This window comes from Enterobacter cloacae complex sp. S2, from assembly GCF_015159675.1.
Classification (GTDB): Bacteria; Pseudomonadota; Gammaproteobacteria; order Enterobacterales; family Enterobacteriaceae; genus Enterobacter; species Enterobacter intestinihominis.
Genome location: NZ_JADDTS010000056.1, coordinates 1 through 57,263 on the forward strand (window position 1 = coordinate 1; position 57,263 = coordinate 57,263).

The 57,263-nt window shown below is 54.4% G+C and carries 45 protein-coding genes and 6 pseudogenes; 32 read left to right on the plus strand and 19 right to left on the minus strand.

Annotated elements, in window-relative coordinates:
- Window positions 1-554 (minus strand): fimbrial protein (locus tag IPZ49_RS21435; protein ID WP_193762872.1); only part of this gene is annotated, 554 nt, incomplete at its 3' end.
- Window positions 555-820: 266 nt separating this feature from the next.
- Window positions 821-1,594: a zinc transporter ZupT gene (zupT, locus tag IPZ49_RS21440; protein ID WP_022649430.1), complete on the minus strand. Its 774-nt coding sequence runs from the start codon at window positions 1,592-1,594 to the stop codon at window positions 821-823.
- A 130-nt stretch (window positions 1,595-1,724) separates the two neighbouring features.
- Here zupT and ygiD point away from each other — a divergent pair, with 130 nt between their 5' ends.
- Window positions 1,725-2,513 (plus strand): 4,5-DOPA dioxygenase extradiol, encoded by a 789-nt coding sequence (gene ygiD / locus IPZ49_RS21445; protein ID WP_063146973.1) that lies wholly within the window; start codon window positions 1,725-1,727, stop codon window positions 2,511-2,513.
- An 81-nt stretch (window positions 2,514-2,594) separates the two neighbouring features.
- Here ygiD and IPZ49_RS21450 read toward each other — a convergent pair whose 3' ends face one another.
- The 3 genes from IPZ49_RS21450 to tolC all read right to left on the minus strand — a co-directional run bounded on the left by IPZ49_RS21450 (window position 2,595) and on the right by tolC (window position 6,092).
- Window positions 2,595-3,755, minus strand: coding sequence for a glutathionylspermidine synthase family protein (locus IPZ49_RS21450; protein WP_022649428.1), 1,161 nt, complete (start codon window positions 3,753-3,755; stop codon window positions 2,595-2,597).
- Between the two features lie 2 nt (window positions 3,756-3,757).
- On the minus strand, window positions 3,758-4,423 hold the full coding sequence (locus IPZ49_RS21455; RefSeq protein ID WP_006811983.1) for a DUF1190 family protein: 666 nt from the start codon (window positions 4,421-4,423) through the stop codon (window positions 3,758-3,760).
- Window positions 4,424-4,613: 190 nt separating this feature from the next.
- Entirely contained in the window at window positions 4,614-6,092 is a 1,479-nt protein-coding gene (gene tolC / locus IPZ49_RS21460) for an outer membrane channel protein TolC (RefSeq protein ID WP_022649426.1), read from the minus strand.
- Between the two features lie 203 nt (window positions 6,093-6,295).
- Here tolC and nudF point away from each other — a divergent pair, with 203 nt between their 5' ends.
- Genes nudF through parE form a run of 5 tightly spaced genes read left to right on the plus strand, consistent with a single transcriptional unit; the run spans window position 6,296 to window position 10,704 of the window.
- The gene (nudF, locus tag IPZ49_RS21465) at window positions 6,296-6,928 is read left to right on the plus strand and encodes an ADP-ribose diphosphatase (protein WP_022649425.1); all 633 of its coding nucleotides are present in this window, start codon (window positions 6,296-6,298) and stop codon (window positions 6,926-6,928) included.
- On the plus strand, window positions 6,925-7,347 hold the full coding sequence (locus tag IPZ49_RS21470) for a DUF1249 family protein (protein ID WP_063146974.1): 423 nt from the start codon (window positions 6,925-6,927) through the stop codon (window positions 7,345-7,347). The genes nudF and IPZ49_RS21470 overlap by 4 nt, the downstream gene beginning before the upstream one ends.
- A gap of 27 nt (window positions 7,348-7,374) precedes the next feature.
- Window positions 7,375-8,202: a 3',5'-cyclic-AMP phosphodiesterase gene (gene cpdA / locus IPZ49_RS21475; RefSeq protein ID WP_023298619.1), complete on the plus strand. Its 828-nt coding sequence runs from the start codon at window positions 7,375-7,377 to the stop codon at window positions 8,200-8,202.
- On the plus strand, window positions 8,202-8,783 hold the full coding sequence (gene yqiA, locus IPZ49_RS21480; RefSeq protein ID WP_023306967.1) for an esterase YqiA: 582 nt from the start codon (window positions 8,202-8,204) through the stop codon (window positions 8,781-8,783). Before cpdA ends, yqiA begins: the two co-directional genes overlap by 1 nt.
- A 28-nt stretch (window positions 8,784-8,811) precedes the next feature.
- A complete protein-coding gene (gene parE, locus IPZ49_RS21485; protein ID WP_063146975.1) occupies window positions 8,812-10,704 on the plus strand; it encodes a DNA topoisomerase IV subunit B in 1,893 nt (630 codons plus the stop codon).
- Window positions 10,705-10,830: 126 nt separating this feature from the next.
- On the opposite strand, the pseudogene IPZ49_RS21490 reads toward parE, so the two are convergent.
- A pseudogene (locus tag IPZ49_RS21490) lies at window positions 10,831-12,960 on the minus strand (TonB-dependent siderophore receptor).
- 384 nt (window positions 12,961-13,344) lie between these two features.
- Here IPZ49_RS21490 and IPZ49_RS21495 point away from each other — a divergent pair.
- From IPZ49_RS21495 to IPZ49_RS21515, 5 genes are read left to right on the plus strand one after another with little or no spacing between them, the layout of a single operon-like run.
- The gene (locus IPZ49_RS21495) at window positions 13,345-14,157 is read left to right on the plus strand and encodes an ABC transporter ATP-binding protein (protein WP_023306964.1); all 813 of its coding nucleotides are present in this window, start codon (window positions 13,345-13,347) and stop codon (window positions 14,155-14,157) included.
- On the plus strand, window positions 14,154-15,137 hold the full coding sequence (locus IPZ49_RS21500) for an iron ABC transporter permease (protein WP_022649420.1): 984 nt from the start codon (window positions 14,154-14,156) through the stop codon (window positions 15,135-15,137). Before IPZ49_RS21495 ends, IPZ49_RS21500 begins: the two co-directional genes overlap by 4 nt.
- A complete protein-coding gene (locus IPZ49_RS21505) occupies window positions 15,134-16,174 on the plus strand; it encodes an iron ABC transporter permease (RefSeq protein ID WP_063146976.1) in 1,041 nt (346 codons plus the stop codon). Before IPZ49_RS21500 ends, IPZ49_RS21505 begins: the two co-directional genes overlap by 4 nt.
- A 9-nt stretch (window positions 16,175-16,183) precedes the next feature.
- Complete coding sequence (locus tag IPZ49_RS21510) at window positions 16,184-17,134, plus strand: iron-siderophore ABC transporter substrate-binding protein (RefSeq protein WP_023306962.1); 951 nt, start codon at window positions 16,184-16,186, stop codon at window positions 17,132-17,134.
- Entirely contained in the window at window positions 17,131-18,006 is an 876-nt protein-coding gene (locus tag IPZ49_RS21515) for a MurR/RpiR family transcriptional regulator (RefSeq protein WP_015571883.1), read from the plus strand. Before IPZ49_RS21510 ends, IPZ49_RS21515 begins: the two co-directional genes overlap by 4 nt.
- 465 nt (window positions 18,007-18,471) lie before the next feature.
- On the opposite strand, the gene IPZ49_RS21520 is transcribed toward IPZ49_RS21515, so the two are convergent.
- Window positions 18,472-19,311: an AraC family transcriptional regulator gene (locus IPZ49_RS21520; protein ID WP_022649417.1), complete on the minus strand. Its 840-nt coding sequence runs from the start codon at window positions 19,309-19,311 to the stop codon at window positions 18,472-18,474.
- Window positions 19,312-19,477: 166 nt separating this feature from the next.
- Between IPZ49_RS21520 and IPZ49_RS21525 the strand changes: the two genes are divergently transcribed.
- Genes IPZ49_RS21525 through IPZ49_RS21535 form a run of 3 tightly spaced genes read left to right on the plus strand, consistent with a single transcriptional unit; the run spans window position 19,478 to window position 23,805 of the window.
- Entirely contained in the window at window positions 19,478-21,292 is a 1,815-nt protein-coding gene (locus IPZ49_RS21525; protein ID WP_063147136.1) for a DUF2264 domain-containing protein, read from the plus strand.
- 31 nt (window positions 21,293-21,323) lie between these two features.
- Entirely contained in the window at window positions 21,324-22,589 is a 1,266-nt protein-coding gene (locus IPZ49_RS21530) for an oligosaccharide MFS transporter (protein ID WP_022649415.1), read from the plus strand.
- A gap of 28 nt (window positions 22,590-22,617) precedes the next feature.
- Window positions 22,618-23,805, plus strand: a complete 1,188-nt coding sequence (locus IPZ49_RS21535; RefSeq protein WP_045622724.1) for a glycoside hydrolase family 88 protein — start codon at window positions 22,618-22,620, stop codon at window positions 23,803-23,805.
- Between the two features lie 12 nt (window positions 23,806-23,817).
- On the opposite strand, the gene IPZ49_RS21540 is transcribed toward IPZ49_RS21535, so the two are convergent.
- From IPZ49_RS21540 to qseB, 6 genes are all read right to left on the minus strand, one after another.
- Window positions 23,818-24,345 carry a hypothetical protein gene (locus IPZ49_RS21540; protein WP_063147135.1) on the minus strand — a complete coding sequence of 176 codons (528 nt, stop codon included), beginning with the start codon at window positions 24,343-24,345 and terminating at the stop codon, window positions 23,818-23,820.
- Window positions 24,346-24,384: 39 nt separating this feature from the next.
- Entirely contained in the window at window positions 24,385-24,825 is a 441-nt protein-coding gene (gene lysM / locus IPZ49_RS21545; RefSeq protein ID WP_022649412.1) for a peptidoglycan-binding protein LysM, read from the minus strand.
- A 151-nt stretch (window positions 24,826-24,976) separates the two neighbouring features.
- The gene (locus tag IPZ49_RS21550) at window positions 24,977-25,291 is read right to left on the minus strand and encodes a putative quinol monooxygenase (RefSeq protein ID WP_003862506.1); all 315 of its coding nucleotides are present in this window, start codon (window positions 25,289-25,291) and stop codon (window positions 24,977-24,979) included.
- A gap of 30 nt (window positions 25,292-25,321) precedes the next feature.
- The gene (locus IPZ49_RS21555; RefSeq protein WP_063147133.1) at window positions 25,322-25,903 is read right to left on the minus strand and encodes an NAD(P)H-dependent oxidoreductase; all 582 of its coding nucleotides are present in this window, start codon (window positions 25,901-25,903) and stop codon (window positions 25,322-25,324) included.
- A gap of 104 nt (window positions 25,904-26,007) precedes the next feature.
- Complete coding sequence (gene qseC, locus IPZ49_RS21560; protein WP_022649410.1) at window positions 26,008-27,357, minus strand: quorum sensing histidine kinase QseC; 1,350 nt, start codon at window positions 27,355-27,357, stop codon at window positions 26,008-26,010.
- Window positions 27,354-28,013, minus strand: coding sequence for a quorum sensing response regulator transcription factor QseB (qseB, locus tag IPZ49_RS21565; protein WP_022649409.1), 660 nt, complete (start codon window positions 28,011-28,013; stop codon window positions 27,354-27,356). The genes qseC and qseB overlap by 4 nt, the downstream gene beginning before the upstream one ends.
- Before the next feature lie 139 nt (window positions 28,014-28,152).
- On the opposite strand from qseB, the gene IPZ49_RS21570 reads away from it, so the two are divergent.
- The 5 genes and pseudogenes from IPZ49_RS21570 to IPZ49_RS21590 all read left to right on the plus strand — a co-directional run.
- Window positions 28,153-28,554 (plus strand): YgiW/YdeI family stress tolerance OB fold protein, encoded by a 402-nt coding sequence (locus tag IPZ49_RS21570; protein ID WP_022649408.1) that lies wholly within the window; start codon window positions 28,153-28,155, stop codon window positions 28,552-28,554.
- Window positions 28,555-28,672: 118 nt separating this feature from the next.
- A complete protein-coding gene (gene parC / locus IPZ49_RS21575; RefSeq protein WP_023298608.1) occupies window positions 28,673-30,931 on the plus strand; it encodes a DNA topoisomerase IV subunit A in 2,259 nt (752 codons plus the stop codon).
- Between the two features lie 163 nt (window positions 30,932-31,094).
- Entirely contained in the window at window positions 31,095-31,832 is a 738-nt protein-coding gene (plsC, locus tag IPZ49_RS21580; RefSeq protein ID WP_022649406.1) for a 1-acylglycerol-3-phosphate O-acyltransferase, read from the plus strand.
- Between the two features lie 61 nt (window positions 31,833-31,893).
- Window positions 31,894-33,306, plus strand: coding sequence for a cell division protein FtsP (gene ftsP, locus IPZ49_RS21585; protein WP_063147132.1), 1,413 nt, complete (start codon window positions 31,894-31,896; stop codon window positions 33,304-33,306).
- Between the two features lie 151 nt (window positions 33,307-33,457).
- Window positions 33,458-34,633, plus strand: a pseudogene (locus IPZ49_RS21590) (YgiQ family radical SAM protein); the annotation flags it as partial.
- A 135-nt stretch (window positions 34,634-34,768) separates the two neighbouring features.
- On the opposite strand, the gene IPZ49_RS21595 reads toward IPZ49_RS21590, so the two are convergent.
- Entirely contained in the window at window positions 34,769-35,404 is a 636-nt protein-coding gene (locus IPZ49_RS21595; RefSeq protein ID WP_023279901.1) for a hypothetical protein, read from the minus strand.
- A 613-nt stretch (window positions 35,405-36,017) separates the two neighbouring features.
- Here IPZ49_RS21595 and IPZ49_RS21600 point away from each other — a divergent pair.
- From IPZ49_RS21600 to IPZ49_RS21620, 5 genes and pseudogenes are all read left to right on the plus strand, one after another.
- Window positions 36,018-37,265 carry a site-specific integrase gene (locus IPZ49_RS21600; protein ID WP_007897923.1) on the plus strand — a complete coding sequence of 416 codons (1,248 nt, stop codon included), beginning with the start codon at window positions 36,018-36,020 and terminating at the stop codon, window positions 37,263-37,265.
- Window positions 37,252-39,018, plus strand: coding sequence for a hypothetical protein (locus tag IPZ49_RS21605; protein WP_007897920.1), 1,767 nt, complete (start codon window positions 37,252-37,254; stop codon window positions 39,016-39,018). The genes IPZ49_RS21600 and IPZ49_RS21605 overlap by 14 nt, the downstream gene beginning before the upstream one ends.
- Window positions 39,006-41,123, plus strand: coding sequence for a hypothetical protein (locus tag IPZ49_RS21610; protein WP_017384059.1), 2,118 nt, complete (start codon window positions 39,006-39,008; stop codon window positions 41,121-41,123). The genes IPZ49_RS21605 and IPZ49_RS21610 overlap by 13 nt, the downstream gene beginning before the upstream one ends.
- Window positions 41,124-41,126: 3 nt before the next feature.
- Window positions 41,127-41,555: a hypothetical protein gene (locus IPZ49_RS21615; RefSeq protein WP_017384060.1), complete on the plus strand. Its 429-nt coding sequence runs from the start codon at window positions 41,127-41,129 to the stop codon at window positions 41,553-41,555.
- A 90-nt stretch (window positions 41,556-41,645) separates the two neighbouring features.
- Window positions 41,646-42,334: pseudogene (locus IPZ49_RS21620) on the plus strand (IS3 family transposase); the annotation flags it as partial.
- Between the two features lie 546 nt (window positions 42,335-42,880).
- Here the strand turns inward: IPZ49_RS21620 and IPZ49_RS21625 are convergent.
- Complete coding sequence (locus IPZ49_RS21625; RefSeq protein ID WP_032415288.1) at window positions 42,881-43,189, minus strand: helix-turn-helix transcriptional regulator; 309 nt, start codon at window positions 43,187-43,189, stop codon at window positions 42,881-42,883.
- Between the two features lie 95 nt (window positions 43,190-43,284).
- Entirely contained in the window at window positions 43,285-44,409 is a 1,125-nt protein-coding gene (locus IPZ49_RS21630) for an alkene reductase (RefSeq protein ID WP_023279877.1), read from the minus strand.
- Between the two features lie 260 nt (window positions 44,410-44,669).
- Here IPZ49_RS21630 and IPZ49_RS21635 point away from each other — a divergent pair, with 260 nt between their 5' ends.
- From IPZ49_RS21635 to IPZ49_RS21655, 5 genes are all read left to right on the plus strand, one after another.
- Window positions 44,670-45,602 (plus strand): LysR family transcriptional regulator, encoded by a 933-nt coding sequence (locus IPZ49_RS21635; RefSeq protein WP_158002126.1) that lies wholly within the window; start codon window positions 44,670-44,672, stop codon window positions 45,600-45,602.
- Window positions 45,603-45,684: 82 nt separating this feature from the next.
- Complete coding sequence (locus IPZ49_RS21640) at window positions 45,685-46,560, plus strand: MBL fold metallo-hydrolase (RefSeq protein WP_017384065.1); 876 nt, start codon at window positions 45,685-45,687, stop codon at window positions 46,558-46,560.
- 106 nt (window positions 46,561-46,666) lie between these two features.
- Entirely contained in the window at window positions 46,667-47,518 is an 852-nt protein-coding gene (locus tag IPZ49_RS21645) for a DMT family transporter (protein WP_023279882.1), read from the plus strand.
- A 75-nt stretch (window positions 47,519-47,593) separates the two neighbouring features.
- Window positions 47,594-48,430 carry a helix-turn-helix transcriptional regulator gene (locus tag IPZ49_RS21650; RefSeq protein WP_023279881.1) on the plus strand — a complete coding sequence of 279 codons (837 nt, stop codon included), beginning with the start codon at window positions 47,594-47,596 and terminating at the stop codon, window positions 48,428-48,430.
- A 294-nt stretch (window positions 48,431-48,724) separates the two neighbouring features.
- Complete coding sequence (locus IPZ49_RS21655) at window positions 48,725-49,384, plus strand: SDR family oxidoreductase (protein WP_007897903.1); 660 nt, start codon at window positions 48,725-48,727, stop codon at window positions 49,382-49,384.
- A gap of 41 nt (window positions 49,385-49,425) precedes the next feature.
- Here the strand turns inward: IPZ49_RS21655 and IPZ49_RS21660 are convergent.
- Both IPZ49_RS21660 and IPZ49_RS21665 read right to left on the minus strand, forming a co-directional pair.
- Window positions 49,426-50,022: pseudogene (locus IPZ49_RS21660) on the minus strand (LysR substrate-binding domain-containing protein); the annotation flags it as partial.
- A gap of 447 nt (window positions 50,023-50,469) precedes the next feature.
- Window positions 50,470-50,796, minus strand: coding sequence for a four-helix bundle copper-binding protein (locus IPZ49_RS21665; RefSeq protein ID WP_022649401.1), 327 nt, complete (start codon window positions 50,794-50,796; stop codon window positions 50,470-50,472).
- A 431-nt stretch (window positions 50,797-51,227) separates the two neighbouring features.
- Here IPZ49_RS21665 and IPZ49_RS21670 point away from each other — a divergent pair, with 431 nt between their 5' ends.
- Together IPZ49_RS21670 and IPZ49_RS21675 are read left to right on the plus strand one after the other, a co-directional pair.
- Window positions 51,228-52,361 (plus strand): glutathione-independent formaldehyde dehydrogenase, encoded by a 1,134-nt coding sequence (locus IPZ49_RS21670; protein ID WP_022651297.1) that lies wholly within the window; start codon window positions 51,228-51,230, stop codon window positions 52,359-52,361.
- 569 nt (window positions 52,362-52,930) lie between these two features.
- Window positions 52,931-53,230: pseudogene (locus tag IPZ49_RS21675) on the plus strand (transposase); the annotation flags it as partial.
- Window positions 53,231-53,301: 71 nt separating this feature from the next.
- On the opposite strand, the gene IPZ49_RS21680 reads toward IPZ49_RS21675, so the two are convergent.
- A complete protein-coding gene (locus IPZ49_RS21680) occupies window positions 53,302-55,953 on the minus strand; it encodes an excinuclease ABC subunit UvrA (RefSeq protein ID WP_012561117.1) in 2,652 nt (883 codons plus the stop codon).
- Window positions 55,954-56,569: 616 nt separating this feature from the next.
- Here IPZ49_RS21680 and IPZ49_RS21685 point away from each other — a divergent pair.
- Window positions 56,570-57,263, plus strand: a pseudogene (locus tag IPZ49_RS21685) (IS3 family transposase); the annotation flags it as partial.

The window sequence follows — 57,263 nt, forward strand, 5'->3', positions numbered from 1 at the left end:
TTGTTCGCACCTTCCTTAGCCGTGGCTTCAACCTGGCCTGCCGTCGCAGTTTTACCCGTGGGGACTTCCATAACCGCTTTGAAATGCAGCGTCTGGGTGGTTGATCCTGCCAGCAACTCAACCTCGTTGGATTCTCCCAGCGTGATAGCAGCCTCCGCATTATCCAGCAGACGTACACCCACGTTCTGCGCACCACTTGCATAGGTGTTACTCATCAGGCTGGTGTCTGTCGCGTCTGTCGCTGCGCTGGTGAAGGTGACATCCACTTTGGTAATTGGCGTGTCGGTTTCGTCTGCCGGATCGTCAAGCTGGCAGTTTTCCAGATTAATATCGACCGGAACCGGCGTGGATTTTTTGTTGGCGTTGATAACGGCCGTAGTCACTTCACCCAGATCGACTTCTTTATCAACGCTGTCTGGTGCGATGCTGCACGGTGCGTCAATAACAACACCTTTGAATTTGATTTTGCCAGAGCCTTGATCTTCAGCAAAAGCAGAACCCGACACAATGCCAGCCATAGCCGCTGCTAACAGTAATTTCTTACCCATATACATGGAAATATCCTTTTTCAGAGTGATTCATAATGTGAATATTAATTTCAGTATGCTTGCAAAGTATACGGATTGGGGTGGAAATACGCGATTAACGTGACTTAAATATATTTGTAGGTGCTTTTAATTAATATTTTCAGGCTATCTTAAGAGACGCCTTTTTTTGAAATTCTAATGGGTTTATATTTGGTGAGTTATTATAGGATAAATATATAGGATTGTTATTTTGAATAGTATAATGCCTCCGTATGAAACGGAGGCATTAATTCTTAACCAATACCTGCCGTTTGTAGCAGAACCAGACTCATCCCCATCACTGACATTCCACACAGCACGCCGTAGCTTGGGTTATTGTTGGGATCGATCTCTTTTGCCAGCGGCATCAGCTCATCGACAGAGAGCGCGACCATAATCCCGGCCACGGCAGCCATAATTGCAGCCATTACAACCGGGGATACGAGGCTACCGAGGATCAGCCACGCCAGCACGCCGCCGAGAATTTCAGCCATCCCGGAGATACCCGCCCAAAAGACAGCTGTACGTTTTGAACCCGTGGCGGCATAAACGGGCCCGGCAACGGCAAGTCCTTCAGGAATATTGTGCAAAGCAACGGCCAGCGCGACACCAAAACCCATTTCCAGGTTGCTGCTGGCCGTGACATAGGTGGCGATACCTTCCGGAAAGTTATGCAGGCTGATACCCAGCGTCAGCAGAATGGCCGTGCGTTTGATATTGCCAGGGATGGGGGCAACGCTTTTTTGCATTAGATCCTGCGGGTGCGCGTGAGGAAGGATACGGTCGAGTGCAAAATAACCCAGCAGGCCAATGATAAACATGCCATAGCCCAGAACAGGCGACATCCCTTCGGCGTGAAGCGCGGCGGGCAGCATCTCCATCAGCGAGATAAGCAGCATGATCCCGGCGGCGAAACCCAGCGAGAAGGCCAGCAGGCGATTAGAGGGTTTTTGACCGAGTACCCCAAGGAACGCACCGATAAAGGTCGCGGCGCCCGCAAGTAAGGTCAAAATCAAAGGTACTGACATGCATTCTCCTTAAGCGATATCTGGCATTCAAATTTCCTGATGATGATCTTCACGGTTATCTACGTTCATCTTCACCTGAATGCGCGTAATGTAGGCCCATCACTTTGTCACTTCCTCTAAGGATATCACCATGTCTCCTTCTCGTATGCCAGCACTGTTTTTAGGCCATGGCAGCCCCATGAACGTTCTGGAAGATAACGTCTATACCCGCGCCTGGCGTCAGCTGGGTAAGACGTTACCGCGTCCGAAGGCAATTGTGGTGGTCTCTGCGCACTGGTTTACCCGGGGTACCGGCGTGACGGCCATGGAAGCGCCAAAAACGATCCATGATTTTGGCGGTTTTCCGCAGGCGCTGTACGATACGCATTATCCGGCCCCCGGTTCGCCTGAGCTGGCGCAAACGCTGGTGGATTTGCTGGCACCTTTCCCGGTCACCCTGGACAAAGAAGCCTGGGGCTTTGACCATGGCTCATGGGGCGTGCTGATTAAGATGTATCCTGATGCGGATATCCCGATGGTGCAACTGAGTATCGACAGCACCAAACCGGCTGCCTGGCACATGGAGATGGGGCGTAAGCTGGCTTCGCTTCGTGATGAGGGCATCATGCTGATTGCCAGTGGCAACGTGGTGCATAACCTGCGTACGGTACGCTGGCACGGTGAAAATACGCCGTACCCTTGGGCAACAGCCTTTAATGACTATGTAAAAGACAACCTGACCTGGCAAGGGCCGGTAGAAACACATCCGCTGGTGAACTATCTGGATCACGACGGCGGTTCGCTCTCTAACCCGACGCCGGAACACTTCTTGCCATTGCTGTATGTATTAGGCGCATGGGACGGTCAGGAGGTTATTACAACACCGGTCGACGGTATTGAGATGGGGAGCTTGAGTATGCTGTCGGTGCAGGTGGGGTAAAACATGCCCGGTGGCGCTGCGCTTACCGGGCCTACGCTCGACATGTAGTCCGGGTAAGGCGAAGCCGCCACCCGGCAAGTCTTATTCAATAAAAATATGCGGGTAGAAACGCGACAGATCCTGCGTAATCAGCGCGCGATCTTCGCGAATACCAATCCCGGCAGGCTGATCGTTAATAAGCCAGCTGCCGATCAGCGTATAGCTGTCGCCAAACTTCGGCAGTTGATAAAACGCCTGGACGATCATCCCTTCCTCACCGTACGGCCCTTCAACCGCTTCCAGCGTTTTACCGTTTTCGATAATCGAGACGTTCGCGCCTTCACGGGAGAAGATTGGCTTAACGACGTATTTCTCCATCGGCGGGAAATCATCTTCGGCAAAGTAAGCAGGCAGCAGGTTCGGGTGGTTCGGGAACATCTCCCACAGCATTGGCAGCAGGGCTTTATTGGAGATAATGCTCTTCCAGGCTGGTTCCAGCCAGCGCACACCGGCGTCTTCCAGCTTGGTAGAAAACATTTCGCGCAGCATGTATTCCCACGGGTAGAGCTTGAACAGGTTGCTGATCACCTGATCCTGCGTGTCCGTAAACTGACCTTTTTCACCTAAACCGATCTCTTCGATATAGAGGAATTCCGTCGCCACTTCCGCTTCGGCTGCGCAGTCCTGCAAATACTGAACCGTACCGCGATCTTCTTCGGTATCGCGACAGCAGGCGAGGTGCAACAGGTTGAAACCGTGCTGTTCACGCAGTTCGGCGAAACGCTCAATCAGTTTTTCCTGAAGGCTGTTGAACTGGTCGCTGCCTTCCGGCAAGTTTCCGGCATTCGCCTGATCTTCCAGCCAGATCCACTGGAAGAACGCGGCTTCGTACAGGGAGGTTGGCGTATCTGCGTTGTTTTCTAAAAGCTTCGGTTCACCAACGCCATCCCATGCCAAATCGAGGCGAGAGTAGAGCGAAGGCTGGTTCGTTTTCCAGGACTGACGAACAAAGCTCCAGGTGTGCTTCGGAATGCGGAATTTGGTCATCAGCTCATCGCTGTCGATGACTTTCTCTACCACCTTCAGGCACATCTGGTGCAGTTCTGCGGTCACCTCTTCAAGCTTTTCGACCTGCGCGAGCGTGAGCTTATAGTAAGCGTCTTCACACCAGTACGGCTCGCCGTACATGGTGTGAAAGTTGAAACCGTATTCGGTGGCTTTTTCGCGCCAGTCCGGGCGCTCGACAATACTGACTCGTTCCATGATCAGCCGCCCATTGAGCGAGTCGAAGAGCCGGTCGCACTACGCTGCATGGTGGTTTGTTTCGCCACAGACTCACCGAAGCCGCCACGGGTAATGGTGCTGGTAGTGGCTGGTTTCGGTGCCATCGCGGTTTTCGGTACGGTCATCGTACGGCCAGGCGTTGCAGCACCGTAACCCTTGCCGGTGGCATCAGTGTATTTACCGTACGCCGGGCTGTTTGGGTTTTTAGAACTAAACAGCGGTTGCTGCTGGTAGCCCGCGCCGCCGCTCATCAGACGGCCCATCATATAACCCGCCATCAGAGGCATCCAGAAGCTACCGCTGGACTGTGCCTGCGCCTGGTTTTCCGGCGCCATACCTGCCTGAGCAGGAGCCTGCTGGCACTGGCCTTCGCCGAATTCGGCTACACAGTCTTCGCGTGAGGCATATTTCGGCGCGGTACGTTCTGCCTCTTTCAGGGCGTTGTTATAGGCCGTCGTACACTCGGCGGCTTTACCGGTTGCGCTCGCACAATCGTCAGCGTTTTGATAGAGCGACACCGTTTCGTCGCTTTGCTCACAGCCTGCCAGCATAAAGACGGCGGTGACCGCCAGCGCGACAGGTGTCAGGTGGCGTGCGTTCCAGCTTTTGCGGAACGACGCGTGATTCATCGTTTTTGTCCGTTTCATATTTGTCTTCCAGGACCCAGGGGTATTAACGCTCAGGATAGAGGATGAGTGGTTGAAAATGAAGCGAAGAGGGGCGAAATCCGGGGGATCTTTACGTTGGCTTACGTTCGGGGGGGATTAATGTGCTCCCTCTCCCTGTGGGAGAGGGCTGGGGTGAGGGCATCAGGCCGCACTGGGCCTGATGACACACTTAGTTGCGGAACGGATTCGTGCCGCTGCTGGCAGGTGAGGTGCTGCGTGCTGCCGCTGGCTGTGCAACCGGGGCGCTGCCGTTAGCGTTGAAGTTATCAACCGCGGCATCCTGCTCTGGATTTTCCGGCGCCACGCTGTCAGGCGACGTGGATACCGGTTTACCCAGCGTACTGTTCAGCATTTGCAGATCCTGCTCGTTCAGCGTACCCAGCGCCTGCTTGATGTTCAGCTGGTTAATCAGGTACTGGTAACGTGCGCTGGAGAGCTGCTGTTTCGCGTTATACAGCGTGGTCGTTGCGTCTAACACGTCAACGATGGTACGCGTACCGACGGAGTAGCCTGCTTCCATCGCGTCCAGAGAGCTTTGCGCAGAGACAACGGCCTGTTTGTAAGCGTTGATGCTACTGATAGAGGCATTGACGTTGTTAAAGGAAGAACGCACGGTCTGCACCACGTTACGGTGCGCGCTTTCCAGCTGCTCGCTGGCGCCCACAAAGTTGTACTGCGCCTGTTTCACCTGAGAGTTAACCATCCCGCCCTGGTACAGCGGCAGAGAGAAGCTGAGGCCCACTTTGTTCTGGCCAACGTTGCTGTCGTCATAGGCCTGAGACGTCGTTTTAGACCCGCTGTAGCTGGTATCCGATACGCCGGTAGAGGCGCTCAGGCTCAGGGTTGGCAGGTGACCATCCTGTGCAAGGCGGATCTGCTCGCGTGCCAGATCCTGGCTCAGGCGCGCCTGCAATAAGGTCAGGTTACGGTTTTCCGCTTCTTTCAGCAGAGCATTAACCGCCTGCGGTTTGTCCGTTTTGAAACTGTCCACGTTCAGAGAGGCCAGCTCAGGATAGTAGTTACCGGTGACCTGACGCAGTGCTTCCAGTGCGTTGTCGAGGTTGTTACGTGCGGTCACTTCGTTAGCCAGTACGGTATCGTACTGTGAACGGGCGTTCTGCACGTCCGTGATCGCGACCAGGCCTACGTTAAAACGCTGGGTGGTTTGATCTAACTGGCGGTAAATCGCCTGTTTCTGCGCTTCGGTATAGGAGAGCGCGTCAATCGCGCTCAGCACCTGGAAATAGGCGGTCGCGGTATTCAGGATCAGCGTTTGCTGATCGGTCTGATAGGTGACATCCTGAATGCCTGCGCTCTTTTCCTGCAAACTCAATTCACGCCATTTGGACATGTCGAACAGGGTCTGTGTAAGCTGTAAAGAGGCGCTGGTGGCATTCGAGTCGATGCCATTGTTATCGCGAAAACCGTTAGTGTAGGTATAATCTGCACCTAAGCCTAACTGCGGCAGCAGTGGACTACGTGCTTCGTTAATCTTTTCAAACGCAGCATCACGATCGGCCGCTGATTTACGTAAATCAGGGTTGCCCAGACGTGCCTGCTGGTAGACCTGTAACAGGTTCTCTGCCTGGCTCATTGCACTGAAGCCCGTCAGGCTCAGGCCGATAAGGATGGGGAGCAATTTCTTCATTTGCATTCCTTGTTGTGAAGCAGTATTAGCGCTGATCTAATTAAAAATAATTGCCGATTCTAACAGAATCATCCACACCAAAAGGTTGGCGTAACGTGCCATCTGGCGGTAATTTGCTCCAATCTACCATATAGCCATACAAACGGCAGCCAAACAGCCTTGAAATTCACAATTTCATCACCATTGCTACCAGGACTCGACCGATGCAAAAACCAGAAAACGTGCCTGTCACCTTCGCCAAAAACGATGTAGAAATTATTGCACGAGAAACGCTTTATAGCGGTTTTTTTTCAATGGAACTTTACCGTTTCAGGCATCGCCTGTTTAACGGTGAAATGAGCGGTGAAATCAAACGCGAAATTTTTGAGCGCGGGCATGCGGCAGTCTTGCTACCCTTTGACCCAGTGCGTGATGAAGTCGTGCTGGTCGAGCAGGTCCGTATTGCGGCGTATGATACCAGCGAAACGCCGTGGTTGCTGGAGATGGTGGCCGGGATGATCGAGGAGGGTGAGTCGGTCGAAGACGTCGCTCGCCGCGAGGCGCTGGAAGAGGCAGGCCTGGCGATCGGTCGGACGAAACCGGTGTTGAGCTACCTGGCAAGTCCGGGGGGAACAACGGAACGCTCATCTATTATGGTGGGCGAAGTGGACGCCACGACAGCGAAAGGGATCCACGGTCTGGCAGATGAAAACGAAGATATTCGGGTTCATGTGGTGAGTCGGGAGCAGGCTTACCAATGGGTAGAAGAGGGTTTAATCGACAACGCAGCGTCTGTCATCGCCTTGCAATGGCTGCAACTGCATCATCAGAATTTACGAAACGAGTGGAAAAAATGAAGCGCTATACACCTGACTTCCCAGAAATGATGCGCCTGTGCGAAACCAATTTTGCCCAGCTGCGCCGCCTGCTGCCGCGAAACGACGCGCCCGGCGAAACGGTAAGCTATCAGGTGAGCAACGCGCAGTATCGGTTAACGATAACAGATTCAACGCGCTACACTACGCTGGTGGAGATTGAGCAAACGGCGCCGAGCATCAGCTACTGGAGCCTGCCGTCAATGACGGTACGTCTTTATCATGATGCGATGGTCGCTGAAGTGTGTTCAAGCCAGCAGATCTTTCGCTTCAAAGCGCGGTATGATTATCCGAATAAAAAGTTGCATCAACGCGACGAAAAGCATCAAATTAACCAGTTTTTAGCCGACTGGCTAAGATATTGTTTAGCACATGGAGCAATGGCGATTCCGGTTTGTTAGCGTCATAAACCTACCTAAGGACACCATTTGGAAAGCCTGTTGAACCTGACTGTTGCTGGTGGGGCGCCAGTCAGGATATTACAAATCACCGACACCCACCTTTTTGCCGAAAAGCATGAGACGCTTCTGGGCGTGAACACCTGGGAGAGTTATCAGGCGGTTCTTGACGCGATCCATGCTGAAAAGCGGCCATGCGATCTGATCGTCGCGACAGGCGATCTGGCGCAGGATCAATCCTCCGCAGCCTATCAGCATTTCGCCGAAGGAATTGCGAGCTTTAGTGTGCCTTGCGTCTGGCTACCGGGCAATCACGATTTTCAGCCCGCCATGTACAGTTCGCTTCAGGAGGCGGGGATTTCGCCGGCAAAATGTGTCTTTACGGGGGACCAGTGGCAAATTCTGCTCCTCGACAGTCAGGTGTTTGGCGTTCCGCACGGTGAGTTGAGCGACTATCAGCTTGACTGGCTGGAGACAAAACTGGCCGCCGAACCGAATCGTAATACGCTGCTGTTACTGCATCATCATCCGCTGCCGGCGGGCTGTAGCTGGCTTGATCAGCACAGCTTACGCAACTCTGCGGCGCTGGATAGCGTGCTGGCGAAATTCCCGCGCGTGAAAAATTTGCTGTGTGGGCACATTCACCAGGAACAGGATCTCGACTGGAACGGTCGCCGCCTGCTCGCGACGCCGTCCACCTGCGTGCAGTTCAAGCCCCATTGCGCTAACTTCACGCTGGACACCATCGCACCGGGCTGGCGCTGGCTGGACCTGCATGCCGACGGCTCGCTGACCACCGAAGTGTGCCGTCTGGCTGGCGCGCAGTTCCGCCCGGATACCGCTTCAGAAGGCTATTGATGTCGACGCTCCTCTATCTGCACGGGTTCAACAGTTCTCCGCGTTCCGCAAAGGCGACGCAGTTTCGCCAGTGGCTGAGCGAACATCATCCGCACGTGGAGATGATTATTCCGCAGCTGCCCCCTTATCCGGCGGACGCGGCAGAAATGCTGGAATCGATTGTGCTTGAACACGGCGGCGAATCGTTTGGCGTTGTCGGCTCGTCCCTTGGCGGCTACTACGCCACCTGGCTGTCGCAATGCTTTATGTTGCCCGCTGTCGTCGTTAACCCGGCGGTCCGGCCATTTGAGCTGTTAAGGGACTTTCTTGGCGAAAACGAGAACCCCTACACCGGCCAACAATATGTGCTAGAGTCACGCCATATTTACGATCTCAAAGTTATGCAGGTCGACCCGCTTGAAGCGCCCGATCTTATCTGGCTGCTGCAACAGACGGGAGATGAAGTGCTGGATTACCGCCAGGCAGTGGCGTATTACGCATCCTGCCGCCAGACTGTAGAAGAGGGCGGAAACCATGCTTTCACGGGCTTTGAAGATCATTTCACCCAGATTGTCGATTTTCTTGGACTGCACAGCCACTGACAATCAATGCGAATTGCTAGCTTAAATCATGACGCAAACCTATAACGCTGATGCCATTGAGGTACTCACCGGGCTTGAGCCGGTTCGCCGCCGCCCGGGGATGTACACCGATACGACGCGCCCAAACCACCTGGGCCAGGAAGTAATTGATAACAGTGTGGACGAAGCGCTGGCAGGTCATGCCAAACGCGTGGACGTTATCCTGCACGCCGATCAGTCGCTGGAAGTCATCGACGATGGCCGCGGCATGCCGGTGGATATTCACCCGGAAGAGGGGGTTCCTGCCGTTGAGCTGATCCTCTGCCGTCTGCATGCGGGCGGTAAGTTCTCCAACAAAAACTACCAGTTCTCTGGCGGCTTGCACGGCGTGGGGATCTCCGTGGTTAACGCCCTGTCAAAGCGCGTGGAAGTGAACGTCCGTCGCGACGGACAGGTGTATAACATCGCGTTTGAAAACGGCGAAAAAGTGCAGGATTTGCAGGTCGTCGGGACGTGCGGTAAACGCAACACCGGCACCAGCGTCCATTTCTGGCCTGACGGAAGCTTCTTCGACAGCCCACGCTTTTCTGTTTCCCGCCTGACGCACCTGCTGAAAGCCAAAGCGGTGCTGTGCCCAGGCGTAGAAATCACCTTTAAAGATCACGTTAACAACACCGAACAGAGCTGGCGCTACGAAAAGGGTCTGAACGACTACCTGTGCGAAGCGGTTAACGGCCTGCCGACCCTGCCGGAAAAACCGTTCGTCGGGAATTTCGAAGGTGATACCGAGGCGGTGGACTGGGCGCTGCTGTGGCTACCTGAAGGCGGTGAGCTGCTGACGGAAAGCTACGTCAACCTGATCCCAACGCTGCTCGGGGGGACGCACGTCAACGGCCTGCGTCAGGGTCTGCTGGATGCGATGCGCGAGTTCTGCGAATACCGCAACATTCTGCCGCGCGGCGTGAAGCTTTCCGCAGAAGATATCTGGGACCGCTGCGCCTACGTGCTTTCCGTGAAAATGCAGGATCCGCAGTTTGCCGGTCAGACTAAAGAGCGCCTGTCGTCACGCCAGTGTGCGGCGTTTGTTTCCGGCGTGGTGAAAGATGCGTTTACCCTGTGGCTGAACCAGAACGTTCAGGCCGCAGAAATGCTGGCTGAAATGGCGATCTCCAGCGCCCAGCGTCGTCTGCGCGCGGCGAAGAAAGTGGTGCGTAAAAAGCTGACCAGCGGCCCCGCGCTGCCGGGCAAGCTGGCGGACTGTACCGCCCAGGATCTCAACCGCACCGAGCTTTTCCTGGTGGAAGGGGACTCGGCGGGCGGATCGGCCAAGCAGGCGCGCGATCGTGAGTATCAGGCGATCATGCCGCTCAAGGGTAAGATCCTCAACACCTGGGAAGTCTCGTCTGATGAAGTGCTGGCCTCGCAGGAAGTACACGATATCTCGGTGGCGATCGGCATCGATCCGGACAGCGACGATCTGAGCCAGCTGCGCTACGGCAAGATCTGCATTCTCGCGGATGCGGACTCCGATGGTCTGCACATCGCCACGCTGCTGTGCGCGCTGTTCGTGAAGCACTTCCGCACGCTGGTGAAAAACGGTCACGTCCACGTGGCGCTGCCGCCGCTGTACCGTATCGACCTTGGCAAAGAAGTCTACTATGCGCTGACGGAAGAAGAGAAAGCGGGCGTGCTGGAACAGCTGAAGCGCAAGAAGGGCAAACCGAACGTGCAGCGCTTTAAAGGGCTGGGCGAGATGAACCCGATGCAGCTTCGCGAAACGACGTTGGATCCGAACACGCGCCGTCTGGTGCAGCTGACCATCAGCGATGAAGATGAACAGCAAACTAATGCCGTAATGGATATGCTCCTTGCCAAGAAACGTTCTGAAGACCGACGTAACTGGCTGCAGGAGAAAGGCGATATGGCGGATATTGAGGCCTGATGCTGAAAAAGCCCTGCGATGCAGGGCTTTTTTTTGCCCGGTGGCGCTGCGCTTACCGGGCCTACGATCGATCCCCTCGCCCCTCTGGGGAGAGGGTTAGGGTGAGGGGAACGCCTCGCACTGACGTCAAAACTCCATCTTCACCGTAAACTGCACTTCACGCGGGTCGCCAATCTGGTTGCCCAGGTTATTGGTCGCAATCGACGACGTGTAGTAGGTCTTATCAAACAGGTTTTTCACGTTCACCTGTAGCGTCACCGGATATTGCAGCTTCATTTTGTACGCCGCAAATGCATCCGCCACGAAATAGCCCGGCAGATAATAATCCGCACCGTTAGTCGCTGAACGACGGCTCACGCCGTGCCCGCCGCCGCCAATTGTCAGCGTATTCCCGGCAAACGCATTGTGAATATCGTACGTCAGGAACAGGGAGCCGGTATGGCGCGGCACGTTCGGCAGCGGTTTGCCCGCGTAGTCCGGGTCTTCCAGCACCTTCGCATCGGTATAGCCGTAGCTGGCGATAATGTTGGTGTTCTCGGTCAGCGATCCGGCGAGATCCACTTCGACACCCTGCGAGCGCACGCGGCCCGCGGTTTTGGCGACGGTTTCATCACCGATGCTCTCGGTGTACAGCACGTTGCGCTTGTGGATATCAAACAGCGCGATGTTGGCGGTAATGCCGTCGAACAGGTCGAATTTAGCACCTATTTCATACGCGTTCGACGTTTCCGGCGGCAGGTCGCCGATGTAGCTCGCAATGGACGACTGCGGCATAAACGTCTGGGAATAGTTAGCAAACAGGGAGACTGCCGGCGTGAGCTTGTATACCAGGCCCAGCTTCGGCGTCCACTAGTCGTCGCGGCTGTCGGTGTTGACGTTAAACGGACGGCCTTTGCCCGCGTACTGGGTGTAATACTGGTAGCGCAGTCCGGCAACGGCGATCCATTTATCGGTCAGGTACAGCGCGTCCTGCGCGTAAGCGGAGTAGCTCTCCTGCTTGATGGTTTGATCGCTGTCGGATGCCGAGACGGTGGTGCACTTGCCGAGGCTGCCGTAGCTCGGGTTGTAAATATTGAAATCCTTAACGTTCTTACAACGGATCATGTCCGTACGCAGCAGATCGTAATTCTCATACGACACGCCGGTCAGGATCTCATTGTAAAAGCCCGCGATGTCCACGTTCCCCTGCAAATCTGCCCGCGTTGTGTGCATACGCTGGGTCGAACCCTGGGTCGCATCCACGCGGCGGGTCAGGTTGCCGGTTTTTGAATCGTAGGCCATCACGCGAGCCTGGTTATCGCTGTACTTATCCTGGCTGTAGCTGTAGTCGAACTTCGCGGTCCACTGGCTGTTAAGGCGATACTCCGCGTTAAGCTGAGCGAGGTCGGACTGACCGTCGGTCACGTTAAATGGCTCATCAAAGCGGGTTTTGCGATCGACGTCGACGGCCTTTTTGGTGTTGAGATCGAAGATCGTTCCGCGATCGAACGGCGTTTTATAGTCGCGATGCGAATAGAGCACGGTCACGGTGGCATCATCGCCGAACCAGGTCAAAGACGGGGCAATAAAGGTGCTGCGTTCGGTGCCGAAATTACGCCAGTAATCCTCGTCCTGATACTCCCCCGTCAGGCGATAGGCCAGACGCGTACCTTCAATCGGACCGGTGACGTCAAACTGTCCGGTACCGCCGCCAAAGCTGGTTGATGTGGCAGAAATCGAGCCGCCGAAGGTTTTCTCCGGGCGTTTGGTCACCACGTTAATCAGGCCGCCGGGGTCGAGAATACCGTAAAGGGTCGAGGCCGGGCCTTTTAGCACCTCCACGCGCTCGGTTGCGGCATTGAAGCTGCGCGGCAGCACGGTGCGCAGGCCGTTGGTCATGATCGAGCCATCGCGGTTTGCGCCGAAGCCACGGCGCACGAAGGCATCCTGCGTGCCGCCCAGGGTGTTGGTCTGCACCACGTTGCTGACGTTATACAGCGCCTCGTCGAGCGTGGTCGCGTTTTGGTCTTCCAGCACTTTATCGCTGACGGTATTGACCACCTGCGGGATGTCCAGCATCGGCATGTTGGTCAGCGTGGCGGTGGAGGTGTTCAGGGGCTGATAGCCGTTGGTGGCGTCGGTGGAAGCGTAAGGGTCGGCAGTGACGGTAAGCGTCTCACCGTCTTTTGCTGCTGCGTGCACCAGAGGCGCCATGAACAGGAGTGAAAAGAGCGCGCGCCCTTTTACCCCGGCGAATGAAGGTGTGAACTTAGCCATTACATCTGTTTTCCCAAAATATCCTGCGATGAAATGCTCGCGGAAGAATGTGTGAGTCATTGCCCTTACGGTCTGTCCGTTAGCCTCTACGGCATCGGACTTGTAATTGAGAATCATTCAAGCATGAGGAGGTGTAGTAGTAAACGGAATAAATAAAAATTTCGCTACAGAGGTTTCTCTATGGCTAATACGCGTTGGTTTCTTGTTTAAGGCATTGAAAATAGTCGATAAAAATGAATTTTAATTTGTGCAGAGATGCTCAGTTATCCCTGGGGTTTACAGGGTGTATCTTCGCTTGACTACTACATGGCGCGGCGGCAAACTCACAAAAGAGAATGAGTTTTATTTTTATTTGTTGGTTTTTTTTCTTACGTTGGCGTTCACGTGGCTCACTACATCAAAAAGCCGGGACTGGTTCTTGAGAACCTCTCCGCGGGTTACCAGAAAAAAATCATCGTTGATGATATCTCCCTTGCGATCCCCCAGCAGAAAATGACTGTTCTGGTGGGCGCAAACGGCTGCGGAAAATCGACGCTGTTAAGTACCCTCGCGCGGCTGCTTCAGCCGCTCGGCGGCAGCGCGGTGCTGGACGGCAAAGCCATCCACTCGCAGCCAACCAAAGCGGTCGCCCGCCAGCTCGGGATCCTCCCGCAGTCTCCGCTGCTTCCAGAAGGGTTAACCGTATTTGAGCTGGTCTCGCGCGGACGTTTCCCCTGGCAGAACGTGATGCGCCAGTGGAGCGAGGAAGACGAGCGGGCCGTGGAGGAGGCGTTACGCCTGACCGGGACGGCAGAGTTTGCCCATCATCTGGTTGAAAGCCTGTCCGGCGGCCAGCGCCAGCGCTGCTGGATCGCCATGGTACTGGCGCAGCAAACGCCCTATATCCTGCTGGATGAACCCACGACGTACCTCGATCTTCGCTACCAGGTGGAGATCCTCGAACTGCTGCACACGCTGACTCGCCGGCACGGGCGCACCGTGGTGGTGGTTCTGCACGATCTCAACTTCGCCGTGAACTACGGTGATTCGCTGGTCTTTTTACGTCAGGGAAAGGTTGAGGGGGTACTGCATGAGGGCGATGCCTGCACGCCGGAGCTGATCAAAGCGGTGTTTGATGTCGACGTGCATATGTCGGTTAACCCGCTGACCGGCAAGCCGTTCTTTATGCCGTTCCGTCAGGCTGTCGACAAACCATGATGCGCACGTCTGTGGCCTTTATTCTCTTTACGCTGCTGCTTCTGGCAGGCGCGATTGCGCACCTGAGCATCGGGGCGCGCGTTATCGCCCCCCGGACGGTAGTAGACGCATTTTTCCACTTCGACCCGCGCAATTTTGAGCATAGCGTGATCGTCAGGCTGCGCTTGATGCGACTGTGCGCCGCCCTGGTGACGGGCGCGGCGCTCGGCGTCGCGGGCGTGCTGCTGCAGTCAGTGATCCGCAACCCGCTCGGCGAGCCGCATATCCTGGGGCTTAATGCAGGGGCGGCGCTGGCGGTGGTGCTGACGAGTGCCCTCGGGCTGTCGCTGCCGTTTGGCCGCCCTCTGATAGCCGCAGCTGGCGCCGCCGCGCTCTTTTTGCTGGTGCTAACGTTCTCCTCATCCGGGCGTACCGGTCTCACGCCGATGAAGGTCACGCTATGCGGCGTGGCGATGTCGGCATTTGCCTCATCGATAACCGCCACGGTGTTGATTCTGGATGAACAGACGCTGCTGGCCATGCGGACCTGGCTTGCGGGGGATGTGGCGGGAGTCATCGGCGAGACGACCGCTAGCGCCGCGGGGGCCGCTGCCGTGGGTTTTGCGCTGGCGCTCTGGCTGTCGCCGTCGCTGAACATGCTGGCGCTGGGGGACAGAATGGCGCAGGGGCTTGGCGTGTCGCTGCTGAAAACGCGCCTGCTCGCGCTGCTGGCCATCGCCCTGCTGTGCGGCGCGGCGGTTTCAGTTGCCGGACCGATCGGATTTATCGGACTCGTGGTGCCGCAGCTGATTCGCCGTCTGGTATCAGTGGACCTGCGCGTGATGGTGCCGCTCTCAGCCCTCTGCGGGGCGCTGGTTCTGCTGATGGCGGATATCGCCGCCCGCACGCTGTTTACGCCGTATGAGCTGGCAACCGGCGTGATGACTGCGCTGGTCGGCGCGCCGGTCTTTATCCTTATGGCGTCAAGGATGTTCAAATGAACCGGGCTGGATTGAGGGCAGTACGATTTTCCTCCTTCTCGGCGCTGGTTCGCCCGAGGGCGCTGCTGTATCTGACCGTTTTAATCCTTGCCGTTTTACTGCTGCTAAGTTTTGGCCTGACGCACGGCTCGCTGCCCATTCCTGCTTCCGCCATCGGACGTGCGCTGTTTTATCCTGAACGTCTGACGGCGGATGCGCATTACATTGTGATGGATATCCGCCTGCCTCGCCTGCTGATGGCGGTGCTGTGCGGCGCGATGCTCGGCATGGCGGGGGCGGCCATGCAGTCCATTACCCGCAACGGCCTTGCTGACCCCGGACTTATCGGCGTGAAAGAGGGCTGTAGCGCGGCGGTGCTGCTGCTGATTTTTCAGTTTCCGGGATTGGGGCCGTACTGGCGTCCACTTATCGGCATGGCCGGTGGGCTGCTGACCGCGCTGCTGGTAGTGGCGCTGGCGCGTGATATCTCGCGCCCGCGATTCATCCTGATCGGCATCGGCGTGTCATGGGCGTTTGCCGCCGCGATGGGGGTCTTTATGACGACCGCCGACGTGCGCGACGTCCAGACGGCGATGCTGTGGCTGGCGGGGAGTCTGCATGCGGCAAGCTGGACGCTGATCAGCATCGCTGCTGCCTGGACAGTGCCTGCGTTTGCGCTGCTGCTCTTTACCGCGCGCGCCGCAGACGTAGCCTTGCTCGGCAACCACACTGCGACGGGGCTGGGCGTGCGGACTTCACGCCTCGCACTGCTGCGCGTGTTTGCCCCCGTGGTGCTCACCGCGGCCTGCGTCTCCTGCGTGGGGAGTATCGGCTTTGTCGGGCTGATTGCCCCGCACATGGCGCGCCTGCTGCTGCGCGGAGGGCAAACGGCACTGCTGACGGGAAGTGCCGTACTGGGCGCGCTGCTGGTGCTGCTGGCGGATAACGTCGGGCGGCTGGCATTTCTCCCGTTGCAGCTGCCGGCGGGAATTGTCATTTCACTGATTGGCGGACCGTTTTTCCTGCTGCTGCTCTGGCAGCGTCGGGATCGATTTTAGGGGATAGAAATGCGCGTATTTTTTGCAATGCTGGTGCTGGTGGGTTTTGCTGCAGGAGCCGCAGAGCCAACGCAGACGTTTACTGACGACCTGAACCGCAAAGTGGTGGTGCCGGTTAACCCGAAGCGGATTGTGTCCCTGCACGACCTGGATATCACCATTCCGCTGATCGAGCTTGGCGTACCGCCGGTTGCCAGCCATGGCCGAACCCGACCGGACGGCAGCCATTTTCTGCGCTCCAGCGGCATGCTGACGGGCATCGATTTTGATAATTCCGACATCACATTCATCGGCACCGCCGATATCGATATTGAAGCCATCGCCGCGGCGAAGCCGGATCTTATCATCACCGAGCCGACCCGCAACACGCCGGTCGAACAGCTGGAAAAAATTGCCCCGACGGTGAGTATCGATCACCTCGACGGCGGCGCGCCGGAGATCTACCGCAAGCTGGCGCAGCTTACCGGGACAGAGGCGCGGCTGAAGATTCTGGAGCGTCGCTATCAGGAGCAGATCGAGGCGCTAAAGGCGACCATCGATACGAGCAAACTGACCGTCTCGGTGATTCAGGCCAATCAGGGCAAAATCAACGCCATGCACAGCTACCACTCGCTTGGGCGCGTGCTGCGCGACGCAGGGTTCAGGTTCCCGCCGCTGATTGAGAGCATCCCGGAGGGCGGGCGCATCGACGTCAGCGCCGAGCGCCTGCCGGAGCTGGATGCTGATTTTGTCTTTGCAACCTGGCGCGGGGACACCGGCGGAAAACCGCAGGACGAGCTGGCGGCGATGGATGCGGTGATGCCGGGCTGGTGTCAGTTTCTCAACGCCTGCCGAACCGGGCATTACGTGCTCATCTCCCGCGAGGAAGCGATCTCAAATTCATTTGCATCGCTGGGGCTGATGGCCGCGCAGGTGCAGTCGCAGATAGCGGGCCGTCCGCTGCCGGAGGCCGCAAGATGATCCGAAAAATTGATGTCTACGGCGACCGCCTCCGCTCGCGGGCGCACCAGCTGACGCCGCGCCTGCTGCAGGTGGCGAGCTATATCAATGAAAATCGTGAAGCGGTTATGGAGCAGACGGCAATGGAGATTGCCGCTGTGCTACACACCTCGGACGCCACCGTGGTGCGTGCCATTCAGGCGCTTGGGTTTGGCGGGCTGCGGGATCTCAAGCAGACCCTGGAGCAGTGGTTTGGCCCGGTGGTCACCTCCAGCGAGAAGATGTCCACGACGGTAAACACGCTTACCAGCGACGTCGACGCGAGCATCGATTTTGTGCTGGAAGGCCATCAACACACCTGCGCGGTGTTGTCCGAACCGGGCAACCGCTACGCGATGGCGCAGGCGGTGTCGCTGCTGGCGCAGGCGAGACAGGTCGCTATTTTTGGCATTGGCGCATCCGGCATTCTGGCTGAGTACACCTCGCGACTGTTTAGCCGTATAGGCCTGCCTGCGATCCCGCTCAACCGCACCGGTATTGGCCTCGCCGAACAGCTGATTGCCCTACAGCGCGGTGACGTGCTGGTAATGATGGCGCAAAAATCCGCGCACCGGGAGGGACAGACCACGCTGCGCGAAGCGAAGCGCCTGGGTATTCCCACCATTTTGCTGACCAACGCCACTGACTCGCGCTTTAGCAAAGAGGCAAGCGTAGTGATCCACGTCCCGCGCGGCGGCGAGAAGGGCAAAATCCCGCTGCACGGCACGGTGCTGCTGTGCCTGGAGATGATTATTCTGTCCGTCGCCTCCACCGAGCCGCAGCGCACCATCAAGTCGATGAAGCGCATCAACGAGTTACACCGCGGATTAAAGCCGGGCAAGAAGAGCGGTTGATTTTCCCCCTCTCCCCGTGGGCTGAGGGATCCCCAGTAATTTTTTATGCAGAAGCAATAAAGTTGCTTTCTAAATGACTGAGGGCTGTCAGCGATGCCCTGGTCCGGCTGTAAATCGCTGAGGCGTTTCCTGCAGGCCGGGGCGAGGCGCAGGGATGCGCCGAGAGGGCGGCTTTACAGGGACGTTGCCTCCGCCCGTACCCGATAAGCCGGAAGGAATAAGCCGAGGGCACCGCGAAGCGGCGATTTACCGCCGGGAGCCCGGGTCGCCAGGGTGGTGGCGACTGAGCCACCCTGGCACGTTCACCGGTCATGTCGTTACAGAGTAGCAAGGAACATAAAGTGAACGGAATGACCACCACCGCCGTATGTTCCCCTCACCCTAACCCTCTCCCCGGAGGGGCGAGGGGATTGCTCAGTGCTCGCATTAATTTGTGGGGAACCCTCAGCCCCGTGGGTGAGGGCGTCAAACCGCACGATGGTTCTTCCGGTACTGCAGCGGCGTCTCGCCAATCCCTTTTTTAAACGCGCTGATAAACCACGTCACGTCGGAAAAACCCGTCTGTGCGGCAATGTCACGCACGCTCGAATCAGTGTGGAGTAAACACTCACACGCCTTACGCAACCTTAGCGTATTCAGGTAGTCGTGAATTTTTTCGCCCGTTTCCGCATGGAATTTTCGCGATACGTAGCTGCGGGATTTTCCCAGCTCATTGGCCAGCGCATCCAGACGAAATTTCTCCTGATAATGCTCGTCGAGCCAAAACATCACCTGGCTGGCGATCCCCTGGCTGTTTCCCGGCTCGCCGTCGCGATCGTCGGGCAGCATCGCGAACAGGCCTATCAGCAGGCTGGCGATGCTCTCGCCGTTCATCGGCGGTTTATAGCAGCTAAACAGATGGTCGATATGGTGATGGAAGTGGGCTAAATCGGCGACCCACGCTTCGCCGCCACGGCGTGACAGCCGCTCCAGACGCTGCCGGGTCTGGGGAAAATCCCGCAGGATCTTCAGCACCGCGTGCTGGTCGAGATGAATAATGGTGCGGCGGTAAATTGCCTCCGCCTGTTCGTCCACCATGACCTTGTGCAGCGTAAAAGGCGGGAAGAAAAACAGCCGTCCGGGGCGCATGGTGTAGTGACGATTATCGACAATCGCTACGCCAAAGCCCTCTTCCACATAGAGGATCTCCAGACACTGGTGCCAGTGATGGTAGCGCACGGTATTGGCAAACAGGCGGCTGAACGAGGCCACGGTATCGTTCAGGGCGATCAGTTCCAGAAGATCGGATGTCGGCGTGTCGCGCATAGTGCAATAAAACTCAACTTTTTCCCGTCTGACCGTCTTTATAAACCACCTTTTTAAATTTTCTCAACTGGAGGTTTATTCATCGTTCATGCCTGTGACACGGCTAACATTTCTGCCCCTTGCGGATTCACTATGCTTTGCCGCAGTTGATTACGAGGGCGAACCGATGTGGGCGGCAAACATAGAAAAATCAAATCCGTTGTCTTCACGCCAGGATGTAGTGGCGTCGTTGAATGCACTTTTACAGGCGCTGGACACGCAATTTCCGGCGAACCGTTCACGATTCTCGCTGGGTGATACCTGCGCCCATTACACAGCGGATATTGCGCAGATGGAGGGACTTTCCCGCGCGCTGTGGGGGCTGTTTCCGCTGATGGCATCCGGCGAAAGCACGCCGTTCAGCGAGAAGTACCTTACTGCCATTAAGCTTGGTACCGACCCGCAAAGCACCGGCTACTGGGGTGAAACCGGCCCGTACGATCAGCGTCTGGTAGAGATGGCGGCCTACGGTCTGGGGCTCGCTCTGCTGGGAGATAAACTCACCGCGCACTTTACCGGGCGCGAGGTGATGAACCTGCACGCGTGGCTCAACCAAATCACCGACGCGCAGATGCCGGACAGCAACTGGAACTATTTTGCCATTATGGTCCAGCTCGGCTTTAAGCGCGCCGGCCTGCCGTACGATCAGGCCGCCATTGACCACCGCTTTGCGCTGATGGACGCCTACTATCTCGGCGACGGCTGGTACTCCGACGGTCCCGGCCGCCCGAAAGACTATTACATCTCCATGGCTTTCCATTTTTACGGCCTGATTTACGCCACCCTGAGTGACGACGAGGCGAGGGCAAAGGTGCTGCGCGAGCGCTCGCGTCTGTTCGCGGAAGACTTTATCTACTGGTCCGCCGCCGATGGTGCCTCGGTGCCGTTTGGCCGCAGCCTGACCTACCGCTTTGCCATGGTTGCCTTCTGGAGCGCGGTGGCCTTTTCTCAGCTGGACGTCTTCACCCCGGGTATCGTGAAGGGCATTGTGCTGCGGCATCTGCGCTGGTGGCAGCAGCAGTCGATTGTCGATCGCGACGGTATTCTTACCCTGGGGTTTGCGTATCCGAACCTGGCGATGTGCGAGGATTACAACTCCCCCGGTTCACCGTACTGGGCGCTGAAAACCTACCTGATCCTGGCGCTGCCGGAGGCGCATCCGTTCTGGCAGGCCGACGAGCAGCCGCTGCCCGCGCTTGCTGAAAAACATGTGATCCCGCATGCGCAGCAGATCCTGATGCATTCGAAAGCTTCGCAGCACGTCGTCATGCTCACCGCTGGTCAGCTGGAGCTGAATAACTACGTCAACACCGAAGCGAAATACACCAAATTTGCCTACTCCAGCCGCTTCGGATTCACCATTGAGCGCGGGCGTTTTGGCCTGAAGCATACCGCCTGCGATTCCATGCTGCTGCTGGCGGACGAAGATGACTATTTCCGCGGTCGTCGCGAGTGCGAAGAGGTTCGGGTGGATGAACATTACATTTTCTCGCGCTGGTCGCCGTGGCGCGACGTGCAGATTGCGACCTGGCAGATCCCGTTCGGGGAGTGGCACCTGCGCCTGCACCGCATCAACAGCGCGCGCACTCTGCAAACCGTCGAGGGCGGCTTTGCGGTGATGAAAACCGCCCACCAGGTGCGTGATCGCGGTTGTTATCTGATGGCTGAAAACGGCAGCAGCGTCATTGTCGATCTTTCGCCGGTCATTCACCGCCAGCCAGACAGCATCGTCACGCCGCCGAACAGCAGCATTATGTTTGCGGAGTGCGCTTCCATTCCGTTGTTAAAGGCCGACCTCCCGCAAGGGGAAAGCTGGCTCTGTTGCGCCGTTCTGGCTGGCGGAAAACAGCCCGTTGCGGCGACGCCGCAGCTGAATATAACCCATAGCCGGGTCGTCATTAGCGAACCCGGAAGCGAACGTAAGCTGTCGTTCACATTATAAAAATCTGGCCCTACACGTCGGCGAGGATGATATGAAAAGCACATCGACAACTAACAGAACTGAATATTACAAAATCAGTAGCTTTATCTTTCTCTATTTCTTTACCTGGTCTGCCAGTATTGGACTGCTGGCGATCTGGCTTGGCCAGAAAGCCAATCTCAGCGGCTCGGTGATTGGAACCGTTTTTGCGGTGAACGGGATATTCTCCGTTATTCTTAAACCGATCTACGGCTATATTCTCGATAAGATCGGCATGAGCAAATACCTGCTCTATTTTGTGGTGATCATGTCGGCCCTGATGGCGCCGTTCTTTATTTACGTATACCAGCCGCTGTTAATGTCTAATACCCTGCTGGGGATTATTATCGGCGCGCTCTATTTAAGCTTTGCCTGGTACGCGGGTGTGGCGGCGTGCGAATCGTATTCCGACCGCTTTAGCCGCTTAAACGGCATGGAGTTCGGGCAAATTCGCATGTGGGGTTCGCTCGGCTGGGCGGTGGCATCGTCCTTCTCCGGCCTGCTGTTTAACCTCTCACCGGCGTATAACTTTATTCTCGGCAGCGTGGCGTCGGTGGTGATGCTGATCGTCCTGCTGAGCCTGAAAGTGAACACTAACTCCATTCACGCGGGCGAGGTGCTGACGAAAGAGAAAATCGCCCCGTCAGACGTTTACGCCCTGCTGCGAAACCGCAAATTCTGGGCCTTCTGCCTGTACGTGGCGGGCGTGGCGTGGATGATGTTTATCGCCGAGCAGCAGTTCTCGCGCTATTTCGTCACCTTCTTCGATGATATTCATGAGGGCAACGCGGTATTCGGTTATCTCGGGACCGTGCAGTCGGGCATGGAATTTGTCATGTATATGGTGGTCCCGCTGTTTGTGAACTTTATTGGCGCCAAACGCGGGCTATTAATTGTCGGGCTGGTGGTCGGGGCGCGTCTGATCATTTCCGGCATGTGTGATTCTCACCTGTTAATTTCAGTGCTTAAGCCGCTGTACGGTCTGGAAATTTGTCTCCTGCTGGTGTCGGTATTTAAATATATCGCCGAGCATTTCGACAAGCGCGTCAATGCCACCATGTATTTACTCGGCTATCAGGCAATGCTCTACGTTGGCAACGTGGTGGTCTCTTCCCCTGCCGGCTATATGTATGACCGTATTGGCTTTGAGCACACCTATATCATCATGGGCGCAACGGCGCTGACCTTTACCCTTATTTCTGCTTTTACGTTATCCGCCTGTCAGAGCAAATGGCGCGGGGCTCGTGCGCTGAACGTAGCAGAAACGTCAACACGATAAATTACGCCGTCAAAGAAGGAACCGAAATATGTTAAGTCGTATCAAAGAAGAACGTCTGCCTGTTATCGCTGCGCCCGTTGACTCCCGCGCATTCAGCGATGAACTGAATTCGGCGCGCAGCCACGTTCTGGACCTGATTAGCCGTCATTTAACGGAGTTCGGCGACAAATTCCCGGCGGAAACCTGCCAGAACGGTTTTTATCCGCTGACTGACAACGTGGAGTGGACCACCAGCTTCTGGACCGGGCAGCTATGGCTGGCATGGGAGATGAGCGGCGAGGAAAAATTCCGCGCGATGGCGGAAAAACACGTGCGCTCGTTTGGCCTGCGCATCGCCGGGCGCAACGACACCAACACCCACGATTTAGGCTTCCTCTACACGCTCTCCTGCGTAGCCGCGTGGCGGCTGACCGGAAATCGCGAGGCGCGCGGCTTCTCGCTGCTGGCGGCGGAAGCTCTGCTGGAACGCTTCCACGAGAAAGCGAAGATCATCCAGGCGTGGGGCGATCTCTCCGATCCGGACCAGGCCGGGCGGATGATCATCGACTGCAACATGAACCTGCCGCTGCTCTACTGGGCAACGGAGCAGACGGGCGATCCGCGCTTTGCCGACGCCGCAAAAGCGCACGTCATGCAGGCGGCGACGTACCTCATTCGTGACGATGCCTCCACCTTCCACACCTACTATATGGATGTGACAACCGGCGCACCGCGCTACGGCAACACCCAGCAGGGTTACGCCGACGACTCCTGCTGGTCACGCGGGCAGGCGTGGGGAATTTACGGCTTCCTGCTGAGCTATATCTATACCGGCGACGAGACGATGATCGCCCTGTCAAAACGGCTGGCGAACTACTTCCTCAATCGCCTGCCCGACGACTACGTCTGCCACTGGGATCTGGCGCTGGTGGGCACCGACGCGCTGCGTGATTCTTCCTCGGCGGCGATTGCGGTATGTGGGCTGCTGGAGCTGGTGAAACACCTGCCGGTCACGGATCCGGATCGCGAGCGCTATATGGAATGGGCTAAAGGCATTATGTCGTCACTGACGAAACACTATCTGATGGGGAGAGAAGAAAAGGGCAACGGGCTGCTTAAACACTCGGTTTACCACCTCGGGAGCAACAAAGGCGTGGATGAGTGCGCAAGCTGGGGAGATTACTTCTACGTTGAGGCGCTGGTGCGTTTCACCCGGAGCTGGAAACTGTACTGGTGACTGGCCGGGGGATTACCATCCAAGCACGTCTTTAATGACGCGCCGGTAGGGCGTATCAAGCTGGGCAGGCACGCGGCAAATATAGTCCCGCGCATGGCTGCGGGTCTCTCCGCTGAGGCCGTCGAGATAAGCGATGGCTTCGTCCACGGCAGGAACCCTGCCTTCCTGTGACGCGCTTCTCGGCGGGAGCCCGGTCCAGATGATCGCTTCAATACCTTTCTCCCTGGCCCATGTTGTCAGGATACCCGTGTCGCGTCCGGTGATTAGTAGCGAGCCAATACCATCGCAGCGATCCTCGGGAATGGCTTCGCGCTCATGCAAAGCGCGGCAGGCCACGCTCAACGTCGTGGCCTCCAGCCATGCCCAAAGCACCGGCACGGCAGGGGCATTCATACAGATGGCGGTCGCCAGTTCACCGCCATCGCTGACCCGACAGAACTCGACGGGCAAAGAAGGCCCGTCGGTCTGCCACTCACCGGCTACCGGTAACGCGCCGCTTTTCCAGATTAACGAACCCCAGCCAAGACAAGCTATTTTCATTCTGTTCCTCTGCGCGACGTGAACCGACTGTTTTAGACGTTATGCTTTAGGAATACGCAGCGTCTGGCCGGGATAGATTTTATCGGGGCTGGAGAGCATAGGGCGGTTAGCCTCAAAAATCTTGTTGTACTGGTTAGCATCGCCGTACACGGTTTTAGAGATCGCGCTCAGGGTATCGCCGGATTTCACCGTATAGTAAGTAGCTTCATCTTTGGCATCTGTCGCAGTGATGTTGTTCTCCACCTCGCTGACGCCTGCGATGTTGCCGACGGCGACCTGGATTTTTTCTTTCTGCTCCTGCGTCAGCCCGTCGCCCGTCACGCTGGCTTTGCCGTCGGTGACGTCAACCTGAACCTTATCGGAACCGGGAATGTTGAGTTTCTTGAGGTGCTCGGTGATTTTATCGCTCTGACCCTTATGATCGGTCAGATTGTCCCACAGCTTTTCGCCTGCTTCTTTTACGAAATTAAAAAGACCCATTCCATCCTCCTGTTTAACATGAAGTCAGAATAAGCATAGCAGTTGAGTGTTAAGGTGATAAAAAAAGCCCGGTGGCGTTAACGCTTACCGGGCCTGGGAGGGAAGTTGTAGGCCGGGTAAACGCAGTGCCACCCGGCAAATTTCACAGAACTTAAACCCCTTGCTCCAGAATACGAATATGGGTTTCCAGAACGTCCCCTTTCACCGCGTCGCTCCACGCTTTCATATGCGCGGTCTGCAAATGCGCTTCAAGGTGCGCGACGGTTTCCCACTGCTCAACCATGATGATCGAGTCTGGCGCGGTCGCCTGGAAGCTTGCGCTGGTGGCGGCGTCCACCATTGGCGCGTAGCCGTGGCAGCCTTCTTCTTTCAGTACGGTCGGGATGATCTTTGCGAACTCATCCAGCACCGCCTGGCGGTGATGTTGGCCAGGACGCGTACGGATTTCAGCAATAACGGTAAGCATAATTAACTCCTTCTAATTCCAGGCTACCAGTTAAGCAAAAATTTCCGCGAGATGCTTGCGATATTCTGCGATATAGCGTGGGACGTCCGGCATTTTAATTACGTCATTGACGATAAAGGTCGGCAGCGGCTCCATAGCCAGGAACTGATTCGCCTTGTGGAATGGCAGATACGCGCCGTCTACGCCTACGCCTTCAAAGAACTGATCTTGCTCGGTGAACGCTTCAAGCGGGGCATTCCAGGTCAGGGAGAGCATGTATTTCTTGCCCTGCAACAGGCCGCCGGAACCGTATTTTTTAGACGCGTCTGAGCGGGTGCGGCCGTCGCTGGCATACAGCGAACCGTGACCTTCGGTAAACACATCGTCCATGTATTTTTTCACGGTCCACGGTGCGCCCATCCACCAGCCCGGCATCTGCCAGATAACCACGTCGGCCCACAGGAAGTTCTGCACTTCGGCCTTCACGTCGTAAGCGCTGTCCGCGCGCACAACCTTAACATCATGTCCGGCGTCGCGCAGGAAACCATCCGCGACCTCGGTCAGGGTGTCATTGAGCTGGCCTTTAGAGTGCGCAAATTCTTTCGCGCCGTTGATAATCAGAATGTTGCTCATTATTTGTCCTCGATGCTGAGAGTATGCCAGGTATTCTACGCGCGAGGACGGAGCGGAAAAATAAGCAAAATGTGCAAAGTCTTTTGCGCTCAGCGCAATAATGGCTACCAGCTGACGGTCACCTCAAAGCCCCCTTCAGGCGCATTGCCCAGCGAGGCGCGCATCCCGTGTAACGCCGCGATGCGCTTCACGATAGACAACCCCAGACCGCTGCCGGTGGCGTCCTGGCCCGGTGGACGATAAAAGCGCTCGCCGAGACGCGCCAGCGCATCGGTTGAAATGCCCGGGCCGTTGTCGCGCACGGTAAAGCTTTGGGTGTTCAGCGTCACGTCCACCACGCTGCCGCGCGGGCTGTAACGAACGGCGTTGTCCAGCAGGTTACGCGCCAGCAGGCTCAGCAATAGCGGCTGTCCGTGACGCATCACCTCGGGCGCGTTGACGTTGAGCCGAATATCAATGCCCGCCTGCTGCGCCGGATGCCAGATATCCAGCACCGCGGATTGCAGCAAATCGGCCATCATCACGGGTTCGACGTCATCAAGATTATCCAGTGAATCCAGGCGCGACAGGGTGAGAAGCTGATCCACCAGCCGGGAGGCGCGGTCGATGCCCGCATGCAATTGCCCCAGCGCTTTAGACTGCGCCTCGGGATCGTCAAGGGAAAGCTGCGCCACGTCGGTTTGCACCTTCAGCGCGGCAAGCGGGCTGCGCAACTCATGAGCGGCATCCGAGGTGAAGCGGCGCTCGCGGGCCATCATCTCCTGCGTACGGGCGAAAAGATGGTTAAGCGCATCAAGCAGCGGGCGAACCTCCGTCGGCACGCCGTGGGTGGGCAGCGTATCGGTCGCATCCGGCGAGCGTGAACGCAGGGTCTGCGCCAGGTTTTTCAGCGGTTTCAATTCCCGGCTCAGCAGGACAATCAGCAACAGAAGCATTACGGGCAGCGCCACCAGCCACGGCGTCAGCTGCGAGCTGACCACGTCCAGCGCCATATCCTGTCGGTACTCCCACTCCTGGCCAACCACCACGCGGTATTTCCCGTCCGGGGAGGTCAGCCACAGGAAACGCCATTCGTCGTTATCATCCTGCAACCGACCGTCATCAAATCCGTCCCGGCGGTAGTGATAAGGTATGTCGCGCCCGTTCTCACCGTCGTTAAGCACCATGCTGCCGTCTGCGGTGAAGATTGCGAAGGCCAGCGCATCGTCGTCAAGATGGCCGTGTTTGGCTTTTTTCGGCACCTCGCGCATGCGTTCCGGGGCGCGGAGTTCGTCCACGTCCATCGTCAGCAGCCGTTTGGCAAACAGCATCTGCTGGGTATCGAACAGCTTATCGAGCTTGTCGGTCGTCTGGTGCCAGGCCACCACGCTTGCGGCAAACCAGGCCGCCAGGGACAGCAGCAAAAAGAGGAGCGTCAGGCGCAGCTTCAGGCTCAGGCGTTGGGTCAGTTTCATGCGTCACCCAGGGTATAACCGATGCCGTGCACGGTGCGGATAAATTCGCTGCCGAGCTTGCGGCGTAAATGATGAACGTGGACTTCGACGGCGTTGCTGGAGACGTCATCATCCCAGTTGTAGAGTTTCTCTTCGATGGCCTTGCGCGGCAGCACGCGGCCCGCGTTGCGCATCAGCAGTTCCAGCAGGGCGAACTCTTTGGGTTTGAGCACCAGCGTTTCGCCCTCCAGCGTGGCGACGAGACTTGCCGGATCGAGCGTGACCTTGCCGTGACGCAGCTCGCTGCGCGCCTGCCCGTGGCTGCGGCGCACCAGCGCTTCGAGGCGGGCTGCCACTTCAATCAGCGCGAACGGCTTACACAGGTAATCATCCGCCCCCAGGCGTAACCCTTCGACGCGCTGATTCAGCGCATCCCGCGCGGTGAGGATCAGCACCGGTTCGCTCTTACCGCTTTCGCGCCAGGCGCGCAGGATCTCAAGCCCGTCGATTTCCGGCAGCGTCAGGTCCAGCACCACGGCATCGTACGGCGCGGTGTACAGGGCCGCCTGCCCGGTTTTACCGTCGGTAAACCAGTCCACGTTAAAGCCCATTTTGCTTAAGCCCGCTTTGATGCCATCGCCGATGAGCTTGTCGTCTTCTACCAGTAAAATGCGCATATTTCCTCCTTGATGCCGTCAGTAAACCTTCTGCAAGCGCCTGCTGTACAGTAAAAATAAATAAATTTTCCCCTTAAGAAGTTGTTAAGGTTTACCCTGTTTAATGGATTATGAAACGACATTAAAGGGAGAGATTAAGATGAAAAAATACGCTGCAATTGCTGCCATTATGATGATGACCACTGCCCCTGTTTTTGCTGCACAGGGTGGCTTCTCTGGCCCATCTGCGACACAGACCCAGACGCAAACCCAGCAGGGTGGCTTTGTCGATAATAACGCCAACCTCACTACCGCGGCTAAAGTCAAAGATATGAAGGACGACAGCTGGGTGAAGCTGCGCGGTAATATTACCGAGCGCCTGTCCGATGACCGTTACACCTTCCGCGATGAAAGCGGCACGGTGGTGGTGGAGATCGACCACAAGCGCTGGAACGGCGTGACGGTGACGCCACAGGATAAAGTCGAACTCCAGGGTAAAATCGATAAAGACTGGAACGAGTTTGAAATCGACGTGAAGCAGGTTATCAAGCTGAACAAATAACCCGGAAAGGGCCGCATGAGCGGCCCTTTTTCTTTGTGACTCAACTCGCCAGATGAGGTAGTATCTGCGGCAATATTGCCTGAAACCCATCGGTTTCTGAGTTGAGGAATCACACGTAATGAGCGATATGGCAGAGCGCCTCGCGCTACATGAATTCACGGAAAACGCCTACCTGAACTACTCCATGTACGTCATCATGGACAGGGCGTTGCCGTTTATCGGGGATGGCCTGAAGCCCGTTCAGCGCCGCATCGTCTATGCGATGTCCGAACTGGGGCTGAATGCGACCGCCAAGTTCAAGAAATCCGCCCGTACCGTTGGTGACGTGCTGGGGAAATACCATCCGCACGGTGACAGCGCCTGCTATGAAGCGATGGTGCTGATGGCCCAGCCGTTCTCTTACCGCTATCCGCTGGTGGATGGCCAGGGGAACTGGGGGGCGCCGGACGATCCGAAATCCTTCGCGGCGATGCGTTATACCGAATCCCGCCTGTCTAAATATGCCGAAGTGCTGTTGGGCGAGCTGGGGCAGGGTACGGTCGACTGGGTGCCAAACTTCGACGGTACGATGCAGGAGCCGAAAATGCTGCCTGCGCGTCTGCCGAACATCCTGCTGAACGGCACGACCGGTATCGCCGTGGGCATGGCGACGGACATTCCGCCGCACAACCTGCGTGAAGTGGCGAAAGCCGCCATCACCCTGATTGAGCAGCCAAAAACCTCGCTGGACGATCTGCTGGATATCGTGCAGGGGCCGGACTATCCGACCGAAGCCGAGATCATCACCTCGCGTGCGGAAATCCGTAAAATCTACCAGAACGGCCGCGGCTCCGTGCGCATGCGCGCGGTATGGACCAAAGAGGATGGTGCCGTGGTGATCACCGCGCTGCCGCACCAGGTCTCCGGCGCGAAGGTGCTGGAGCAGATTGCCTCCCAGATGCGCAATAAAAAGCTGCCGATGGTGGACGACCTGCGCGACGAATCGGACCACGAAAACCCGACCCGTCTGGTAATCGTGCCGCGCTCTAACCGCGTGGATATGGAGCAGGTGATGAACCACCTGTTCGCCACTACCGATCTGGAAAAAAGCTACCGCATCAACCTGAACATGATTGGTCTGGACGGTCGTCCGGCGGTGAAAAACCTGCTGGAGATCCTCACCGAATGGCTGGCCTTCCGCCGCGATACGGTGCGCCGCCGTCTGAACCATCGGCTGGAGAAAGTGCTTAAGCGCCTGCATATCCTCGAAGGTTTGCTGGTGGCGTTCCTCAACATTGACGAAGTGATTGAGATCATTCGTACCGAGGACGAACCTAAGCCAGCCCTGATGTCGCGCTTTGGCATCAGCGAAACCCAGGCTGAAGCGATCCTCGAACTGAAGCTGCGCCATCTCGCTAAGCTGGAAGAGATGAAGATCCGCGGCGAGCAGAACGAGCTGGAAAAAGAGCGCGATCAGCTTCAGGCGATTCTGGCGTCCGAGCGCAAGATGAACACCCTGCTGAAGAAAGAGTTGCAGGCCGATGCCGACGCCTTTGGCGACGACCGTCGTTCTCCGCTGCATGAGCGCGAAGAAGCGAAGGCGATGAACGAGCACGACATGCTGCCGTCCGAGCCGGTGACCATCGTGCTTTCCCAGAGCGGCTGGGTGCGTAGCGCCAAAGGCCACGATATCGACGCGCCGGGTCTGAGCTACAAATCCGGTGACAGCTTCAAGGCGGCGGTGAAGGGCAAGAGCAACCAGCCGGTGGCGTTTATCGACTCCACGGGCCGCAGCTACGCCATTGATCCGATCACGCTGCCATCCGCGCGCGGGCAGGGCGAACCGCTGACCGGCAAGCTGACGCTGCCGCCGGGCGCCACGGTTGACCATATGCTGATGGAAGCCGACGATCAAAAACTGCTGATGGCGTCTGATGCTGGCTACGGCTTTATCTGCACCTTTAACGATCTGGTGTCGCGTAACCGCGCCGGTAAAGCGCTGATCAGCCTGCCGGATAACGCCCACGTCATGCCGCCGCTGATCATCGAGAACGAAAGCGATATGCTGCTGGCGATCACCGCTGCCGGACGCATGCTGATGTTCCCGGTCAGCGATCTGCCGGAGCTGTCGAAAGGGAAGGGCAACAAGATCATCAGTATCCCGTCAGCGGAAGCGGCAAAAGGCGAAGATAGCCTGGCGCATCTCTTCCTGCTGCCGCCGCAGAGCACGCTGACCATTCATGTCGGCAAACGTAAGATCAAACTGCGTCCGGAAGAGTTGCAGAAGGTGGTTGGCGAGCGCGGACGTCGCGGCTCACTGATGCGTGGCCTGCAGCGCATCGACCGCGTGGAGATCGACTCGCCGGCGCGCAGCAAAGCGGACGACAGCGAAGAGTAAGCTGTTTCATCCCCCCCTCTTTCCGGAGGGGGATTACCATAAAATTTCCCGTAAAAACGTTGTTAATTCGTGCGTTGCGATTAACAATACGCGCTCGTAATAAAGTCCTTACCTGGCCACAGGTGAAGTATAATTGTCAGCTGTCAGGGCTTCAGAGGTCGCTATGCTATACATTGTTCGTCTTATTCTTACCGTTATTTACTGCATTCTGGTCTGTATTTTCGGATCGATTTATTGCCTGTTCAGCCCGCGTAACCCAAAACATGTCGCGACGTTCGGGCACATGTTTGGTCGCCTTGCGCCATTGTTCGGCCTGAAGGTTGAAAAGCGTCTGCCTGAAGGGGCGGAGAATTTCGGTAACGCCATCTATATCGCTAACCATCAGAACAACTACGATATGGTGACGGCCTCAAATATTGTTATTCCGCCGACCGTAACCGTCGGGAAAAAGAGCCTGCTGTGGATCCCGCTTTTCGGCCAACTGTACTGGCTCACCGGTAACTTGCTGATTGACCGCAACAACCGTGCGAAAGCGCATGGCACCATTGCGGAAGTGGTGGATCAGTTTAAAAAGCGCCGGATCTCAATCTGGATGTTCCCGGAAGGGACGCGCAGCCGCGGTCGCGGCCTGCTGCCGTTCAAGACCGGCGCGTTTCATGCTGCAATTGCGGCAGGCGTTCCAATTATTCCCGTGTGCGTTTCCAATACATCGAATAAGATTAATCTTAACCGTCTGAAAAACGGACTGGTCATTGTCGAAATGCTACCGCCGGTGGATACCTCCAAATACGGTAAAGACCAGGTGCGCGAGCTGGCCACGCACTGCCGCGAGCTGATGGCTCAGCACATTGCACAGCTCGATAAAGAAGTTGCAGAGCGAGAAGCCGCCGGTAAGATTTAACCCGGTTTCGTTCAAGGGAAAACGAATTCCCGCGTTGTTAGTCGTTTCAGATGGAGCTTATATGTCACTCAGTCGGCGTCAGTTTATTCAGGCTTCGGGTATCGCCCTTTGTGCGGGTGCGATGCCGCGGACAGCCAGCGCCGCCGGGCAGCAACAGCCGCTGCCTATTCCGCCGTTGATTGAATCCCGTCGCGGACAGCCGCTATTCCTCACGCTTCAGCGTAGCCACTGGTCCTTTACCCAGGGAACGCGCGCGCAGGTATGGGGCATTAACGGACGCTACCTCGGGCCGACCATTCGCGTGTGGAATGGGGATGACGTCAAGCTCATCTACAGTAACCGGATGACGGAAAATGTCGCAATGACCGTCAGTGGGTTGCAGGTGCCGGGGCCGCTGATGGGCGGCGCGGCGCGCATGATGTCGCCGAATGCCGACTGGGCGCCCGTCCTCCCGATTCGTCAGAGCGCGGCGACATTGTGGTATCACGCCAACACCCCGAACCGCACCGCCCAGCAGGTCTATAACGGCCTGGCCGGGATGTGGCTGATTGAAGATGAGGTCAGTAAAACGCTGCCGATCCCGAATCACTACGGTGTTGATGATTTCCCGATCATTATTCAGGACAAGCGTCTGGATAACTTCGGTACGCCGGAGTACAGCGAGCCGGGCAGCGGTGGCTTTGTGGGCGATACGCTGCTGGTTAACGGCGCGCAAAGCCCGTATGTCGAAGTGTCTCGTGGCTGGGTGCGCCTGCGTCTGTTGAATGCCTCTAACTCGCGCCGCTACCTGCTGCAAATGAGCGACGGCCGCGCCCTGCATGTGATTTCAGGCGATCAGGGGTTATTACCTGCGCCGGTGTCGGTGAAACAGCTGGCGCTTGCGCCGGGCGAACGTCGTGAAATCCTCGTGGATATGACCAACGGGGATGAAGTGTCCGTGACCTGCGGCGAAGCGGCAAGCATTGTTGACCGCATTCGCGGCTTCTTTGAACCGTCGAGCGTTCTGGTCTCCACGCTGGTGCTGACGCTGCGCCCGACCGGCCTGTTGCCGCTGGTGACCGACAGTCTGCCGATGCGCCTGCTGCCGCAGGAAATTGTGACCGGCCCTGCAGTACGCAGTCGCGATATCAGCCTTGGCGACGATCCGGGCATCAACGGCGCGCTGTGGGACGTAAACCGTATTGATATCACCGCCCAGCAGGGAACCTGGGAGCGCTGGACCGTCCGCTCGGAGATGCCGCAGTCGTTCCATATTGAAGGGGTGTCATTCCTGATCCGCAACGTCAACGGGGCGATGCCGTTCCCGGAAGACAGGGGCTGGAAAGACACCGTCTGGGTGGATGGGCAGGTAGAACTGCTCGTCTACTATGGACAGCCGTCATGGCCGCACTTCCCGTTCCTGTTCCACAGCCAGACGCTGGAGATGATGGACAGGGGGTCGGTAGGGCAGATGCTGGTGAATCCGGCACCGTAAAACGAGTCGGGTGGCGGCTTCGCCTTACCCGACCTACAGGCCCGTAGGCCCGGTAAGCGTAGCGTCACCGGGCAATAAATACCCCTTCATTTCCCCCGATAAACCAGCGTATAATCCCGCTCCTTTTGTCTATTTTTTCTTCGGAAGCATTATGAGCGCAATTTCCCTGATCCAGCCGGATCGCGACCTCTTCTCCTGGCCCCAGTACTGGGCAGCCTGCTTTGGACCGGCGCCGTTCCTGCCGATGTCCCGGGAAGAGATGGATCAACTGGGCTGGGACAGCTGCGATATCATTCTGGTGACGGGTGATGCGTATGTCGATCACCCGAGCTTTGGCATGGCGATCTGCGGCCGTATGCTGGAAGCTCAGGGTTTCCGCGTGGGGATTATTTCTCAGCCTGACTGGAACAGCAAAGACGACTTTATGCGTCTGGGTAAACCTAACCTGTTCTTTGGCGTGACCGCGGGCAACATGGACTCGATGATCAACCGCTATACCGCGGACCGTAAGCTGCGTCATGACGACGCTTATACGGCAGATAACGTGGCGGGTAAACGTCCCGATCGCGCGACCCTCGTCTACACCCAGCGATGCAAAGAAGCATGGAAAGACGTGCCGGTGATCCTGGGCGGCATCGAGGCGAGCCTGCGCCGCACCGCGCACTACGACTACTGGTCTGACACCGTGCGCCGTTCGGTGCTGGTGGATTCGAAAGCCGACATGCTGATCTTCGGCAACGGCGAGCGTCCGCTGGTGGAAGTGGCGCATCGCCTGGCGCAGGGTGAAGCGGTCAGCGAGATCCGCGACGTGCGCAACACCGCGATCATGGTGAAAGAGGCGCTGCCGGGCTGGAGCGGGGTGGATTCCCGCATTATCGATATGCCGGGCAAAATCGACCCTATCCCGCATCCGTACGGTGACGATCTGCCGTGCGCGGATAACAAACCAGTTGAGCCGAAGAAAGCGGAAGCAAAGGCCGTGGTGGTGCAGCCGCCGCGTCCGAAGCCGTGGGAAAAGACCTATGTGCTGCTGCCGTCATATGAGAAGGTCAAAGCTGACAAGGTGCTCTACGCACACGCCTCCCGTATTCTGCACCATGAAACCAACCCGGGCTGTGCCCGCGCGTTGATGCAAAAGCACGGCGAGCGTTATATCTGGGTTAACCCGCCGGCGATCCCGCTCTCTACCGAAGAGATGGACAGCGTTTTTGCCCTGCCGTACAAGCGTGTGCCGCATCCGTCATATGGCAACAGCCGTATTCCGGCGTACGAGATGATCCGCTTCTCGGTCAACATCATGCGCGGCTGCTTCGGCGGGTGCTCCTTTACTCTTGTTTTTATGTATTTAGAGTTAAACTCTACTTTTCTATTTTTAGAATTCAAGCTATTCATCGTAATTGAGAGATATCCTTTTAATGTTCAGCAAGCCTGTTAAAAGCACTTTATCTGAACCGCGTTTTGCCTAAATCCTGCTCAATATATACTCTCCCTGAGTTCTGAAATCCTCAAATTCCCCAATCTTAAAGCATTGATACATAGATGATGTCAGATAATGCGCAATCATCTCACCGCCAATATGGATCCGTTCCGGGTGTGAGTATGTCGCCTGTATAGCCCTTTGTTCATTCATCATTACAGGAATTGTCTGCAACAAATCCCCATCCAGGATTTGGCACTCAGGTTTTACTCCTGTTCCGTATTGTAATTGCTCTGATTCGAAATCATGGACTGAGCGATAGGCGAACGAAACGATATTTCCTGTTTCCTCGCAAATTGCGAACTGATAAACACTGGTTGTCACCGTTGAAGAAGAGGGAATTGCATGGTCATGCTTGTATTGTTTCCACAGCCTCCTTAGACAGGCCGATGTATGATAATTGAGATTTTGTATACCTGATACGACCATTCTGGTTGATGCTTCAAGCAACCAGGTGTTAGAAAATCCACCTGCCCCCGTACCTGCTATGATGGTTCTTAGCTGGGGGATGTAACCTGCTTTGGAAACAAAAGATAACGGCTCCCCATTATCGGTGACGGCAAGGGTATCTGTTACAATCAGTGCTTGTGCTTCGTCTGTATAAAATATCAGTGATGACATATTTTCCTCATCCAGAAAAGACATTACATGAATCACAGAACAGGTCACTACAACCACGTGAAAGGGAGTCAGACCATTTTCCAGAGGTAAATATATTCTTGTGTTTGGACGCGTTGCGGTTCTCTGTAAAAAATATATAGCACAAACAAAAGTCCCCGCAGGGATAAATATAGTTATATGCGCTTTTTCTGCTGGCTTTTACAATTGAAAGTGACAGGTAAACGAAATGTGTTACAGGTTTCTTTTGCTTTTCGTTGGGTTCTGTATATGCGAATTTACCCTGTGTGTTATTTTTGCAATGGACTCAGGCTGTATTCAATCAATTAAGGTTTACTTCTGGCATTAAGATGTATCCGTTGCCTGTTTTTTAAGGGCACGGTTTGTGCCGGGAAATGAAAATCACATCTTAAGTTCTTCACTCAAAGGATTTGTGATGTTTATCACGTATGGTCCGGGTAACGTGTTGAGGTCAATGTATTGCATCGTGATGGTGTCGTTACATCTTTTACTTTCCTCCTGATTTGCATATTCACTCCCGGCAACCTGGTTGTTTGTTTTTTCTTCTTCCGGATTTATAGTGTAGGCATGAGGTGGCGTTTCAGGGCGACAGACTGTGAGGATAATCACTAACATTCATGCGCGTTATGGGCGTGTCAGCAAACTGGATGCAACAGAGCCGAAACTGAAATTTGAACCCGGATTTCTGTATGCTGAAATACCTTATATTAGCGGCATCCAGAATCGAAAACTGAGCCGATATGTACACTTTTATCTTATGGATAAAGCTATCCTGCAGGCCAGGGATTTAAAGCCTTTAGCCCGGGCATTTTTACGCTGGATAAGGTGGCTGGAGGATAACGGACTTGACCCTTTCACCCCGGGAACGTTGAAATACCAAAGCCCTACATATGGCTTCAGGGAGTATCTTCTGGGGGCCGTAAGGCAGGGGCGCATCGCCTCATCCACCGCGGCGGTGTACATCAGCGTTATCCGACGGTTTTACGTATTTCTGGGCAAGTGTGGTGAGCTGGCTGCCAGCTCATTTTTTACGTTGGTCGAAAAAGTCGTTGACGGGCGACGCAAGGTGATAAGTTCGGATCTTGCCATCAGGATAACCAGCACAACAAAAAGGACAATCAACCCACTGAATGATGCAGAGGTTCATATCCTGGATGAGGCACTGAAATCTGAGTCCGGGTTGTTCAGTTTAATGATTGTGCTGATGAAAAATTGTGGGTTACGGCTGGATGAAATGCTGACCCTGCCGTCGTCACTCTTTACTGAAGAGTACCTTGCCAGTGTCCCTGTATCTGAGTTGACCATCAGGGGGCTTCATATTGGTCCGAGATGCGGAGTTCATACGAAGTTTGGGATGACGCGAGAACTCTTCATCACCAGACGATTGTACGAGCAGGTTCTGGATTATCTGGCGGATGAGGAGTATGAAAAGAAGATCCAAAAATGGCGTGCACGACAGGGTGGGGAAGGGCGGCACGAGCCTTTATTTTTAATGGCAAACGGGAAACGGATGTCTGAAAAAGCCTTTTACTCCCGCTGGTACAGTTTTCGCCATCGCCTGGCCCGGTCTGCTCCGGGAAATGTGTTCAGACATAAACCCCATGATTTGCGGGCAACGTTTGCGACCCATTTTTTACGCTCGGCACTGAGTTGCTATCCCGATCAGGCCGCAAATGCGCTGGGTACAGTAAAATACTGGATGGGCCATAAAAGCGAAAATACGACGATGAAATACATCGTCTTTCTTCAGCAAAACCAGATTTCTGATGCAGTCGCCGGGGTCATGGACGCATTGATTGACGGTGCTGCAGGTCGCGATGGAGCCATATATGAGCCGGAGTGAAACGCAGATAACGTGGATGGCCGAAAATGTGCTGTCATGGGAGACGGTCAGCGGACACATCACTCAGCGGGATCTGAACCGATATTATTTACTTGACGTTTATCTTCAGGCTCATTTTTCAGATTATGTGTTGCTCCCCGGATGGTTTAGTGAACATTCGCATCTTGCCCGCCCTGAAAAACGCGATTTTATTGCCTCTCTGAAACGATTTCTTCTGTCTTACCGTCCCGCCGGAAGGTTAACCATTTTCCGTTATCTCAATATGTTTTTTATATGGCAGTCAGTCAATCAGTATGACTATGGCACGGCTGAAGGCGTTGAAATGTATATTAAACATCTCATGAACGATATTCGTCGGCGAAAAATTTCAGTCAGGATGGCAAGACACTACTTGTCCGTGGTCAACCGGTTTTTGCTTACGGGCGGGCAGATTCAGAGGCGGTATGAATATGAATTCTTACCGAAAGGAACGTATCAGCAGCAGGGAAGGGATAGCTATACCAGGAATGAACTTTCCGAGATCCTGAGGCAGTTGTCATCCATGAATGAGTTCCTTGCGGGATGTATCCGGGAGCATATCGCTAAATCGGAAAAAGGGGTGCGGCATTTCTCACCGTCTTTGCTGGCACCTGTTTATGAAGCGTATTTCCGGTATCCGGGAGAGAACGGGGTCAGCAGGGCAGAGATCATCATCAGGGACGTTCTGGAAAATTACTTTCTTACTTCTTTTTTTCTGTTCTGTTACCACACATGGGGAAACACCTCTCAGGTTCTGGGTCTGACGCGGGATGATATACATCTGGATGAAAAGGGTATCAGCACTGATTATGTTTATAAGGGGAGAGCGAATAAGTATATACGTCTGACGATAGGTAAATCGGAGTATGTGACCAAACGTGCGGGCTATTACTGGTTTCTGTCTTTTATCAGGCTCAGGGACGACATCGTTAACTATCTGGTTTCCGCAGATAACTTCCCTCCGGTACAGGCGCTGTTTCTGAGTGAGCCGCAGGTGAAATTCCGTAAGCTTTATTCTCTTAATCCCAGTCATCTGACTAAATTTTCTAACTCTGAGGGGGCGTGGGCCACGATGCGGCAGCTTAATCCCTCGCTTCCATCAATTACCGTTTCTGGCTTGCGCAAAACGTCTGAGCAGTATACGGACAGAACATTAAAGAATGGTCTGATTACGGCGGAAAAAGCACAGCATAACTGGGGCACTTACAGGCGGAATTATGCTGCAGGTAACCCACAGGGGGCGAAGGAAAACTTCAGTGCTGCACTTGATACGCTTATGAATCAGGGGATTGCGACACGTGCGTTATCCGAGCGGGTAAAAGTTGCTGATGAGCTGGGGATCGATCTGCGTGGAAGCGATGAGGGTGTGGATCTTTTATTGAATGGCCTGGGATGTCGATCGCAGGAGCCGCCTACAGATATTGAATTGCGCTTTATAAAAAAGCAAAAACGATTTGGCCGGACACCAAAGGCTTGTGCGGATTTTTCTCATTGTGTCGAATGTTCAAAAAGTTGCGTTGTGGAAACGCTGGAGTCTGTATGGCTCCTGCTGTCATTCAGGCATGCTATCGAGTATGGAAAACCGTTGTACATCGGTTCGGTCAATGCTGTGGAGCGTTATGAAACGTTACTCCTGAAGATTGATTTACGGCTTGGGCTGGTAGATGAGGCGACCCTGAAAAAAGCGCGCGTTAAACTTCAGCGAGAAGGTGTGGCTCCGGTATGGCAGATTTGAAGAAAAAAGAGGTAAGCCGTAGTCGAATGGCGGAGTTTCCTGCCGGAACGCCGCTTCGTTCAGGGGATGAGTTTCCGACTGAGGATATCATCTGTGAGGCACTAGAAAACAAAAGCTTTGAACGTCTGAATAACTGCCTGGTTATCGCCAGCTCAGATGAACATGATATGCGTTTTATCAATGAGGAGACGCTGAATATTTATTTCAGGGATGATGTCTGGACCAATCGCTATGTCAGAACCCATATTGGTGAAACGTTAAGAACCGTTAATTTTTCAGGCATACGGGATCCTGAACTGCGTCTTGAAGCCAAAATCATCTCAGCCAGCCTGCTCTGGATTGTCGGCAGGACCGCGAAGACGCAGTCCCTGATCCGGAAATGTGCAAACATTGTGGCGGGAGCCCGTATTATTGAGTCTATGGGGTATCGCAGTCTGTTTCAGCTTCGTTTTCCGCTTGTCCGGAATGCTTTCATTGTAAAGATGAAGGAGGAGGATGAGCACGGCAGGAAGCGTTCTGAAAGAACATTACGTAATTACTTTATGGACCTGGCGGATATCTCGCTGACAGGTCATACCCGTCTTCGAAAATACGGTTACTTTCCTGATATTAGCTTCGACAGTTACAACAGTGTGGATGATTCAAACCAGACATATTGTATGCCTTTCAGTCTTATGATGTCTGTCTGGGAAGGGCTGATTACTGAACTGGATGCTGAAATCAGTGATTTCGATTTTGACGGGTTTTCCCGGCTGTGCGCTATCATAAACGGTTTTTATGATTCGCCTTACTATACGTCGATGCTGGAAGCCCGTAAAAGAGGGACAGCAAAAAGCATACCGGATTACCGGGCCGCGTATTACTACAATATTGTTGCCGGGGAAATTCGGGCGCTTTTCGCGACACTTGGCCCCGGGATGCAGGGCTGGTTCTCGGTACATAAAAATAAGCGCTGGAGATCTGATTTTATTGGCGTTGATCACATAAAGCTGAACACCTGGCATTTTGAGCTGACGTTAAAAGTCATGAATGTGATACAGGCCATGTCGGGGATGAGACACAGCGAAGTGCTTGGCGTGATGCACGGTTCACTGATTTATGATGGTGATATCCTGGGACTTCGTTCGGTGTTGCATAAGTTCGCCCCGGAAGGTGGAAGTCACGAAGACTGGGTTGTTTGTCGCTATGTGGAAAAGCCTTTTCAGCATTTACGCAGAATTAATCAAATCATGACAGGCCTGGACGGGAAGACGCTGGACAATGTTCCATTGTCTTTAAATATCAGGTCGTGGTTCTCGGAGCAAAAACTCTCTTTTATGGGGACGCAGCGCCAGACTGAGTGGGCAAAGAAATTTGTGAAAAGACACCATCTGTTCATCCGACGTGACCATATTGATGAGTTCAGGCTTTTAAATCCAAACATACGTGATGATGAACGCGTTGCGATGGAGATTCGGGAGGGGGCTTTCTGGCCATTGCGAACCCATCAGTTTCGCCGTTCACTTGCTGTACACCTCAGGCGTCTTGATCTGATTTCTACTAATGATCTTATCCGGCAGTTTAAGCACTTAATCAGAGGCATGACGGAGTGGTATATGTCCGGTGCACTCAACGCTTCGCATTTTAGCCGGGCGATCCCTCAGGCATTCGCTGCCGAGATTGAGAGGGTTGATACCGAACTCTCAGCTTCCAGGGCTGTTTCTTATCAGCATGAAGGCCTGCTTTATGGCGAAGGCGGGAAGTTACTGATGTCCCAGAGAGGTGGGCACTTACATCAGATGACGTTTCCTACACTGAAAAAAGCGATGAGCATGGCTAAACGAGGCGGGCAAAAACTGGTATCTCTTGGAAACGGTTTTTATTGCATGAATGGCCATGACTGCGAGTTTAAGGCGGTTGTTCAGTCAGCGTCCTGCAATCCGGGATGTGAGAACATGCTGGCCGGAGCTGATTCTGTTCCCGTGTGGAAACGCAGGATGGCTCATTATGACAACCTTCTGGAGATTGCCGTGCGAAATAATGCTCCTCAGGCTGACAGGGATTTTCTGATGCTTGAGAGAGATTTTTATGCAGATGCTGTCCGTTTTTTTGAAAAGGATGAATAGAGCATGACGAACGAACAGTCGGGGGTTAAAAAAACACAGGCAAGAGCAGAGCAGGCCCTGAGGGAACTGATGTTATCAGGGGAGCGTATCAGCCAGTATGCTGTGGAAAAACGAGCGGGGCTGGCAAACGGCACCCTGAATTATAACTGTCCTGAGTACAGGCAGGTCAGGGAGGCTATCCGCAGTCTGAAAAAAACGTGCCAGGGCACCGCGCCGGTTGATGAGCAGGGCATTGAGCAGCAGATCAAGCTGAAAGAAAAGTATCGCCGTCAGAGAAATGAGCTGAGGGAAGAAATCAAAAAGATGATGGCTGAAAATGTAGAGCTGTTACATAACCTTATACTTTTACAGCAGTATGTCAGGGAGCTTGAACGCAACACCGGGAGGGAGAAAGGGGACGTCATTCCGTTCTCGGGTGGTGTCAGGGACTGAGGCTATACTGAACGGAAGGACGCGAGGTGAATCGCCACAGGTTTAACAGACACCTCAGAGTCATTTAAGATGACTTAAAGAGAGGTGCCCATGAGCGGTAAGCGTTATCCTGAAGAGTTTAAAATTGAAGCAGTCAAACAGGTTGTTGATCGCGGTTATTCTGTTGCCAGCGTTGCAACGCGTCTCGATATCACCACCCACAGCCTTTACGCCTGGATAAAGAACTACGGTCCGGATTCTTCCACTAATAAAGAACAGTCAGATGCTCAGGCCGAGATCCGCCGTCTTCAGAAAGAGCTGAAGCGGGTTACCGACGAACGGGACATATTAAAAAAAGCCGCGGCGTACTTCGCAAAGCTGTCCGACTGAGGTACGCCTTTATTCGTGACAACACCTATTGCTGGCCTGTTCGCCTGCTCTGTCGGGTGCTGGATGAACATCCCAGTGGTTTTTACGCCTGGCTTCAGCAGCCGCATTCACAACGCCATCAGGCAGACCTGAGACTGACAGGACAGATTAAACAGTTCTGGCTGGAATCGGGATGCGTCTATGGTTATCGCAAAATCCATCTGGATCTGCGGGACAGCGGGCAACAGTGCGGAGTGAACAGAGTCTGGCGACTGATGAAACGTGTCGGGATAAAGGCTCAGGTCGGATACCGGAGCCCGAGGGCATGTAAAGGCGAGGCCAGTATCGTGTCGCCCAACAAGCTCCAGCGACAGTTCAATCCGGATGCTCCGGATGAGCGTTGGGTAATCACAGCGTGGTTTCCTCAAACCCTCGCTGTGAATTAACTGAAATACTTCATTGAAGCTGTAACCAAACAGTTAACTGAAAGAATGAGCCCGCAGAGCATTGCACAGCGATGACACCATTTGTTGAGCTTCACCGTTTTCGCATACAACCGTCCGGAATTTGGAAAAGCACTGTCTTTTTGTACTGACCGATCATGATTAAGTGACACCTCTTCGAAAAAGAGAGCGCGATGAGCGATTAATATATGGCTCGAAAGACAATTATGTTGGGCTTTTATGACCGCTGTCAGAGGTATTATCTTACCCGGACGGCAACAGGGTCGGAATGTCATCAGCGGCACTGTAACAAGCTATCCGCCATCTTAAATATCTGCAGGTCCTTGCACCGAGTATGCACACCAACCGACAGAGTGATTTGACCCAAACTGGTGGATATTTTGCAAAACTATTAGCCTCTTATGACCGGTCTGCAGCCTGATATTGAGGAATTAGTGCGCTTTCATGGAATGCCTGCCGGGATCGCAAGTACGAACCCCCGGTACTGTTACACTGAATGTGCTCAGTCCTGTATCAGATTGTATTTTTCAGCAACTCAAGAACAACCCTTATTTTATCATTGTCACGTTTGTAGTACGTCCAGGGACCGATGCGCTGAGAAGTAACAAGTTGTGCCCGTTGAAGAGCTGAGAGGTAAAGAGAAACGGTAGACTGTGAGAGCCCGACCTTTTCCTGAATGATACTGACACACACACCGAACTCGTCCGCATCAGCATAAGGCTGATGGAAGTGTATTTTCGGTTCCTTGAGCATATGCAGAATTTTTCTTCTAACAGGGTTTCCCAGCGCCTTAATCACGTCATTCAAATCAATATCAGGCATAAACTCTGTCACTTGTCGCATTGAGGAATTGCAATGTTACGATACTTCTCTACGTTAAGCATCAGCTTTTGAAAAGCTGATGCTCATAAGAATGGTTAGCCAAAGGCGGGATAATCTGTGTAGCCTTTTGCCGTTCCACCATACATGGTTGTTGGATCGACCGGATTCAGTGGCCATTCATGATAAAGGCGCTGCGGTAAATCCGGATTAGCTATGAACGGGCGGCCAAATCCGATAATGTCTCCCCAGCCAGCACCGATAATCCGTTCGGCTTTTTCTTGCGTATATCGCCCGGCATACATAATTACACCGCTGAATAACTTACGGACTTCAGCTCTGAATGCTTCAGGCAATTCGGGAGCATCATCCCAGTCGGCTTCAGCAAGAGAAATATAGGCTATTCCGATTTCTTCAAGAATTTTAACGGCTTCGGTATAGGTTTCATGGGGATCATCTTCCACCAGGCCAAGATAGACCCTTACTTCATCCGTGGTCTGAAAGAGCGGAGCAAAACGGACTCCCACACGGTCTTTACCGACCACATCAGCGACAGCCTGCGTCACTTCGCGCAGAAACCGCAGCCGGTTATGTAATGAGCCACCATATTCATCCTCTCTTTTGTTGCTATGGGATGACATGAACTGGTTAACCAGGTATCCATTTGCACAGTGAATTTCCACACCGTCAAAACCGGCATCAAGGGCGTTCTGAGCTGCCCCGGCGTACATCCTGACAATCTCACTAATTTCCTCTTTTTCCAGTGCGCGGGGGCAGGAAGCGGTAGCCAGCGCACCCTCTCCCGGCCCGGTTTCGATGAATACCTTAACGTTTTCCCCTGCCGGTATCGCCGACGGAGCGACAGGCGAGGCGTTACATGGCTGCAGGGAGTTATGGGATACTCTTCCGACATGCCAGAGCTGGGCAAAAATGATGCCTTCTTTTTCATGCACTGCCCGCGTCACTTTCTTCCAGCCTTCCACTTGCCGTGAGCTGTAGATCCCCGGGGTCCACGCATAACCCTGCCCACGAGGTTCGATTTGTGTTCCTTCGGTCACCATAAACCCGGCACTGCTGCGCTGTGCGTAATATTCAGCCATCAGTTCGTTCGGAATATCACCCGGTTGTGAGCTCCGTGAGCGGGTTAAAGGCGGAAGTACAACACGATTCTTCAGGGTGTAGGGACCTAGTCTGGTGGGAGAGAACAGGTTTTTCGTCTTCATTACATATCCTGATATAGCGAATTTTCAATATCACTGAAACGCCATGTCTCAGCATTTACGACCTGGCATGTCGTCGTTCGGCCGATGTAGCCGCAGAACCACGACACTTTATTCCACATATTGAGATTTACCAATATCTAGATTTATAAAAATTATGATCGGATGAGCGGAACGGGGGGGTTGCCTGATGGCTCACAGAATCGGCATCATGAACCTAAATGGTTCTGATAATGTTATCGGAGATCCTGAACGGGAACGGTATGCGTCACGATTTTAATGACTATGTTGCATTCATGGCAGTAGCACAGGAGTGCAGTTTTTCACGGGCTGCTGTCCGCCTCGGGATCTCGGCATCCACGCTTTCACACACGATACGTCGTCTCGAGGAGCGCGTTGGCATGCCGTTACTTATGCGTACAACCAGGCGGGTGGCTGTCACCGAAGCCGGTAAACAATTATTACTGACGCTTGAACCCGGTCTTGCGCGCATTGAAGCGGGCGTGACAGCTCTTCAGAGACTGCGCCATACACCGGCTGGGCTGGTCAGACTTACGGTATCAGATCACATGATTCATGAATGTCTCTGGCCACGATTGTCACCGTTACTAAAAAAATATTCGGATATCAAGGTGGAAATGTCGCAGCAGAACGGTTTTGTCGACATTGTTGAGGGCAATTTTGATGCCGGAGTCCGAATTGGTGATGACATATTAAAGGATATGGTGGCCGTCCGAATCGCACCGGACATACGGTTTGTCGTCATTGGATCGTCCACCTATCTTGCAGAAAGAGGTCTGCCGCTACATCCCTCTCAGCTGGAAAAACATGACTGCATCAATATACGTCTGTCACCCACAGGCCCGCTGTATGGCTGGGAATTTGTCAGGCAGGGGGAGATTGTGAAAAAAGTGGACGGGCAGCTTACTTTTTCAAGCATTTATCCAATGCTTCAGGCAGTAAAAGATGGCTACGGCCTGGCCTACCTGCCGGAGTCTTCTGCCCTGGCGGGGATTGAGGCGGGACACTATTGTCGGGTGCTTGAGGACTGGTCAGAGGCTTTTCCCGCCGACATGATAATTCCAATAATGTCCATTACAGGCTCCGGTAAAGATAATACCGACACCTTACATGAGAAAGGCAAAAGCAATATAACCTGCTGTGCTCCGGATTTTAAGAATGAGCGGTTTACGTAGCAGGATGAGCAGTTCGAACCAGAAATTTCGTTACTATTGCTAAAGTAAAACCTGATGACCTCTAATCGTAACGGAGACCAATATGACTTCACAACTGAACTGGCAGGCCCCGGCTATCAATCGCAAAAAAGTAGGTGACATGACTGTGACCATGCTGAGTGATGGCTATCTGGACGTATCTTTTGAGCTGCTGTCTGGTATTGACGGCTCACGTGCCGAGGATTTACTGCAGAAGCGCGGTGTGCCAGCAGTACCCCGTATTAATATCAACGTCTACGTTATCCAGACGCCTGAGCGAACCATCCTGATTGACAGTGGTGCCGGAGGTATCAATGGCTGGGGCGGTCGGCTTCAGGTAGCCCTGGCCGCGGCAGGCATTGACCCGCTTCAGATTGATACCCTTCTCCTGACTCACGCGCATCCTGACCATATCGGCGGGCTTGCAGGCCCCCTGCAGACTCCCGTTTTCCGCAATGTTCAGCAGTTGTTTGTGCATGAGAAAGAACTCGCTTTCTGGCGTGATGAAACCATTTCCGCTGGCGCGCCTGACGCATTCAAGCCGTTCTTTGAAGTAGCAAGGAACGCCTTCAGCGCTTATGACGACAAACTGGTGCCATTCCGCGAGGAAGCGATTTTACCAGGTATTCAGACTGTACCGCTGTTCGGCCATACACCAGGACATACCGGTTATCTGCTGGGTGATGAAAAAGAGTCGCTGCTCATCTGGGGTGATATTGTTCACTTCCCGCACATTCAGGTTGCTCAGCCTGACGTTACTATCGCGTTCGACAGCGATCCTGCGGCGGCGGCGGCCATCCGTAGCAAAGTGCTTGACCGCGCAGCGAGCGATAACCTGGCTGTCAGTGGTATGCACTTCAACCTGCCTACTACCGGTAAGGTTATCCGTGAAGGTAACAGCTTCGCACTGAATTACGACCTGTGGTCACCCGCAGTCTGATCACCTTCCTTCCCGGTGCACACAATAGTGACCGGGAAGATCCCCTTTCATATCGCCCGACAAGAACCCACCTGCAATACTATGAATATCACTGCCTCACAAAAAAATGGCTCATTACTCTTGCGCCCTGGCTTTTTGTATTCCTCTGGAGTCAGGGTTTGTCGCAGCCAAATTTACCGTGCAGTACAGCGCGCCGTTTCATCTTTTATTCCTGCGTGGCGCATTTTCCTGTCTGGTCCTTCTGCTGCTTACACTGGGGTTCAGGGCCCGTTTTCCGTCCGGCAGAGGAATGGTTCGCAACCTGATTGTCGGACTTTTCCTGCAGAGCTTCTTTCTGGGCGGATGCTTTTATGCCATCCATCGTGGCATGCCGTCAGGCATTGTGGCGCTCATCACCGGCCTGCAGCCGGTACTGACTGCAATACTGGTTTCACTCATGCACCGTCAGTCCCTGCATCCCCGGAAATGGCTGGGTATTGCGATTGGCTTTGCGGGCGTTTTCCTGGTGCTCTCGCCAGGCCAGCATAGTTTTGCACTGGATCCTGTGGCTTTTGGGTCGGTCATGCTGGGGTTATTTGGCGTAACGATCGGAGCGCTTTATCAGCGCCGTGCTCAGGGAGATGGACATATCTTTGCGAACACGTTTTTACAGTACGTCACTTTGACAATATCGATGGGTGCAATTAGCCTGATGTTCGAATCTGCTCCGACGCAGTGGAGCTTATCATTTGCGCTGGGTCTGGGCTGGCTGGTTATTGGCGTATCGGTTCTGGCGATTATGTTGCTGATTTTTATGATACGAAGCGGTGAAGCAACCAAAGTCGCTACTTACTTTTACCTGGTTCCCATTCTCACGGCAGCTGAAGCGTGGTTGCTGTTTGGAGAGGCCATTACATTGCCCATGCTTGTGGGTATGGCAATAACTATAATCGGCCTGATTTTTGTCATCCGGGAATAGACAACCGCACGCGTCGCTGTATGCTTTTGTATATGGCGACGTATAATAGCGGTCAAAGTCAAATTCCGGATGAATATGCAAACAGTCAGCTTTTCCGATTCTCCCGTTGATGATCTCCTCGCTGAGCTTCTTACCCTGGCACGCTCCCGTTTTCCACTTCCCTGCGATTGCCTTCGCGCAGAACAGACGCATCAGGTAAAGAAGTTCGAGGTGGAAGGTGCGACCCTTTCCTTCCCGCTGGAAGGAGAATTCCGGTATCGTGAAAATGAGAAATGGCACCGGGTGATCCCGGGCGAGATTATGGTCGTCCCGAATGCCCGTAGCATCGATATAGAATATGCCCCTTCAGAACAAAGTGGTGAGTTTGTTGCCCTGAGCGTGGTGCTCGCGGAGGAACAGCTTGAAGCAGCCAGGCTGTTACTTGCCGCACCACCACCACAGGACACCGGCAGCATCGCAGCCATTTCCGTATCAGCTCTTCTTTCACCCCTTAACCGCTGGACAGCCGCAATGCGGGAAGGGAAGCGTCCGCTTTCCCTGCACGCCATGGTTGAAGTGGTGCTCTGGCTTTATGGCATGGGATACCATGCTTTGCTGCGAGCCCGGCAGCCAAGTCTGGCCATGAAAATCCGTCAGATGGTAGCGGACAAACCGGCTCATCCCTGGAGTGCTGCTGAAATTGAAGATCTGACGGGACTCAGTGGCCCCACGCTTCGGCGCCACCTGGCCAGTGAGTCAACCAGCTTACGCTCAGTTATCGCCGATGCACGTATCGCGGAGGCTCTCCGCCTGCTGATGACATCGACGCTGCCGGTAAAAACGGTCGCGGGGCGGGTGGGTTACAATTCACTATCGAGCTTCAGCAAGCAGTTTTCTGAACGCTATGGAATCGAACCTTCAGGGTTCCGCTGACTTCAGTTCGTTCAAGGTACACATTGCGTCCCTCGCACTTCAGTAACTTGCGTGGATCTTTCGAATATAACGGAAGATATTGGCCGGCATTGCGTGTAACCGGTTCAGGAGTTCTCATCGTGACGGGAGAGCTAAATCGGTACGGCTGTTGTTCTCAGCTATAAGAACAACTGAGTATCTGACCAGCTGTCTGGTGCTGGCAGCAGCATGCAGTGCAATCGGTCAGGCTCAAAGGAACTGACCTGATGTCAGGTTATAATTTCGGACACATCATAACCCCAGAAGGAGACAACTGTGGTTCATGTTTTCATTATCGGTGGTGCAGGCAAAATCGGCCAGCGTCTGTGCAGGATCCTTTCAGGTAGGGGGCATGCTGTTCGTGCCCTCTACCGTAAGCCAGAGCAGCAGGCATTGCTAGGCGAGCTGGGTGCTGAGCCCGTCAGTGGGAGCCTGACAGAGCTGGATGCAGCTGCGCTGGCGATGCACTTTGCAGGTAGTGATACAGTGGTGTTTACTGCCGGTGCCGGCGGTAAGGGGGGACAGGAGATGACCAATGCGGTCGACGGCGAAGGGCTGAAAAAGTCGGTAGCTGCCGCCCTCAGTGCCGGTGTGTCTCGCTTTCTGCTCGTTTCTGCATTCCCGGAGTCCGCACGGGGAGAAACCACTTCTGAATCATTCGAAAATTATATGCGTGTTAAAAAAATGGCCGATGTGGAACTAGCACAAAGCGAGCTTGACTGGGTGATCCTGCGCCCCGGCGCGCTGCAGGATAAGACTGGTACGGGTTATGTACGTGCCGGCCTGGCCATCCCGTATGGTAACGTGCCCCGTGATGACGTGGCGGCTACGCTGGCTGAACTCATTGAGCAACCTGCCGTCAGCCGCGTCATCATTGAGCTGACGTCTGGCGATGCTCCTGTCCGTGAAGCCATACAGAAGCTGGCGGGCCGATAAAAGGCAGCGCACGTACCAGCAGGCTGCAGGCCCCCAGGCGTTTACAATAAACTTTCCAGCCAGTCGGTAAACGCCCGTACTTTTCGGGAGAGATGGCGGTGCGGATACAGAAGTTACAGTTTGCGATTCGGGGACGTATTATCTGGCAGAACCTCTACCAACAGCCCGCGATCGAGATAAGGCTGCAAAAAAATATTCATGCCCTGTAGTATTCCCAGCCCCGCCAGGCCTGCTGCAATGTAGGCTTCTGAGTTATCCACGACAAGCCTGCCTGGAAGTTCAATTTCGGTGGAGCCCTCTGACGTCCCGAATGTCCAGGGCATAACTTGTCTGTTGCTGCTGTTAATCCAGTTGACGGCCTGATGCTGCTGCAACTCGTCCATTGTTTCCGGGGTGCCGTGTTGATCAAGATACGCAGGACTGGCGCAGGTCGTCATTTTAACGGTTCCCACCTCCTTTGCGATATAGTCGCCATCGTCCAGCTCCCCCACCCTCAGTATGCAGTCCAGGCCATCATGCAGCATATTCCGTCGGCGGTCTGAGCTGCTCAGGATAATTTCAATTCCGGGATGCTGGCGATAAAAATCAGGCAGGTTGGGTATAACAAGTAAAGCCGCAAACGCGACAGGCATATCTATGAGCGAATAGCGGGCGTCAAAATGATAGCGACAGGAAAGTTCTGCCATATTAAACATAACAACCCTTGGGCGCACCGCCGCAGGCGCCCTCAGCACGTTTCTGCGGCCTCCCGCCTGTTTCCGGCACCTTTCAAACGCCCCTGATGATTTCTGCGCGTCTGCATGGCTATGCAGTGAGATCTGCTCTCCACCGATTAGTGCATGCAGATTTTGGAAACGTCCAATTCTGGCACGAAGCGGTCACCCCGGCGGGGTGCAGTCCGCTGTCAGCGAAAACGGACATTGAGCCAATCAAATAATCTGTGCCAGAATTTGTCATTGAGGCTAGTACTTTCGAGTAGATCTATTTCCCGCCCGTACTCTTAAACTCATCTATCTCATCCTTCTACGACTTATTACCGGGAATATAAAACCCCGCCGAAGCGGGTTTGGTAATTTGAGTTTTTCTCAGGCGGCCATCTTTCTGCATTGTTCGGCGCAGTGATGACAAGCGCTTGAGCAATCCTGACAATGGTCATGTTCATGCTTTCCACACTCGTCACCGCACTTCTGACAAACATCAGCGCAAAGACGGCAAAGATCCTGGGCAGACCCGCTATTTAGTGTCATGAATTGAGCTGCAAGACGGCAGATATTTGCACACTGCATATCCAGTTTTATGCACTCGCGCATCATCTCCAGATTCTCTTCGTCGAGACACGAAGCCGCACAGTTATCACATGCCGTTGCACATAGATAACAGGCTTCGATGCATTTTTTGTATTCGTCTAACATAATTTCTCCTTAGCTAAGGTTACGTATTAAGCATGGAAGAGATAACTGATTATTCAAATTTTGAATTAGTTAATTACCTTTTCAGCATTTCATATCATTGATTCAAAGTGCATCTCTAGGGTTACCTAATTCACCTATGTCTACTTCTGGCACAATGCAGAAATGAGATAGATTTACTTTATCCGCTTCTCGCTCAAAGCTGTCCGTAATCCCTTGCCTGCTTAAAAAAACCGGATTAACGTGTGATGTTTTTACGTTTTCCAGGCAGCCTTCATCGGTAAGTACCTGTCTTACAGACTTCAATGCACTTAGTTAAGAAACATCCTAATCGTCCTTTCGCCGATCGCGAGATCTGTTATGGCAGCTAAACTCGATTGATACCCCAATCCGCGGGGCAGCATTTCCTTTCCGCACGCAAGAAGGAGAAGATCATGAAAGCAGTAATTTACAACGGTCCTTATGATGTAAAAGTAAAAGACGTACCGGATGCGAAAATTGTCCGCCCCACGGATGTACTCGTCCGCATCACCACCACCAACATTTGTGGGTCGGACTTGCACATGTATGAGGGCCGGACCAGCTTTGAACAGGGACGGATTCTGGGTCACGAAAACCTGGGTGAAGTGGTCGAAATTGGCTCAGGCGTTGAACGTATTAAGGTGGGCGACTATGTTTGTCTGCCGTTTAACGTGGGATGTGGTTTTTGCGAAAACTGTGAAAAAGGTCTGACCGGCTTTTGTCTCACTACCAATCCGGGTACGGCAGGCGCAGCTTATGGTTTTGCTGAAATGGGTCCCTGGGAGGGAGGTCAGGCGGAACTTCTTCGGGTGCCATTTGCCGACTTTAACTGCCTTGTTCTTCCCCCTGATGCGGCAGAAAAAGAAGATGATTATGTGATGCTCTCTGACATTTTTCCTACCGGCTGGCATGCAACAGAACTTGCCGGATTGAAGCCTGGTGAAAGCGTGGCCATTTATGGCGCGGGGCCGGTCGGTTTGATGGCAGCTCATTCGGCGATCATTAAAGGTGCTTCACAGGTGTTTGTGGTTGATACGCACACAGACCGGTTGGCTCTGGCTGAAAAAATGGGGGCGACGGGCATCAATGCTACTGGCGATGAAGCTGTACAAAAAATTCTCGACCTGACGGATGGACGCGGTACGGATTGTGGCTGCGAATGTGTTGGCTATCAGTGCTGTAACAAACATGGCCATGAAGATAACTCTGTTACCATGAACAGTCTTGTTGCGTCGACGAAAGCAACCGGGGGAATTGGTGTGGTTGGCGTCTTTATTCCTCAGGATCCGGGGGCTGAATCGGAGCTTGCCAGAGAGGGTAAGATGCCATTTGATTTTGGGAGTTTCTGGTTTAAAGGACAGGCAATCCGTACCGGCCAGGCGAACGTTAAGGCCTATAACCGTCAGCTGTCTCGCCTCATCCATCACGATAAAGCCAGTCCGGGCAAAATAATTTCTCATCGTCTTTCGCTTGAAGAGGCTCCTGCCGGATATAAGCACTTCGATGAGCGGGATGAAGGATGGACGAAGGTTATCCTTAAGCCTTAAATAGAGTTATCCGGTATGAGAAAGCAAAAACCGGGAAAGAATGTATGACTTTTGACAGGGTGCAATAAAATATCCTGTCAGGGCGTTATTATTCATACTTTCAGCTGCCAGGCGCTTCCATATCCAGACTTGTTCCCTGATTTTGCCGACGAGATAGCAAAATTAATACATTCAGGAGGAGGCATCTGCGGTTGATCTGTTCCGTATTTATTAACGCCCTGTGCTGTAAGTATTGTCTGCCTCTACCACATAGCAGACATGTGCGCAGGAACGGTCCGCTATGAGCGAAAAGCGGACTTCCGGTCCTTGCGCAAACTCCCGTTCCGAGAAGTTGCAGTTCACAAATCACCTGTTAAAGAAGGTATGGTAGCCCACAGCATTAATTTTGCTTCCATCTTCAGTCAGACTGGCCGGTACCGGCTTCCGATAAGTTTCGTCGGCTGAGGCCCGCTAAAGTAGAGAGGTCAAAAAATAACCTTGACGTACAATAATTTTCGATATCCAAACTGACCCCTAATTAGGTGGACACCTGATGACTGACTTAAAATTTCTATCACGCCAGCGTTACACATCCGCAGTCGCATCTTGCGGGGTTCAGCGGGGTGTTGCAGGCGGACGTGCACGTGCGGACGCCCTCTGACACCACGACCGAAGCGCTGTGCCGTATCGGCGAGCTGTATGGCATCGAGGCGGGCATCCGGGGCAAAAGCGCGGCGGAACGGCTGGCCATTCGGCAGGAAAAAGCGGTACCGCTGCTGACCGCGCTGGAGGGCTGGCTGCGTGAAAAGCAGAAAACGCTGTCACGGCACTCGGAGCTGTCGAAGGCGTTCGCGTACGCGCTGAACCAGTGGGATGCGCTGAAATTATACCTGCGGGAGATTACTGATACAGAACACGCCGGGAATGTGCCGCCATTGACGCAATGACGACACAGCCCTTTTTAACCGTTCCGTGAGAGTTCCCTGGCAATATACTGTGCGGTACGGCTTTCTTTGACCTGCGATACCTGTTCGGGAGTTCCTGCGGCAACCAGGCGTCCTCCCTCATGTCCCGCTCCAGGACCGATGTCGATAACCTGGTCTGCCTGAGTAACCGCCCGCATATCGTGTTCAATCATTATCACCGTATTTTCTGCATCAACAAGCCGCTGCAGCTGCACAAGGAGGCGGTCGGCGTCTGAAGCATGCAGGCCGGTTGTCGGTTCATCTAGGATATACAACGTGTGGCCACGTTGGCTACGTTGTAGTTCGGTTGCCAGCTTGATCCTTTGCGCCTCCCCTCCGGATAACTCGGTTGCTGGTTGTCCCAGACGCAGGTAGCCCAGACCAATTTCACTCAGCAGACGGAGGGGACGAGCCACTGGTTCTTCAGTCGCAAAGAACTGACTGGCTTCATCCACCGTCATATGCAGGACCTCCGCGATATTTTTGTCCTGCCAGCAGATCCTGAGAGTATCCCGGTTATACCGCGCGCCATGGCAGGTCGGGCACGGTGCATACACGCTCGGCATAAACAACAGCTCCACGCTGACGAATCCTTCACCTTCACAGGTTGCACAGCGGCCTTTTGCCACATTGAAAGAGAATTGACCCGCATCGTAATGATGGAGTTTGGCGTCAGTCGTTCCGGCAAAGAGCTTACGAACAGGATCAAACAACCCGGTATATGTCGCCAGGTTTGAACGGGGGGTCCTGCCTATCGGTTTCTGGTCAACCTGAACCAGACGCTTTACCAGTCCGGTATCACCGGTCAGGGTACCGTACGTTTTCTCCGTTACGGATGGCCCCTCAGCGTCGCTGGCTTCGGAAAGCACGTCTTCTGGCTCACCGCCAAGTGAAGAAAGCACCAGTTCCGGTAAGGCCTGGGCAATCAGACTGGATTTACCGGAGCCAGAGACTCCCGTCACGGCTGTCAGCACACCCAGAGGAATATCAACATCGATCCACTTAAGATTGTGGCGATGGATCCCCTGCAGTTTCAGCCACCCGGATGGGATACGGGCAAAAGATTGTGGTGGCCGGACTTCATCAAATAAATAACGCGCGGTACGAGATTGGGTGACGGCTTTCAGATCTTCAGGAATACCACTGTAGAGAACATGTCCTCCCTGTTCACCAGCCGACGGTCCCACATCAACAAGCCATTGCGCCCGTCGCATCAGGTTAAGATCATGTTCAACGACAAACACCGAGTTGCCGGCATCACGAAGGTTCTCAAGCGCATCGTAAAGCGCTTTACTGTCTGAGGGGTGCAGACCCGCAGACGGTTCATCAAGAACATAGACCACACCAAACAGCATCGAACTGAGTTGCGTGGCAAGACGCAGTCGCTGAAGCTCTCCTGCAGATAGAGTTGGGGTTGCTCTGTCCAGCGTAAGATAACCCAGCCCCAGCTTCTGCAACTGATACAACCGGGCCATGACACCACCGGTCAGCCGTTGTGCCGCCAGTCGTTTCTCTTCCGATAACGCCGATGTCCGGCAGACATCGGCGTTATCGGAATGGACCGCTTTTCCGGATGCAGCACGCTCTGTCAGATCCCGACGGGTGATATCCCTGTCGGCATCTGCGCCGGCGTGGTGGGCACTGAAATCCCCCCGGGAGATTGGAAGGAGCAATTCCGCCAGCTGGTCTAAGGGCATCTGCATAAATTCACCAATGTCCACACCGGCAAAGGTGACGGACAATGATTCTGACTTCAGTCTTTTCCCGTGACAGACCGGACACAGCTTGCCTTCCATAAAACGGGAGACTCGTTTTCTCATCAACGCGCTTTGCGTGCTGGCGAAGGTATGTAGCACATAACGACGTGCCCCGGTGAAGGTCCCCATATAACCCGGCGTCATTTTTTTCCTGACGGCTTCGCGCGTATCTTCCGGACTCAGTCCCGGGAAAACCGGTACAGTGGGGGTGTCTTCGGTAAAAAGGATCCACTGACGGTCTTCCGCTGGCAGATTTTTCCAGGGAGTGTCGATGTCATACCCCAGCGTCACCAGAATATCCCGCAGATTCTGTCCGTGCCAGGCCGGGGGCCAGGAAGCAATAGCCTTTTCACGGATACTAAGTGAGGGATCGGGCACCATCAGTGTTTCAGTTACCTCATAGATATGGCCCAGACCATGGCAAGAAGGGCATGCCCCCTGCGGCGTGTTGGGAGAAAAATCCTCGGCATACAGCATCGGTTGTCCGGCAGGATAAGCGCCCGCCCGTGAGTACATCATTCGCACCAGACTGGATAAGGTGGTCACGCTGCCGACAGAGGAGCGCGCGTTACTGGCACCGCGTTGTTGCTGAAGCGCAACGGCTGGCGGCAGTCCGTCAATGGCATCCACATCCGGAACCCCGACCTGATCAATGAGGCGACGAGCGTAGGGGGCAACCGATTCAAAGTAGCGCCGTTGCGCCTCAGCATAAATGGTGCCAAAGGCCAGTGAAGACTTACCCGAGCCTGACACACCCGAAAAAACAACCAATGCGTTGCGCGGAATGGAAACATCCACCTCTTTAAGGTTGTTCTCGCGAGCACCGCGAATCACAACTGAATTGTTGTCGTCAGTCAGGATGGGATGATAACCGAAAAGTTTCTTTGCCATAGAATTTCCTGTGCTAGGTGTGTCCGCTCTTAATAAGGCCACCTCTTGTGACGGTATCTGGTGTGCCGGACCGCTCGATCAGAAAGCCCGTCGAAAAAAGCGTTTGTGTGACTGGAAACAGATTGCTGAAGCTGGGCCCGGTGGTACCATGTGGGACACCGCTGAAGTTTCAGCGGTACCCTGCGGATCCGCCTTCTGTATGAGAACTGGCTGGCGGCGTACCCGGGACCGGAGATTTGGCTCCCGTGATAATGCGGGCTCCCCGGTACGCGACGCTGTGGTTCCAGACCCAGCTGATGGCGACACTCAGGCGGTTTCGGGTACCAATTAAAAAATACAGATGAATAATGCACGTGATTTCATATGTCATTTCCTTTCATTACAGTTTTAGACCCCATCAGACATCTGCCTGGCAGAGTTAACGGAGATAGGAGCGGACTATCGAAATGGTGTCGTCGATTGACCTCTTCTGCGACTCATTTCGTTTGCCCGTATCGGGGAATTCCTCCCGAAGATAGCTTTCCAGAACAACCGCCATCAGGTCGTTAACGGCTCCCTGGACTGACCCCGCCCCGGTAGACGATCCTGCCCTATAGTTTGAGTATAGGAGGAGCGTATGGGCACACCACGATTTACACCTGAATTTAAGGAAGAAGCCGTCCGTCAGATAACGGAACGCGGTTATTCCGTCGCCTAAGTATCTGAGCGTCTGGGCGTCTCTGCACACCGCCTCTACAAGTGGCTACGGGCTATCAAACCTGATAACAGCGAGCAGCATGCCCGGGATTTACTGGAAGCTAAAAGCGAGATCCTGAAACTCCGGGCGCAGCTAAAACGCACCGAAGAAGAACGGGATATCCTGAAAAAGGCCGCGCGGTACTTTGCAAAGGAGCCCGACTGAAGTACCGCTTTATCAATGAGCACCGAACTGTATGGGGTGTGATGACGATGTGTCGGGTACTGAATGTCGCCCGGGCCGGGTTCTATGCGTGGCTGCATAACCCTGTCTCGGCGCGTGATAAAGATAACCAGCGCCTGCTGATGCTTATCCGCGACTCATATTCCCTGAGCGGAGGCGTATACGGTTACCGGCGGGTTCATGGCGATCTGAACGAAATCGGGGAAACCTGTGGTAGAAACCGGGTGGGTCGGATCATGCAACTGGACCGGATTAAAGCTGTGCGCGGCTATAAAGCGCCACGTCGTATCGCTGGCAGGCCTTCAGTCGTTGCTCCTAATCTCGTGCAGCGGCAGTTCACCGTTGTCCGGGCCACCCAGGTCTGGGTCACCGATATTACTTATAGTGTGCC

Excerpts from the sequence above, each read along its gene's own strand:
- IPZ49_RS21665 (WP_022649401.1), bottom strand. The coding sequence starts at position 50,796 with ATGTTAGACGAATACAAAAAATGCATCGAAGCCTGTTATCTATGTGCA.
- IPZ49_RS21635 (WP_158002126.1), top strand. The coding sequence starts at position 44,670 with ATGCGTCACGATTTTAATGACTATGTTGCATTCATGGCAGTAGCACAG.
- ftsP (WP_063147132.1), top strand. The coding sequence starts at position 31,894 with ATGTCACTCAGTCGGCGTCAGTTTATTCAGGCTTCGGGTATCGCCCTT.
- IPZ49_RS21500 (WP_022649420.1), top strand. The coding sequence starts at position 14,154 with ATGATGCGCACGTCTGTGGCCTTTATTCTCTTTACGCTGCTGCTTCTG.
- IPZ49_RS21670 (WP_022651297.1), top strand. The coding sequence starts at position 51,228 with ATGAAAGCAGTAATTTACAACGGTCCTTATGATGTAAAAGTAAAAGAC.
- qseC (WP_022649410.1), bottom strand. The coding sequence starts at position 27,357 with ATGAAACTGACCCAACGCCTGAGCCTGAAGCTGCGCCTGACGCTCCTC.
- IPZ49_RS21450 (WP_022649428.1), bottom strand. The coding sequence starts at position 3,755 with ATGGAACGAGTCAGTATTGTCGAGCGCCCGGACTGGCGCGAAAAAGCC.
- IPZ49_RS21605 (WP_007897920.1), top strand. The coding sequence starts at position 37,252 with ATGAGCCGGAGTGAAACGCAGATAACGTGGATGGCCGAAAATGTGCTG.
- IPZ49_RS21505 (WP_063146976.1), top strand. The coding sequence starts at position 15,134 with ATGAACCGGGCTGGATTGAGGGCAGTACGATTTTCCTCCTTCTCGGCG.
- tolC (WP_022649426.1), bottom strand. The coding sequence starts at position 6,092 with ATGAAGAAATTGCTCCCCATCCTTATCGGCCTGAGCCTGACGGGCTTC.
- IPZ49_RS21680 (WP_012561117.1), bottom strand. The coding sequence starts at position 55,953 with ATGGCAAAGAAACTTTTCGGTTATCATCCCATCCTGACTGACGACAAC.
- IPZ49_RS21645 (WP_023279882.1), top strand. The coding sequence starts at position 46,667 with ATGGCTCATTACTCTTGCGCCCTGGCTTTTTGTATTCCTCTGGAGTCA.
- IPZ49_RS21555 (WP_063147133.1), bottom strand. The coding sequence starts at position 25,903 with ATGAGCAACATTCTGATTATCAACGGCGCGAAAGAATTTGCGCACTCT.
- IPZ49_RS21525 (WP_063147136.1), top strand. The coding sequence starts at position 19,478 with ATGTGGGCGGCAAACATAGAAAAATCAAATCCGTTGTCTTCACGCCAG.
- IPZ49_RS21540 (WP_063147135.1), bottom strand. The coding sequence starts at position 24,345 with ATGAAAATAGCTTGTCTTGGCTGGGGTTCGTTAATCTGGAAAAGCGGC.
- IPZ49_RS21515 (WP_015571883.1), top strand. The coding sequence starts at position 17,131 with ATGATCCGAAAAATTGATGTCTACGGCGACCGCCTCCGCTCGCGGGCG.
- qseB (WP_022649409.1), bottom strand. The coding sequence starts at position 28,013 with ATGCGCATTTTACTGGTAGAAGACGACAAGCTCATCGGCGATGGCATC.
- IPZ49_RS21630 (WP_023279877.1), bottom strand. The coding sequence starts at position 44,409 with ATGAAGACGAAAAACCTGTTCTCTCCCACCAGACTAGGTCCCTACACC.
- IPZ49_RS21570 (WP_022649408.1), top strand. The coding sequence starts at position 28,153 with ATGAAAAAATACGCTGCAATTGCTGCCATTATGATGATGACCACTGCC.
- yqiA (WP_023306967.1), top strand. The coding sequence starts at position 8,202 with ATGTCGACGCTCCTCTATCTGCACGGGTTCAACAGTTCTCCGCGTTCC.
- IPZ49_RS21455 (WP_006811983.1), bottom strand. The coding sequence starts at position 4,423 with ATGAAACGGACAAAAACGATGAATCACGCGTCGTTCCGCAAAAGCTGG.
- plsC (WP_022649406.1), top strand. The coding sequence starts at position 31,095 with ATGCTATACATTGTTCGTCTTATTCTTACCGTTATTTACTGCATTCTG.
- lysM (WP_022649412.1), bottom strand. The coding sequence starts at position 24,825 with ATGGGTCTTTTTAATTTCGTAAAAGAAGCAGGCGAAAAGCTGTGGGAC.
- zupT (WP_022649430.1), bottom strand. The coding sequence starts at position 1,594 with ATGTCAGTACCTTTGATTTTGACCTTACTTGCGGGCGCCGCGACCTTT.
- nudF (WP_022649425.1), top strand. The coding sequence starts at position 6,296 with ATGCAAAAACCAGAAAACGTGCCTGTCACCTTCGCCAAAAACGATGTA.
- IPZ49_RS21520 (WP_022649417.1), bottom strand. The coding sequence starts at position 19,311 with ATGCGCGACACGCCGACATCCGATCTTCTGGAACTGATCGCCCTGAAC.
- IPZ49_RS21610 (WP_017384059.1), top strand. The coding sequence starts at position 39,006 with ATGGCAGATTTGAAGAAAAAAGAGGTAAGCCGTAGTCGAATGGCGGAG.
- IPZ49_RS21470 (WP_063146974.1), top strand. The coding sequence starts at position 6,925 with ATGAAGCGCTATACACCTGACTTCCCAGAAATGATGCGCCTGTGCGAA.
- ygiD (WP_063146973.1), top strand. The coding sequence starts at position 1,725 with ATGTCTCCTTCTCGTATGCCAGCACTGTTTTTAGGCCATGGCAGCCCC.
- parE (WP_063146975.1), top strand. The coding sequence starts at position 8,812 with ATGACGCAAACCTATAACGCTGATGCCATTGAGGTACTCACCGGGCTT.
- IPZ49_RS21640 (WP_017384065.1), top strand. The coding sequence starts at position 45,685 with ATGACTTCACAACTGAACTGGCAGGCCCCGGCTATCAATCGCAAAAAA.
- parC (WP_023298608.1), top strand. The coding sequence starts at position 28,673 with ATGAGCGATATGGCAGAGCGCCTCGCGCTACATGAATTCACGGAAAAC.
- IPZ49_RS21535 (WP_045622724.1), top strand. The coding sequence starts at position 22,618 with ATGTTAAGTCGTATCAAAGAAGAACGTCTGCCTGTTATCGCTGCGCCC.
- IPZ49_RS21625 (WP_032415288.1), bottom strand. The coding sequence starts at position 43,189 with ATGCCTGATATTGATTTGAATGACGTGATTAAGGCGCTGGGAAACCCT.
- IPZ49_RS21615 (WP_017384060.1), top strand. The coding sequence starts at position 41,127 with ATGACGAACGAACAGTCGGGGGTTAAAAAAACACAGGCAAGAGCAGAG.
- IPZ49_RS21550 (WP_003862506.1), bottom strand. The coding sequence starts at position 25,291 with ATGCTTACCGTTATTGCTGAAATCCGTACGCGTCCTGGCCAACATCAC.
- IPZ49_RS21510 (WP_023306962.1), top strand. The coding sequence starts at position 16,184 with ATGCGCGTATTTTTTGCAATGCTGGTGCTGGTGGGTTTTGCTGCAGGA.
- IPZ49_RS21595 (WP_023279901.1), bottom strand. The coding sequence starts at position 35,404 with ATGTCATCACTGATATTTTATACAGACGAAGCACAAGCACTGATTGTA.
- IPZ49_RS21650 (WP_023279881.1), top strand. The coding sequence starts at position 47,594 with ATGCAAACAGTCAGCTTTTCCGATTCTCCCGTTGATGATCTCCTCGCT.
- IPZ49_RS21530 (WP_022649415.1), top strand. The coding sequence starts at position 21,324 with ATGAAAAGCACATCGACAACTAACAGAACTGAATATTACAAAATCAGT.